54 protein-coding genes (2 of these 54 cut by a window edge) are annotated in these 57,671 nt (G+C 53.3%); 30 read left to right on the forward strand and 24 right to left on the reverse strand.

Features of this window, described 5'->3' with window-relative positions; all coding sequences use genetic code 11:
* Window positions 1-94 carry the final stretch of a hypothetical protein gene (locus G006_RS25785; protein WP_020484429.1) on the forward strand. It extends 704 nt beyond the left edge of the window, so only the last 94 of its 798 coding nucleotides appear in the window; its start codon lies beyond the left edge, outside the window; the stop codon is at window positions 92-94.
* Between the two features lie 51 nt (window positions 95-145).
* On the opposite strand, the gene G006_RS0117030 is transcribed toward G006_RS25785, so the two are convergent.
* Window positions 146-1,219, reverse strand: coding sequence for a class I SAM-dependent methyltransferase (locus tag G006_RS0117030; RefSeq protein WP_020484430.1), 1,074 nt, complete (start codon window positions 1,217-1,219; stop codon window positions 146-148).
* Between the two features lie 130 nt (window positions 1,220-1,349).
* Between G006_RS0117030 and G006_RS28905 the strand changes: the two genes are divergently transcribed.
* A complete protein-coding gene (locus G006_RS28905; protein ID WP_020484431.1) occupies window positions 1,350-1,487 on the forward strand; it encodes a hypothetical protein in 138 nt (45 codons plus the stop codon).
* Between the two features lie 6 nt (window positions 1,488-1,493).
* Window positions 1,494-2,366: a GlxA family transcriptional regulator gene (locus tag G006_RS26680; protein ID WP_268743578.1), complete on the forward strand. Its 873-nt coding sequence runs from the start codon at window positions 1,494-1,496 to the stop codon at window positions 2,364-2,366.
* 22 nt (window positions 2,367-2,388) lie between these two features.
* Here G006_RS26680 and G006_RS0117040 read toward each other — a convergent pair whose 3' ends face one another.
* Window positions 2,389-3,516 carry a GlxA family transcriptional regulator gene (locus G006_RS0117040; protein WP_020484433.1) on the reverse strand — a complete coding sequence of 376 codons (1,128 nt, stop codon included), beginning with the start codon at window positions 3,514-3,516 and terminating at the stop codon, window positions 2,389-2,391.
* Here G006_RS0117040 and G006_RS0117045 point away from each other — a divergent pair.
* Window positions 3,515-4,315 carry a sterol desaturase family protein gene (locus G006_RS0117045; protein WP_020484434.1) on the forward strand — a complete coding sequence of 267 codons (801 nt, stop codon included), beginning with the start codon at window positions 3,515-3,517 and terminating at the stop codon, window positions 4,313-4,315. The two genes, G006_RS0117040 and G006_RS0117045, sit on opposite strands and share 2 nt — an antisense overlap.
* 142 nt (window positions 4,316-4,457) lie before the next feature.
* Here G006_RS0117045 and G006_RS0117050 read toward each other — a convergent pair whose 3' ends face one another.
* From G006_RS0117050 to G006_RS0117070, 6 genes are all read right to left on the reverse strand, one after another.
* Window positions 4,458-5,039, reverse strand: coding sequence for a DUF2452 domain-containing protein (locus tag G006_RS0117050; RefSeq protein ID WP_033194310.1), 582 nt, complete (start codon window positions 5,037-5,039; stop codon window positions 4,458-4,460).
* Window positions 5,040-5,182: 143 nt separating this feature from the next.
* Window positions 5,183-6,775, reverse strand: coding sequence for a cryptochrome/photolyase family protein (locus tag G006_RS0117055; protein ID WP_442785768.1), 1,593 nt, complete (start codon window positions 6,773-6,775; stop codon window positions 5,183-5,185).
* Window positions 6,709-6,858 (reverse strand): DUF2256 domain-containing protein, encoded by a 150-nt coding sequence (locus G006_RS29550; RefSeq protein ID WP_081607967.1) that lies wholly within the window; start codon window positions 6,856-6,858, stop codon window positions 6,709-6,711. The genes G006_RS0117055 and G006_RS29550 overlap by 67 nt, the downstream gene beginning before the upstream one ends.
* Window positions 6,858-8,381 carry an FAD-binding domain-containing protein gene (locus tag G006_RS0117060; protein ID WP_020484437.1) on the reverse strand — a complete coding sequence of 508 codons (1,524 nt, stop codon included), beginning with the start codon at window positions 8,379-8,381 and terminating at the stop codon, window positions 6,858-6,860. Before G006_RS0117060 ends, G006_RS29550 begins: the two co-directional genes overlap by 1 nt.
* 3 nt (window positions 8,382-8,384) lie before the next feature.
* Window positions 8,385-8,621, reverse strand: a complete 237-nt coding sequence (locus G006_RS0117065; RefSeq protein ID WP_020484438.1) for a TIGR02450 family Trp-rich protein — start codon at window positions 8,619-8,621, stop codon at window positions 8,385-8,387.
* Window positions 8,622-8,706: 85 nt separating this feature from the next.
* The gene (locus G006_RS0117070) at window positions 8,707-9,840 is read right to left on the reverse strand and encodes a S1C family serine protease (protein WP_020484439.1); all 1,134 of its coding nucleotides are present in this window, start codon (window positions 9,838-9,840) and stop codon (window positions 8,707-8,709) included.
* Here G006_RS0117070 and G006_RS28420 point away from each other — a divergent pair.
* Together G006_RS28420 and G006_RS25795 are read left to right on the forward strand one after the other, a co-directional pair.
* Entirely contained in the window at window positions 9,832-10,086 is a 255-nt protein-coding gene (locus tag G006_RS28420) for a hypothetical protein (RefSeq protein ID WP_152428965.1), read from the forward strand. The genes G006_RS0117070 and G006_RS28420 overlap by 9 nt on opposite strands.
* A 403-nt stretch (window positions 10,087-10,489) precedes the next feature.
* Window positions 10,490-10,756, forward strand: coding sequence for a hypothetical protein (locus G006_RS25795; protein WP_026602430.1), 267 nt, complete (start codon window positions 10,490-10,492; stop codon window positions 10,754-10,756).
* 219 nt (window positions 10,757-10,975) lie between these two features.
* Here the strand turns inward: G006_RS25795 and tadA are convergent, their stop codons facing one another.
* From tadA to G006_RS0117095, 4 genes are all read right to left on the reverse strand, one after another.
* Entirely contained in the window at window positions 10,976-11,440 is a 465-nt protein-coding gene (gene tadA / locus G006_RS0117080; RefSeq protein WP_020484441.1) for a tRNA adenosine(34) deaminase TadA, read from the reverse strand.
* A gap of 1 nt (window position 11,441) precedes the next feature.
* Window positions 11,442-12,410, reverse strand: a complete 969-nt coding sequence (locus G006_RS0117085; RefSeq protein ID WP_020484442.1) for an L-threonylcarbamoyladenylate synthase — start codon at window positions 12,408-12,410, stop codon at window positions 11,442-11,444.
* A gap of 151 nt (window positions 12,411-12,561) precedes the next feature.
* A complete protein-coding gene (oadA, locus tag G006_RS0117090; RefSeq protein ID WP_020484443.1) occupies window positions 12,562-14,385 on the reverse strand; it encodes a sodium-extruding oxaloacetate decarboxylase subunit alpha in 1,824 nt (607 codons plus the stop codon).
* Between the two features lie 16 nt (window positions 14,386-14,401).
* Window positions 14,402-15,820, reverse strand: coding sequence for an acetyl-CoA carboxylase biotin carboxylase subunit (locus G006_RS0117095; RefSeq protein ID WP_020484444.1), 1,419 nt, complete (start codon window positions 15,818-15,820; stop codon window positions 14,402-14,404).
* 436 nt (window positions 15,821-16,256) lie between these two features.
* Between G006_RS0117095 and G006_RS0117100 the strand changes: the two genes are divergently transcribed.
* From G006_RS0117100 to G006_RS0117110, 3 genes are all read left to right on the forward strand, one after another.
* Complete coding sequence (locus tag G006_RS0117100; RefSeq protein WP_020484445.1) at window positions 16,257-16,736, forward strand: hypothetical protein; 480 nt, start codon at window positions 16,257-16,259, stop codon at window positions 16,734-16,736.
* 198 nt (window positions 16,737-16,934) lie between these two features.
* Window positions 16,935-18,017, forward strand: coding sequence for a GNAT family N-acetyltransferase (locus G006_RS0117105; RefSeq protein ID WP_020484446.1), 1,083 nt, complete (start codon window positions 16,935-16,937; stop codon window positions 18,015-18,017).
* A gap of 54 nt (window positions 18,018-18,071) precedes the next feature.
* Complete coding sequence (locus G006_RS0117110) at window positions 18,072-19,094, forward strand: glycosyltransferase (protein WP_020484447.1); 1,023 nt, start codon at window positions 18,072-18,074, stop codon at window positions 19,092-19,094.
* Between the two features lie 55 nt (window positions 19,095-19,149).
* Here G006_RS0117110 and G006_RS0117115 read toward each other — a convergent pair whose 3' ends face one another.
* Window positions 19,150-19,752, reverse strand: a complete 603-nt coding sequence (locus G006_RS0117115; protein WP_020484448.1) for an arylesterase — start codon at window positions 19,750-19,752, stop codon at window positions 19,150-19,152.
* Here G006_RS0117115 and G006_RS0117120 point away from each other — a divergent pair.
* From G006_RS0117120 to G006_RS0117140, 5 genes are all read left to right on the forward strand, one after another.
* Entirely contained in the window at window positions 19,751-20,443 is a 693-nt protein-coding gene (locus G006_RS0117120) for an ABC transporter ATP-binding protein (RefSeq protein WP_020484449.1), read from the forward strand. The genes G006_RS0117115 and G006_RS0117120 overlap by 2 nt on opposite strands.
* Window positions 20,440-22,920 (forward strand): ABC transporter permease, encoded by a 2,481-nt coding sequence (locus G006_RS0117125; RefSeq protein ID WP_020484450.1) that lies wholly within the window; start codon window positions 20,440-20,442, stop codon window positions 22,918-22,920. Before G006_RS0117120 ends, G006_RS0117125 begins: the two co-directional genes overlap by 4 nt.
* A 127-nt stretch (window positions 22,921-23,047) precedes the next feature.
* A complete protein-coding gene (gene ubiD / locus G006_RS0117130; RefSeq protein ID WP_020484451.1) occupies window positions 23,048-24,511 on the forward strand; it encodes a 4-hydroxy-3-polyprenylbenzoate decarboxylase in 1,464 nt (487 codons plus the stop codon).
* Window positions 24,512-24,551: 40 nt separating this feature from the next.
* Complete coding sequence (locus G006_RS0117135) at window positions 24,552-25,688, forward strand: PP2C family protein-serine/threonine phosphatase (protein WP_020484452.1); 1,137 nt, start codon at window positions 24,552-24,554, stop codon at window positions 25,686-25,688.
* 207 nt (window positions 25,689-25,895) lie between these two features.
* Entirely contained in the window at window positions 25,896-26,981 is a 1,086-nt protein-coding gene (locus tag G006_RS0117140) for an HD domain-containing phosphohydrolase (RefSeq protein WP_020484453.1), read from the forward strand.
* Between the two features lie 90 nt (window positions 26,982-27,071).
* Here the strand turns inward: G006_RS0117140 and G006_RS0117145 are convergent, their stop codons facing one another.
* From G006_RS0117145 to rlmKL, 6 genes are all read right to left on the reverse strand, one after another.
* Window positions 27,072-28,307, reverse strand: a complete 1,236-nt coding sequence (locus tag G006_RS0117145; RefSeq protein WP_020484454.1) for a heme biosynthesis HemY N-terminal domain-containing protein — start codon at window positions 28,305-28,307, stop codon at window positions 27,072-27,074.
* Window positions 28,308-28,319: 12 nt separating this feature from the next.
* On the reverse strand, window positions 28,320-29,486 hold the full coding sequence (locus G006_RS0117150; protein ID WP_020484455.1) for a uroporphyrinogen-III C-methyltransferase: 1,167 nt from the start codon (window positions 29,484-29,486) through the stop codon (window positions 28,320-28,322).
* Window positions 29,470-30,252 (reverse strand): uroporphyrinogen-III synthase, encoded by a 783-nt coding sequence (locus G006_RS0117155; RefSeq protein WP_020484456.1) that lies wholly within the window; start codon window positions 30,250-30,252, stop codon window positions 29,470-29,472. The genes G006_RS0117150 and G006_RS0117155 overlap by 17 nt, the downstream gene beginning before the upstream one ends.
* Window positions 30,249-31,175: a hydroxymethylbilane synthase gene (hemC, locus tag G006_RS0117160; RefSeq protein WP_020484457.1), complete on the reverse strand. Its 927-nt coding sequence runs from the start codon at window positions 31,173-31,175 to the stop codon at window positions 30,249-30,251. The genes G006_RS0117155 and hemC overlap by 4 nt, the downstream gene beginning before the upstream one ends.
* A 202-nt stretch (window positions 31,176-31,377) precedes the next feature.
* Window positions 31,378-31,650 (reverse strand): acylphosphatase, encoded by a 273-nt coding sequence (locus G006_RS0117165; RefSeq protein WP_020484458.1) that lies wholly within the window; start codon window positions 31,648-31,650, stop codon window positions 31,378-31,380.
* On the reverse strand, window positions 31,647-33,842 hold the full coding sequence (rlmKL, locus tag G006_RS0117170; RefSeq protein ID WP_020484459.1) for a bifunctional 23S rRNA (guanine(2069)-N(7))-methyltransferase RlmK/23S rRNA (guanine(2445)-N(2))-methyltransferase RlmL: 2,196 nt from the start codon (window positions 33,840-33,842) through the stop codon (window positions 31,647-31,649). Before rlmKL ends, G006_RS0117165 begins: the two co-directional genes overlap by 4 nt.
* 424 nt (window positions 33,843-34,266) lie before the next feature.
* On the opposite strand from rlmKL, the gene G006_RS0117180 reads away from it, so the two are divergent.
* Window positions 34,267-34,842 (forward strand): hypothetical protein, encoded by a 576-nt coding sequence (locus G006_RS0117180; protein ID WP_020484461.1) that lies wholly within the window; start codon window positions 34,267-34,269, stop codon window positions 34,840-34,842.
* Between the two features lie 964 nt (window positions 34,843-35,806).
* Here G006_RS0117180 and G006_RS0117195 read toward each other — a convergent pair.
* The 3 genes from G006_RS0117195 to G006_RS0117205 all read right to left on the reverse strand — a co-directional run bounded on the left by G006_RS0117195 (window position 35,807) and on the right by G006_RS0117205 (window position 37,789).
* Window positions 35,807-36,169 carry a hypothetical protein gene (locus tag G006_RS0117195; protein WP_020484464.1) on the reverse strand — a complete coding sequence of 121 codons (363 nt, stop codon included), beginning with the start codon at window positions 36,167-36,169 and terminating at the stop codon, window positions 35,807-35,809.
* 507 nt (window positions 36,170-36,676) lie between these two features.
* The gene (locus G006_RS0117200; protein ID WP_020484465.1) at window positions 36,677-37,162 is read right to left on the reverse strand and encodes an FKBP-type peptidyl-prolyl cis-trans isomerase; all 486 of its coding nucleotides are present in this window, start codon (window positions 37,160-37,162) and stop codon (window positions 36,677-36,679) included.
* A 36-nt stretch (window positions 37,163-37,198) separates the two neighbouring features.
* Window positions 37,199-37,789: a transglycosylase SLT domain-containing protein gene (locus G006_RS0117205; protein ID WP_026147129.1), complete on the reverse strand. Its 591-nt coding sequence runs from the start codon at window positions 37,787-37,789 to the stop codon at window positions 37,199-37,201.
* Window positions 37,790-37,855: 66 nt separating this feature from the next.
* Here G006_RS0117205 and G006_RS0117210 point away from each other — a divergent pair, with 66 nt between their 5' ends.
* Window positions 37,856-38,488 carry a PilZ domain-containing protein gene (locus G006_RS0117210; protein WP_020484467.1) on the forward strand — a complete coding sequence of 211 codons (633 nt, stop codon included), beginning with the start codon at window positions 37,856-37,858 and terminating at the stop codon, window positions 38,486-38,488.
* A gap of 36 nt (window positions 38,489-38,524) precedes the next feature.
* Here the strand turns inward: G006_RS0117210 and G006_RS0117215 are convergent, their stop codons facing one another.
* Window positions 38,525-39,523, reverse strand: coding sequence for a glycosyl transferase family protein (locus G006_RS0117215; RefSeq protein WP_020484468.1), 999 nt, complete (start codon window positions 39,521-39,523; stop codon window positions 38,525-38,527).
* Window positions 39,520-40,410: a heme o synthase gene (gene cyoE, locus G006_RS0117220; protein WP_020484469.1), complete on the reverse strand. Its 891-nt coding sequence runs from the start codon at window positions 40,408-40,410 to the stop codon at window positions 39,520-39,522. The genes G006_RS0117215 and cyoE overlap by 4 nt, the downstream gene beginning before the upstream one ends.
* A 107-nt stretch (window positions 40,411-40,517) precedes the next feature.
* Between cyoE and G006_RS0117225 the strand changes: the two genes are divergently transcribed.
* The 14 genes from G006_RS0117225 to G006_RS0117290 all read left to right on the forward strand — a co-directional run.
* Window positions 40,518-41,888: a M16 family metallopeptidase gene (locus tag G006_RS0117225; protein ID WP_020484470.1), complete on the forward strand. Its 1,371-nt coding sequence runs from the start codon at window positions 40,518-40,520 to the stop codon at window positions 41,886-41,888.
* The gene (locus G006_RS0117230) at window positions 41,878-43,176 is read left to right on the forward strand and encodes a M16 family metallopeptidase (protein WP_020484471.1); all 1,299 of its coding nucleotides are present in this window, start codon (window positions 41,878-41,880) and stop codon (window positions 43,174-43,176) included. Before G006_RS0117225 ends, G006_RS0117230 begins: the two co-directional genes overlap by 11 nt.
* A 2-nt stretch (window positions 43,177-43,178) precedes the next feature.
* On the forward strand, window positions 43,179-43,763 hold the full coding sequence (rsmD, locus tag G006_RS0117235) for a 16S rRNA (guanine(966)-N(2))-methyltransferase RsmD (protein ID WP_020484472.1): 585 nt from the start codon (window positions 43,179-43,181) through the stop codon (window positions 43,761-43,763).
* 26 nt (window positions 43,764-43,789) lie between these two features.
* Window positions 43,790-44,275: a pantetheine-phosphate adenylyltransferase gene (gene coaD / locus G006_RS0117240; RefSeq protein WP_020484473.1), complete on the forward strand. Its 486-nt coding sequence runs from the start codon at window positions 43,790-43,792 to the stop codon at window positions 44,273-44,275.
* Window positions 44,276-44,277: 2 nt separating this feature from the next.
* The gene (locus G006_RS0117245; protein ID WP_020484474.1) at window positions 44,278-44,523 is read left to right on the forward strand and encodes a YfhL family 4Fe-4S dicluster ferredoxin; all 246 of its coding nucleotides are present in this window, start codon (window positions 44,278-44,280) and stop codon (window positions 44,521-44,523) included.
* A gap of 86 nt (window positions 44,524-44,609) precedes the next feature.
* Window positions 44,610-45,659, forward strand: coding sequence for an NAD(P)-dependent alcohol dehydrogenase (locus G006_RS0117250; protein ID WP_020484475.1), 1,050 nt, complete (start codon window positions 44,610-44,612; stop codon window positions 45,657-45,659).
* 196 nt (window positions 45,660-45,855) lie between these two features.
* Window positions 45,856-49,818, forward strand: coding sequence for a CHASE domain-containing protein (locus G006_RS27190; protein ID WP_020484476.1), 3,963 nt, complete (start codon window positions 45,856-45,858; stop codon window positions 49,816-49,818).
* A gap of 134 nt (window positions 49,819-49,952) precedes the next feature.
* Entirely contained in the window at window positions 49,953-50,579 is a 627-nt protein-coding gene (locus G006_RS0117260) for a glutathione S-transferase family protein (RefSeq protein ID WP_020484477.1), read from the forward strand.
* A 28-nt stretch (window positions 50,580-50,607) separates the two neighbouring features.
* A complete protein-coding gene (murI, locus tag G006_RS0117265) occupies window positions 50,608-51,456 on the forward strand; it encodes a glutamate racemase (protein WP_020484478.1) in 849 nt (282 codons plus the stop codon).
* Between the two features lie 62 nt (window positions 51,457-51,518).
* Window positions 51,519-51,995 carry a cupin domain-containing protein gene (locus G006_RS0117270; RefSeq protein WP_026147130.1) on the forward strand — a complete coding sequence of 159 codons (477 nt, stop codon included), beginning with the start codon at window positions 51,519-51,521 and terminating at the stop codon, window positions 51,993-51,995.
* 15 nt (window positions 51,996-52,010) lie between these two features.
* Window positions 52,011-52,292: an antibiotic biosynthesis monooxygenase gene (locus G006_RS0117275; RefSeq protein ID WP_020484480.1), complete on the forward strand. Its 282-nt coding sequence runs from the start codon at window positions 52,011-52,013 to the stop codon at window positions 52,290-52,292.
* Window positions 52,293-52,634: 342 nt separating this feature from the next.
* Window positions 52,635-55,400: a type I restriction endonuclease subunit R gene (locus tag G006_RS0117280; protein WP_020484481.1), complete on the forward strand. Its 2,766-nt coding sequence runs from the start codon at window positions 52,635-52,637 to the stop codon at window positions 55,398-55,400.
* Window positions 55,401-55,442: 42 nt separating this feature from the next.
* Window positions 55,443-57,167 carry a restriction endonuclease subunit S gene (locus G006_RS28910; protein WP_200860470.1) on the forward strand — a complete coding sequence of 575 codons (1,725 nt, stop codon included), beginning with the start codon at window positions 55,443-55,445 and terminating at the stop codon, window positions 57,165-57,167.
* Window positions 57,164-57,671 carry the beginning of a PDDEXK nuclease domain-containing protein gene (locus G006_RS0117290; RefSeq protein ID WP_020484483.1) on the forward strand. It continues 512 nt past the right edge of the window, so 508 of the gene's 1,020 nt are visible here — the first part of the coding sequence; its start codon is at window positions 57,164-57,166; the stop codon falls past the right edge of the window. Before G006_RS28910 ends, G006_RS0117290 begins: the two co-directional genes overlap by 4 nt.

Here is a 57,671-nt window from a genome sequence, read left to right on the forward strand (position 1 = left end):
TGCTATCGACGGGAAATCCGTAATTCATCTCGAATGGCAACACGGACTGGCGGCACGCGACCGGTTACGCCGTTGCGTGGCTGGGCAAGGTTGACCATGATCGGTTCGCTGTCGATAGGACTGACTCATCTCATCGGGCAACTTGCTACACTTTGGCCTCCAAAATCAGGTTGAACGGCGTTTCCGCTGCCCGGCGCAGACTGTTGAAACCGGCTTCGCGGAAGATGCCGGCCCAGCGCGCTTCGCCGGCTTGTGCGCCCAGAGCCAGACCTACGTCTTCTGACAACGAGTGGGCGCAGCAAATCGTCGTGGAGGCGGCGTAAAACAGGCGGCCGACGGTATTCAGGTTGTCCTCCACCCGGTCGTTGGCGTAAGGTTCCACCAGCATCACCGTGCCGCCCGGAGCTAGGGCTTCGGCGGCATATTTAGCCGCGCCCAGCGGATCGCCCATGTCGTGCAAGCAATCGAAAAAGCAGATCAGGTCGAAGCCGGTCTTCGGGTATGCCTGAGCACGCGCGACTTCGAAACGCACCTGTTCAGCCCGTCCCTGGCGCTCGGCATGCCGTTGCGCAGCTTGGATCGAACCGGCATGGCTATCGAAACCGTAAAATCGGGATTTCGGAAATGCAGTAGCCATTTGCAAGGTGGAATGGCCGTGGCCGCAGCCAATGTCGGCCACATTGGCGCCGGCGTGCAGGCGTTCTTCGATACCGGCCAAGGCAGGCAGCCACTGCGATACCAAGTGCGCCTGGTAATAATTGCGGTAAAACGCCGAAACGCCGCAATACAGCCTGTCGTGGTGGTCGCCCCAGCCGACGCCGCTGCCGGTCTTAAATGCATGCAGGGTTTTCTCCTCGTCCAACCACATCGACGCGGCGACATTCCAGGCCGGCGCCATGAAAAACGGGCTGTCCTCATCCGCCAAAACCAAGGCTTGTTCCGGTGTCAGTTCGTAGCTTTGGCTGGCCGGATGGTACAGGACATAGCCGGCGGCGGCTTGGCTGTTGAGCCATTCGCGGACGTAGCGCTCGGCACAACCGGCGTTTCGGGCGAGTTGTTGCGGACTCAACGGTCCCGCGTTGGCCATGGCCTGGTACAGCCCCAGCCGGTGGCCGAGGCTGACCATCACGCCGCCGTACGAGGCGGCCAGATCGCCGACCGCGCGGTCAAGAAAGTGTTGTAATTGTTCCGGATCGGGTTGCTGCGCAGAAGCGGCCATCTGTCCTCCTATTAATCGGGTAAAAAGTGGTGACCATAGTTTGCGGCTTCTAACTTCACCGGGCGAGTGTCAAAATGACCAAGTTCGGTTCATTTATGCCAGGGTATGCTCCCGGCACGAGGTTTTAACCATGGCCAAGATTCACGTCAGTATCGTTGCGATCCCCGATGCTATGTTTTCGACACTCAGCGGGATTTATGATGTCTTGAACGCCTTTTCGATGTTGAGCGGCTATGACGATGTAGTTCCCGAAACCTCGCCGTTTTAAGTCGATATCGTCGGCCCTTCCCGCGACGCCTTTCGCACCGCCAGTGGCTTGACGCTTCAGCCGCACCGCACGTTCGAGGAGCTTCGCGCCAGCGACGTGGTGATAATTCCGTCGGTTGCGGTCCCGGAAGCCATCTGGAACAGCGGGCGTTATCCCGAAGCCGTGGCATGGCTGCGGGCGATGCATGCGCGGGGTGCGATCTTGTGTTCGGCCTGCTCGGGCGTGTTATTGATGGCGGAAACCGGCTTGCTGGACGGCAAGCCGGCGACGGTGCATTGGGCTTTTGCGCCGACCTTTCGGCAAAACTTCCCACAAGTGTCGCTACGCCTGGAGAAAATGTTGGTGATTGCCGGAGACCGCGAGCAGTTCGTCATGTCCGGCGCCTCCGCGTCCTGGCACGATCTGGTGCTTTACCTGGTCGCGCGCTTCGCCGGCCCCGCCACCGCGCAAGCTTTCTGTAAGTTTTTCGCACTGGAATGGCATCGCGACGGTCAAACGCCGTACTTGGTGTTCGAACAACCCGCCGACCATCAAGACGCCGTGGTGAAAGACGCGCAAAGTTGGCTGGCGCGGTATTTTGCGGTCGCCGCGCCGGTCGCGGCACTGGTAAAGCGGGCCGGGATTCCGGAACGCAGTTTCAAACGCCGTTTCAGCCAGGCCACCGGCTATTCGCCGATCGAATACGTGCAGCAGTTGCGCATCGAAGATGCCAAACGCCGCCTGGAAAGAAGCGACGCCACGGTCGAACAGATTAGCTGGCTGGTCGGCTACGAAGACTCAGCTTCGTTCCGCCGTTTGTTCAAACGCATCGCCGGTGTGGCGCCTGGGGATTACCGCAAAAAATTCAGTCTGCCCCGTTTCGTACAGGACGCCGAATAATTTGTGCCGGGCCGGCTTGGATTTACCCTCGAGCCGGCCCGTCCAACGACAGCCGCAAACCGCGAAAGCGCTTGCGGTACTGGGCCGGCGTCAGTTTGACCTGGCGTTGAAACAGCCGGTTGAAGAAACCGGCATCTTCGTAGCCGACATCGCGGGCGATGGTTTCGACCGGCTGGTCGCCGGCTTCCAGCATCTGCTTGGCTTCTTCCAGACGTAGCGTATGTACATATTCCAACGGCGACAAGCCGGTCGCGGCTTTGAAGCGACGGTTCAGGCTGCGCTCGCCGAGGCCGCTGAGCCGGGCCATCGCCGTAACCGGCGCAGGGCTACGGTAGTGTTCTGCAATCCAAACCTGACAACGGGCGATAAGCGCATCCTCGACCTGGCGAGTCTGCGCCAACCGGGCATAAGGTTGTTGGCCGATTTGGTGCCAGTCGATCAGATTTAGTCTGGCGACCTGCATCGCTGCTTCCACCGACACCAGCCGGGCTATCAGAAACAAGGTCAGATCCAACCAGGAAGTACCGCCGCCGGCCATGATCAGGCGCTGATCGTCGCCGGAACACACCAGCGAACGCTGGCTGTGCACGTTGACCTTGGGAAAGCGTTGCCGCAATGTCGCGCAATAGGCCCAGTGGGTGGTGGCATCGTGGCCGTCCAGCAAACCGGCTTCCGCCAGCAGCATCGCCCCGGAGCAGGAAGCGGCTAAGGTCGCGCCGGCTTGATAGCGCTGTGTCAGCCAGGCAATTTCCCGGTCGAACAAGCCGGCCATCGGCTCGCTGGGCGGAATGTTGACTTCCGGCACGCACACCACTGCCACCGGCGGGCAATCGGCCAGCGCGTAATCGATCGACACTGGAACGCCGTTGCAGACAGTTAGCGGGCCTGAGTCGGCGGCCACCAGCAGCGGCCGGATGGCTTGCAGGCCGGCTTGACCGCTGACGATTAACGGCCAGTCTCGACCTACCGACAGTAATAAATCGTACAAACCGAAAATCACCGATGCACTAGCGGCCGGAAAAACCAGAATCGCCACCGGTATGGGCGCAATGGCCGATTCGTCGGTTTTCGCGCCGATTTGGCGATGGCCTGGTGCGTCGGCTTGGGCTAAGGTATCGCCTGTATTGGAATCAATCGAGTGTGTCGCCATGCCTACCCCTATCGAATTATTGCTGGACCCGATTTCGCTAACCCTGTTTGCGCTGTACGCGCTGCTGATAGCCTGGGAAGCCTTGCTACCGGCGCGGCCGTTACCGACCGTGCCAGGTTGGCGCTGGCGCGGTATCGCCGCGTTCGTCTGCTACTGGTTATTATCGTCTTATCTGCCGCTGCTGTGGAATGAATACCTGTTGCCGCATCAGCGGTTCGATCTGACCGGCCTCGGCGATGTTTACGGTGCGTTGGCCGGACTATTGCTGTACGAGTTTGGCGTTTACCTGTGGCATCGGGGCATGCATGCGTCGAACGGCTTGTGGCGTAGTTTTCATCAATGGCATCACAGCGCCGAGCGGCTGGACAGTTACGGCGCGTTCTGGTTCAGTCCGCTCGACATGCTGGGCTGGACGGTCTTGTCCAGTTTGACGTTGACCTTGCTGATCGGCATTACGCCGCAAGCCGCAACCTGGGTGCTATATGCGACGACGTTTTGCAGCGTGTTTCAGCACACCAACGTCAAAACGCCGTGCTGGTTGGGCTACCTGTTGCAACGGCCGGAAAGCCATTCCGTGCACCATCAGCATGGGCTGCACGCCGGCAATTATTCCGACCTGCCGTTATTTGACATCCTGTTCGGCACGTTTCGCAATCCGGCGGATTTTGCCGAGCAGACCGGTTTTTACCCCGGCGCTTCGAACCGGCTCCGGGATATGCTGCTGATGCGCGACGTCACTCGGCCGCGATTCAGCGCGCCGAGTACGATTACCGACAGCGAGCGGAGGAGTCCGTCCTGAATTATTGGCGATTTACATTGGTGACAGCGGCGATCTGTATATTCACCCTGATTGGCACGGTTTGGCGCATCTGCAGGGGTTGGCCGAAGCCCGCCGCCGGCTTTCATTCTGTTCACGCAGAGTATTTTGGTAGAACTGCCCGCTACACTGATTGATCGCTACGGTTTATCAGTAACGTCTCCGCTTGCCGAAAACTCAAACCCAAAATACCCGATTTTTGCATGGATTGCTTCAGCGAATAGGCCAGCGCCGTTGCTAATACTCGGGAGTAATACGGCAGGGTTTCCAGATATACCGGCAATAGGTCGTCGATTTTTTCGGCCTGTTGCATTTTCTGTTCAAGTTGCAGACGGCGATTTGCTATCTCTTGGATAAAAGCGTCATCGTTGGCGCAAGCGTCGGATAACGCCAAGGTCCAGGTTAAATCCGACTGTAATTCGCAGGTGCCTATGAAACGGCCGGATTGGCTTGGCGCCCATTGTTCCGGCGCAATCAACGATAGGCGGTATTGGCCATCCTTAAAATACAGCCAATACGCTTGTCCCGTGGTCGGTTTAAAACGAATTTGGCTATTTAAAACAAACAACGAGGTAAATAAATCGTTAGTAATTTGCTGAATGTTTTTGGCGGGTGCGATCAGCTGCTTTTTGGCTTGCTGCAAACTATCTAATATCGCGACGCTTCCTTTTCCCTGCGGATTGGCCAGTTTAATTGTTAAATTCATAAATCCAAGTATTCGGTAAGTATACAAAAACAGTATGCAGCTGGTTTGATCAACGCAGCGAATTCGGACGAACATTGATAGTTTTTATTCCCCTCATCCTAGCCTTCTCCCGGAGGGAGAAGGCGATTTTTCTGTCGATGTTTTCAAAGCCTCTCCAAATCCGCTAAAACCGTTTCCGCACGCCGGGCTATCGCATCGACCTCAGTCGCCGCAAACCGATCCAGATTGCGATAGACCATACTCAGGCGCGGATTGTGGTTTAGCTTAGCGCGATGACGAATGAAGAAATGCCAATACAGAGCATTGAACGGGCAGGCGCGATCGCCGGTACGGGCTTTTTTGTCGTAGTGGCAGCCCTTGCAGTAATCGCTCATCCGGTCGATGTAAGCCGCGCTGGACACATAAGGTTTAGTCGCCAACACACCGCCGTCGGCGAACTGGCTCATGCCCAGCGTGTTAGGCAATTCCACCCATTCGAAGGCGTCGATATACACCCCCAGATACCAGCGATGCACCGCGTCGGGCGCCAAGCCTGCCAACAGAGCGAAATTGCCGATCACCATCAAGCGCTGGATGTGGTGGGCATAGGCGTACTGCAAGGATTGGCCAATGGCGGCAGCCAGGCAATTCATTCGGGTTTCGCCGGTCCAGAACCAGGAGGGCAAAGGGCGGTCATGACCGAAATAATTGTGCGCGGCGTACTGCGGCATCTTTGCCCAATACACGCCGCGCACATACTCGCGCCAACCGAGAATCTGTCGGATAAAGCCTTCGACGGCCGCCAGCGGCGCGTGGCCTTGGCGATACGCGTGTTCGGCCCGTTCCACCACTTCACGCGGATTGAGCATTTTGGTATTCAAGGCAAACGATAGTAGCGAATGAAACAGCCGCCAGCTGCGCCGGCTCATCGCGTCCTGAAAATCGCCGAACTGTGGCAGGCCATCGGCGATGAAGGCTTCGAGTTGCTGCAAGGCTTCTGCACGATTTAGCGGCCAGCGAAAATTGCCGGCATCGGCGGTGCCGAAACTGTTCACGCCAGCCGTGCGGATGTCCTGCCAAAGTTTGGCGTGATTGTGGCGCGGCCGAGTATCAACAGGCACAGCCGGCGCGCCGGGCCAAGTCTTGCGGTTGTCGCGGTCGAAATTCCATTGCCCGCCTATCGGGCGTTGATTGTCTTCCAGCAACACGCCATGTTTAACCCGCATGCGCCGATAGAACATTTCCATCAGCCAACGCGCTTTTGCGCCGAACAGTTGTGCCGCTTCGTGCCGTTGGCTGTAGAAATGTTCGCTGTCGTAAGCTTGGCTGCTGATAGCCAAGTTTTGGCAATAGTTGCTCAATTGCTGATCTAGTCGCCATTCGTCAGGTAGCTGGTATGCAAAATGTTGCACCTGATAGAGCTCGATCAAGTGATCCAGATTGGTAGTCAGCGATTGCCGATTATCGCTATCGTCGATTGTCAGGTAATGCACCCGATGGCCTTGGGCGGTCAAACACTCAGCAAAATCGCGCATTGCCGCGAAAATACCGATGATTTTTTGCGCATGGTGCAGCACATAATCGGTTTCCTGGCGGATTTCCATCAGTGTGTACACCACCTTGTTATCGGTTTGCTTAAACCAGCTGTGGAGTGGGTTTAGCTGGTCGCCCAGAATAAGACGTAGGGTGGTCATGCTGTCGCTGCCGTGATCCGCTGCCGGCGGCAACGCTCCGAGCAATATTTCACGGCATCCCAATTCCTGGCCCATTTTTTACGCCAAACGAAGGGCCGGCCGCAGACTACACAGGTCTTGGCGGGTAACAGGGCTTTTTGATGCATCAAAACTCCAGCTGGGTTTGGACCCAGTCGCCGGCCGCGACTTTGGTTTTTCGGCGGCGTGTGAGCTGTTTACGCGAGCCGTGCTTTTCAACGATTGCGGCCTTGGCGGCTTTGACTTCGGCGCGGCCGCGTACTTGGTAAAGACGGGCTTTGGCCTGCCGGGTGGCGCATTCAAGATCGACCAGCGGTTCGGCAATATCGACACCGACGATTACGCCGCATTGCTGTTGCAGTTTTACAGGCATGCGCCACGGTTCAAATAGCCATTCTTTGGGTACCCGGCGTAAGGCCGGCAGCCAATGTCTAACAAAGTGACCTTGCGGATCATGGTCGCGGGCCTGTTTGATTGGGTTATACACCCGCGTGGTGTTGATGCCGGTGGTGCCGGCTTGCATTTGCATCTGGCTCCAGTGGATGCCCGGTTCGTAATCCAGAAACTGCTGCGCCAGCCACGTGCCGACCGGCTGCCAGTGCAACCAAAGTGGGTAACTGGCTACCGACACTATCATGGCGCGCATCCGGAAATTCAGCCAGCCGGTCTGGTTAAGCATTGCGACGCAAGCATCGACCAGCGGCCAACCGGTTTGGCCTGAGGTTAAGGCCTGAAAATGCGCCGGGTTCCAGTCCGCTTCGCGCAAACCGTCATAGCCGCGATGCAGATTGGTAAATTCCAGTTCCGGCTCGCTTTCCAGCTTTTGCATGAAGTGGCAATGCCAATACAAGCGGCTGACGAAGGCGGTCAAACCGACACGACGGACGTCATTGCTAGGCAGAACATCAAGCTGGCGACGGGTGGCGTGTACCACTTCACGCAAACTCAAACATCCAAAGGCCAGGTAAGGCGATAGCCGCGAACAGGCCGTCGGTGCCGACAATGGCGAAGAGATGCCGCCGCGGTAAGCACCGCAACGGTCGAACAGAAAGTCGCGCAAGGTTTCGATGCCTTGGCGGCGACCGCCTATTTGGCGCTGCGGCGGGTCGGGCTGGATTAAGCCCAGAGCTTGCGGATCGGGCAAGATCGGCGGTTGAGGTGCTGCTATCCAATCACAAGAGGGAGGATCTAGGCAGGGTTCCGCCATCAGCGCTTCCCAATGCGCTTTCCACAAGTCTCGATTTTGCAAGCGCCGCACCACACCGAATTGCGCAAACTCATGCCACTTTAAGCCGTGCGACCGGCACCAGCGTTGCACGGCCAAGTCGCGCTGAAAGCTCAGCCAGTTGCCGGTTTCCTGATACGAATACAGTGTCTTGAAGGGCGCTTCGTGCCAAAGCCGGTCCAACACGTCCACTGCTTCGCCTATCTCGATACACAAGCCGCCGCCGCGTTTGCGCAAGGCTATATCCAAATCAAGCAGGCTTTCCCGTAAAAATAGATAGTGTTGCGTAGCCGCATCGGCTGCCGCCCACAGGCTGGGTTCGATGATAAACACGCACAGCACCGGACCGTTGCGGCTGGCGTGCAGCAGCGGTGCATGGTCGTGCACCCGCAGATCGCGCTTGAACCAGACCAGGTTGTAGCTCATCGCTCAAAGCCAGCCCTGGCGCCAAATGCTGGAGTCGCGCAAATCCCGCCACGGCATGATTTGCACCCGTTTGCTAAATACCGCCTCCAGCTCGATCATTTCCAGCGGCGCGTCAGGATCGTCTGGCAACAGCAATTTGCTGACGATAAAGTGTTTTTCCTTGTTTTGCGGGGCAACGGCGGTCCATTTGCTGAGCAGCAATTTGTTTGGGTTCAGCCGGGGTGATTTGGCGGTCGGCATGGCTTGGTCTGCTTGAAGAATTTAGTTTCCGAGCATACCAGCCGATCCCGAAATGGCGAGATCGGCTGGTATGCAGCGGAATAAATCAATTCCCCGGTTGCAAGGTTACTTCGACTTCCCGGGTCTTGCCGTTATTGAATACTTGGACTTTGACGACATCGCCAACCTTCTGGTCGTCCAGGCGGGCGAACAGTTTGGATAGCGAATCGACTTCCTTGCCGTTGATCGCGACGATGATGTCGCCAGGGATCACGCCGCTCGCCGAAATTTTCACACCCTGCAAGCCGGCTTTTTCAGCCGCAGAACCGGGCTGTACCCGCAACACCGCGACACCGGTCTTGCCAGTCAAGGCGGCCAACTGTTCGTTCATTTGTTGATCTATTTCGATACCTAAAGCCGGGCGGATATATTTGCCTTGCTTGATCAATTCCGGCACCACCCGCATCACCGTATCCACTGGCACCGCGAAACCGATGCCGGCCGAAGCGCCGCTCGGGCTGTAGATGGCAGTATTGATGCCGATCAGGCGGCCGGCGGAATCCAACAGCGGACCACCGGAGTTGCCCGGATTAATGGCTGCGTCAGTTTGGATCAAGTGCTCGACTGCCGGCCCATCCTGGCCGCCCAGCGAGCGGTCCAATGCGGAGACGATGCCGCCGGTTAAAGTCCAGTCCAAACCAAATGGGTTGCCAATCGCGAATACTTTCTGTCCGACCTTCAGATCGCGGCTGGTGCCGACCGGTACCGGCGGCGGCCGTTTGAAGCCGACGCCGATTTTCAACACCGCAATATCATGCACCTGGCTGGCACCGACCAGCGCGGCCTTGTAATCGCGGCCGTCGGCCAGTTTTACCGTGGCTTCATTGGCACCGGCAATGACATGAAAGTTGGTCACCACGTGGCCGGCTTCATCCCAGATAAACCCGGAGCCGGTACCCTTCGGCACCGAGAACACGTCGCGTGTCCAGACATTGCGCACTAGCGCGGCGGTACTGATGTAAACCACCGAGTCGCGGGATTTTTCGAACAATTCGATGGTGCTTTTTTCGTCCGCCGCCAAGTCACCGCGCGCGGCGACGGTTCTGACCGGGGTGGATTCGGTCGCCGGTGCCCTCGGCTGCCAATGCCAAAGCAATATCAGCACAGCCGCCACTGCGCCGACGGCGAATACGCGTTTAATGAATATATCGGGCGAATGGGGATGGTGGGGATGTTGCATGTCGGCCTCCGGTTTGTTGGTTCCTACCCAGAATCGTGCGAACTGATCAAAGCTATTTTAAATGGCGGCACTGCTGGACATTCAATTCCACTGAGCCGCTACGTCGGCAAAATGGGAGCGCGTTTATCAAATTTCAAGCGAGTCGGTGCGCGTGCTTTTATTCACCCGGCCCTATCTATCAGTATTATTCAGTTCTGGCTGAGCTCGTCCGCTGAAAATCTTGGAAACGGAGCGTTAGCGAAGTGAAGATTTTTAGTCCCCGATAGCCGTAGCGCCGGGCGGGTTTTCGCAGCGAAGCGGAGAAAACCTGCAAGGCATCGCGACACGGCGTTAAGTCATGCGAGAGCCTAAGTTTCGACCCCTTGTTGGGTCGGAACGAGGTGACGCGGACGAATCGGGGCGCCGCAGGCATAAGCGGTCGCGTAGTTTTTGCCGATTTTTTCCTGCTGGGAAGCTCGAAAAAATCTTTCGGCAAAAATAGCGACTCCCCGATAAGCCCTGGCTGGTGTGCCATTCGACAGGCAAGGGCATTAAGGCGAACGGTATTTAAGGGCCGGGTTAATAATCGACAGTGGATTTAGGAACTATAGCCAATTCGCAAAGTCTCGAAAAAGCCTGGATCGTTTGCTACTGGACAGGAGTGATCATTATGAAAAGAGTTAACAACACCATAAAACTGGTCATATTTGCATTTTTGAGTATGGGGTTAACCAGCGCTGCTATCGCGGAACATCATGAAAGCGCCAAGCTAAAAGCGCAATTACAAACCGAGGACGAGGCTGAAGTGGAGCTTTACGATTACCATTCGGGTGTTACGTATACCGGTACGCTACAACGTTTTATGTTTCATCGGCATTTAGAAAACCTAGTCGAAGAGCCAGAGGATAAACATGCAGAATCGGTGCGAATTAAGTAACACCGCTGTCGAATTCAGAGGTTCCGACACTTACCGCCGTGATTTCGGCTAGTACATATCAATTAAAAAGCCGGCTCACCAAGTAATTACAGATTTAAGAGGGTTGTTATTAGAGTATTTAACGCATCAATAACTGCAAGCGGATCCAGGCAATCGGCAGGCAGCTATTTGCAACGATAGCAGAGCGGTAAATTGAACAAATTGTCCGGGTCGGATGTGTTATCGACCTTTCGACTGATTGCGTTTGGCTTTGAAAAAATCGCTGAGCAGTTCCGCGCAATCCGCCTCCAGAATTCCCCCCGTCCACTCCACGCTATGATTTAAAAACGCGGCATCGCTGAGTTGCAACGCGTGGCAGACTGCGCCGCGCTTGGGATCGTAGGCGCCGAATACCAGACGCTTGATGCGGGCGTGGGCTATGGCACCCATGCACATCACGCAGGGCTCCAGCGTCACATACAGGGTGGTGTCTATCAATCGGTAGTTGTTTAAGGCTTGGCCGGCTTTGCGCAGGGCGACGATTTCGGCGTGGGCGGTGGGGTCGTTGTTCTGGATCGGTTGATTCCAGCCTTCGGTGATGCAGCGGTTGTTGTGCACCAGCACCGCGCCGACCGGGACTTCGCCTTGGCTTTCGGCGCGCTGCGCCAGGCGGATGGCATGGCGCAGCCATTCCTCGTCGGTCATCTCAAACTGTGGCTTTGTTCAGGCGGTCGTTGACGGCTGCCCAGGCTTCGTTGTCGGGCGGCTGTTCGATCAGGATGGTATCCAGTTGCAGGTTATCCAGGGCACGTAGCGAGCTGTACAAAGCCGGTTCGTAAAGTTCGGCATCGGCCGGTAATCTCAGCAAATGCAGGCAGGGAATCTCCGCGATTTCGGCACTGAACGCCAGGATGCCGATGTGTTTGCCTTGTGCGCACAAATCGTCTGTCATCGTGATTAGGGTATCGGCCGGGCACAGCAAGGCCATGGTATTGGGCGCGTAATGCACCGCCATCATGCCGGGCGCGCGGATCTTGCTCTGCGCCGACAGGCGCACATCGGTTTGCAGCACGGCTTTAAGTTGACTGCGGGTAATCCGGCCGGGTCTGAGAATCGCGGGAACGCCGTCGCTGAGGTCGATGATGGTCGATTCCACGCCCACGGCGCAGGGGCCGCCATCCAGAATGCAACCGACTTGATCGCCTAGTTCTTCGGCGACATGTTCTGCTTGTGTGGGGCTGATATGGCCGAAGCGATTGGCCGATGGTGCTGCTATGCCGCCGCCGAAGGCCTGTAATAGTTGTAAAGCAACCGGATTGGCTGGCACCCGCAAGCCTACCGTATCCTGACCGCCGGTAACGGCAGATGGTACCGTCGATTTTTTGTTCAAGATCATCGTCAGTGGGCCGGGCCAGAAGTGTTCGGCCAGCCGAAGTGCCGACTCCGGCACGGCTTCCGCCCAATCGTGCATTTGCGCGGCGCTGGCGATATGCACGATCAAGGGATGATCGGCCGGCCGACCTTTCGCGGCAAAAATTTTGGCAACCGCATCGGGGTTGGAAGCATCGGCGCCCAGTCCGTATACGGTTTCGGTCGGAAAGGCGACCAATTGGCCTTGCCGCAACAGTTCGACGGCGTGGCGGATGGATTCTTCGGTGACGGGTTTAGGATTCAAAGTAATCAGGCGAAAGATGAAAATCTAAAAAGACGGGCAGCCGACATAATTGTAGTGGCGAATTCATTTGCCAAAGCAAACAGCTGCAAATATATAAAAGCCATTGTCATGGCAAACGCGTCATTTTACCTTTCGCCTTTAGGCTTTTCTCCTAATTAATTTCCACCAACACTTCATTAGGGTTAACCGCGTCACCTTTTGCAACATAAATTGCCTTGACTATGCCGGCTATCGGTGCGGTGATCTCGGTTTCCATTTTCATTGCTTCGGTGACCAGCAAAGATTGCCCGGCATTGACCTTCTGGCCTTCCTTGACCAAGACGTCAATGATATTGCACGGCATGCTGGTCACCACATCGCCCGGCTGGCTGGGCCGGCGGCGTTTGCTGGCGATGGCGCTTTGCACCGCGCCTTGCGCGCCGCCGTCCAGGACGATTTCGTCCAGGGTTTCGATGACGATTTCTTCCGGCATGCCGTCCACTGTGAAATAAAAATGCCGCAAGCTCTGGTTTTTCGGGCCGGCGCCGGTGACTTTGACGTGATAGGACTCGCCGTGCAGCGCGACATTGAACTCGGTAGGGGCTTTTTTCACTTCGCCGGGTGTGGGGGCTTCGTCCAATTCCAATGGTTCGGCGACCAGGCTGTCGGTGGAGCGTAGTTCCAGAAATTGTTTACCAATTTCCGGGAACATGGCAAAGCTCAACACATCTTCGTCGTTCGTAGCCAAATGGGCGATTTCGTTACGCAGGTGTTCGAACTCAGGTTTGAGTAAATCCGCCGGACGGCATTCGATCACTTCTTCTTTACCGACAGCTTTGGCTTGCAGTTGCGGATTAACGGGAGCCGGGGCCTTGCCATAACCCCCGTGCAGGTAGCGTTTCACCTCGTTGCTGATGGTTTCGTAGCGCTTGCCGGTTAACACGTTCAATACCGCTTGGGTGCCGACGATTTGTGACGTGGGCGTGACCAAAGGCGGATAGCCCAAGTCTTTGCGTACTTCGGGGATTTCTTTGTACACCTCGGCCATGCGGTCCAAGGCGTTGCGTTCCTTCAGCTGATTGGCTAGGTTGGAAATCATGCCGCCCGGCACTTGGAAGATATGCACTCGGGTGTCTATACCGGTAAATTCGCTCTCGAAACGCCGGTATTTTTTTCGCACGTCGGCAAAGTATTGATTTACCGCTTGCAGTTTATCCAAATCCAGCCCAGTGTCGTATTCGGTGCCGCGTAAGGCGGTGACCAAAGATTCGGTAGGCGGATGGCTGGTGCCGCCGGCCCAGGAAGATAGCGCAGTATCGACGTGTTCGCAGCCCGCCTCAATGGCCTTGAGCTGACACATTTCCGCCAAGCCGGCGGTGGCATGGCAATGCAGATGCAAAGGTAGATCGATGGCGTCTTTCAGGGCTTTGACCAGTTCGCCGGCAATGTAGGGTGTCAGCAGGCCGGCCATGTCCTTGATCGCAATCGAGTCGCAGCCCAAGTCCGCCAAACCTTTGCCCAACTTGATGAAACTGGCAATGTCGTGCACCGGGCTGGTGGTGTAACAGATCGTGCCTTGGGCGTGCTTGCCGGCTGCTTTGGTGGCTTCGATGGCGGTTTCCAGGTTGCGGATGTCATTCAGCGCATCAAAGATACGAAACACGTCCATGCCGTTGCGGGCCGCAGTCTCGACGAATTTACGCACCACATCGTCGGAATAATGCCGATAGCCCAGCAGGTTCTGGCCGCGCAACAGCATTTGCAGGCGGGTATTAGGCAGAGCGGCTTTCAGCTTGCTCAGTCGCTCCCAGGGATCTTCTTTTAAAAATCGCAAGCAGGCGTCGAAGGTGGCGCCGCCCCAGCATTCCAGAGACCAATAGCCGATATCGTCCAGCATGGCGCAGGCTGGCAGCATGTCTTCGGTGCGCATCCGAGTGGCGATGAGTGATTGGTGGGCGTCGCGGAGGATAACGTCGGTTACGTAAACTTTGCTCATTGGGGTTTCCTTAGGTTTACAGGCCAGTATGGGAGGCGACAACCGCCGCCAGCACGCTAGCCAGAATTTCCGGTCGCGGCTTGTTGGAATAGTTGACTAGGTCTGGATTAGCTTCGACAAAGCCGGTGTTGAACCGACCGCGGCGAAAGTCCGGATGACCGAGAATTTTCAAGTAATAGGGGATCGTGGTTTTGATCCCAAACAAGCCCATATCTTTCAAGGCCCGCTCGCCGCGATTAATCGCGTCCTCCCAAGTCATCGCACTAACGATCACTTTAGCCAGCATCGAATCGTAAAAGGGCGGTACTTCGTAGCCGGTATAAATCGCCGTGTCGGTGCGCACGCCGGGTCCGCCGGGGGCGTAGTAACGGGAAATATGGCCGAAGCTGGGCAGGAAATTGTTTTTAGGGTCTTCGGCGTTGACGCGGAATTGAATCGCGTAACCGCGACGAACAATTTCTTCTTGCTTGAAGCGCAGCGGTAAACCGGCGGCAACCCGGATTTGTTCCTCAACAATATCTACGCCGGTGATGGTTTCGGTGATGGTGTGCTCGACTTGTACCCGGGTGTTCATTTCCATGAAATAGAAGCGACCGTTGGCGTCCAGCAGAAACTCCACGGTGCCGGCGTTGGTGTAACCCACTGCTTTTGCCGCCATCACCGCCAAACCGCCCAGGTACTGGCGTTGCGCTTCATCCAGTTGCGGTGAAGGAGCGATTTCGATCAATTTCTGGTTGCGGCGCTGTACCGAGCAATCGCGCTCATAAAGATGGATGGTGTTGCCGAAGTGATCGGCCAGTACTTGCACCTCAATATGGATGGGGTTAACGACGCATTTTTCCAAAAACACGTCAGCGCTACCGAAGGCCTTGGTGGCTTCGGAAATCACCCGCTGATAGTTTTGCCGCAACTCGTTGGGATTATCGCAACGCCGGATGCCGCGGCCACCGCCGCCGGAGGTGGCTTTTAGCATGATCGGATAACCGATTTGCTCGGCGACCTGCAAAGCGTGTTCGACGCTGTCCAGGTTGCCGTCCGAGCCGGGGGTGACCGGCAGGCCGGCCGCTATCATCGCGCTGCGGGCTTCGGTTTTATCGCCCATACGCTGAATGACTTCCGCAGAAGGGCCGATAAACACCAAGCCGCGTTCCTGGCAGGCACGCGCAAATTGGGCGTTTTCCGATAAAAAACCATAGCCGGGATGGATGGCATCGCAGCCGGTGCGTAATGCTAGATCCACTAAACCATAGATGTTCAAGTAGCCGGCCAGCGGCTCACTGCCGATGTAATGGGATTCGTCAGCCTTCTTGACGTGTAAGGCAAAGCGATCGGCTTCCGAATAAATAGCTGCTGAACGAATACCCATTTCCGCGCAGGCCCGAATGATACGGACAGCAATTTCGCCGCGATTGGCGATCAGTATTTTGCGTAACATGATGCTCCCGAGTCGTAGTATTCAGTAACTTGCCTACTACTCTAACAATTTATGGCTATCTTTCAACAGGAAAACCGCCGCTTGCTGATTCGAGATTAGCCTTTAGCTTGGGTGGTGGCGGTATTGCCGGCTACTGGGTTCGGTCAAAAAAACCGGCTAATTCGGCGATATTTGCTGCTTAGGCTTTGACGAAATTTCCAGCCGCTAAGTTGTTGTGTTAGCGGCATTTAATCGGCTTTTTGTGGTTGCTGTGCCAACAAGTTTTAAGGGTGAATGGGAAATATTGATAGAAAACAGCCTCTTGCAATTGGCACGCATAGTGCTATTCTCCTATGCATGGACGCCTATATCATGAGCCGCAGCCTTCCGTAATTGGTCCGGTTTGTGTGAATAGGGCTTCACCTCTTAACTAATTGATTAATTCTGGGGTTTTAATATGGACACAAACAAGCCGTTACTTTCCGCATTATTTTTTATCGGTCTATCGTTTTGGGGGATTCAGCTGGCGCAAGCGGCGACTACCGCAAACACGCTAAACCCGCTCGAATCCTTCAAAACCGTTACGCCGGATTTGCCAAGCGCTTATCAGGAGCAGTCATCAAATCCATCAGCAGATAAGCCCTTGCAGGACTGTGCGTTGACGCTGTTTACTCGGGTCAAAACTGGAGCAGTAGCGACATTTCAGCAAGCCTTGGTAGAAATTGAAGGGCTTGGCGACATTGTTTCGCAAACAGGTTTTCTCGGTTTGCTTGGTACTGTATTCCAGCCAGTGATGGATGAGAGCAAAACAGCCGAATTGAAAGCTGCCTTGCCTACCGCGGCCTGGTTTTTTCTCAGCGGCATGCTGGGCATTCTGGGCTTGAAAAAACGCAGCAATTTGCTTGATGCCAAATCGGTGTTTAAGCCACTCCGGTAAATGCTGTTACAGGTATGGTGTGGACTTGGGTCGCGCCCGCGTGTTGCCCAAGCCTTGCCCCATCAATCCTTTTAAAACTATGCTGTAGTTTGGTATTACAGCAAGTTTGCACCGATAATAGTTTTCGATTTTCGGTGATGCCTCCGCTAACAATATTTAGGCCTCGCTAATATTTTCCGCATTTTTTCGAGAAAGCCTATGTCCGCTGTTGCCGAACATTTTGTTTATGGACCTATCCAACTGGCGGATATTCCGGATTGCATTCGGATTGCCGTCGCCAATTTCGATGAGTTTCAGCAACACCCCGAATATATCCAGCAATGGTTCGAGCGCCGTATCGTGCAGAATCCTTGGCAGGACGCCTTGCCGTGCGTCGGCGTCGGGGTTTGGCACAATGGGCGTTTGGCAGGTTTCCGGGCCATGTTCGTGCAACCCTGGTGGTTGAACGGCGAATCCGTAACGATTGCTTTCGGTTCCAATACCTGCGTCGATGAACAGTTTCGCGGGCAGGGTTTAGCCACCAAGCTGATCGAACACAGCCTCGAGTTTGCCCGGTTCAACGGCACTGTCACTGCCGGCGTAATTACGCAGAAAGCCTTTAAAAAATGCGGCTTTGTGGAGATCGGTGGCAGCGATAACGATTTTTATCGTTTGCGCGTTGGTTATCGCGGCTCTTGGCAGAAACGCGCCGGCAAATTTTTGGGCAATTTGTTGGGCAGCCTATTTGACATCAACTTGCGCTTACGCAATGTCAAATTGCATAGCGGCGGTTTTAAATTTGCTGAGGTTTTGCATTGCGAGACTGAGTTTGACGAGTTGTGGGAGCGGGCCAAAGCGGGCTATACATCATGTCTGGAACGCTGCAGCCGTTATTTAAACTGGCGTTTATTCGATTTTCCTACCTGTCCTTTAAGACTTTTCGCGCTGCGCGATGCTACAGGCAAGTTGCGTGCCTATGCTATCTGGCATCAGCAAGGTTTTGGGGATGCTATCAGCATGGCAGTATTGCGCGATGTGTTTTATCCCTTGGACGACGAGCCTGCCTTACAGACGATGCTGTATTATCTATTTGCCTATTGGCGAGAGAACGGGATTAGCTGGGGCAGTCTGGAAGTCGCCTCGCCGTCATTGACCAGTCTGTTTCGCAGCCTTGGCTATGAGACAGTGCCGTCACGCGGCAATCGCTATCTGATCTATCGCCAGCCGCTGCTAGCCGATAACATTTTGCAAAATTGGTACCGCAGCGGGATCGATGGCGATTATTTCGACCATCCGCTATGATGTTGATCCTCTGCTTCTAAAACTGTAGCGTTCAAATTTGGCGATCTTAATATCATGCAAAACACAACGGTAAGCATCATCTCCACGGTTCTAAACGAACGTGGCAGTATTAAAAGTCTGCTGGACGCTTTCTTAACTCAGACTCGTCGGGCTGATGAGATAGTCATAGTTGATGGGGGCTCTACTGACGGGACTCTGGAGCTGCTACAACAATACGCCGATCAAAATTCCAACATAAAGTTTTTTGTCGAGAAAGGCGTCAACATTGCTCGCGGACGTAATCTGGCAATCGCGCGTTCCAGCGCGGACATTATCGCAGTCACCGACGGCGGTTGCCACCCCGATCCCGTTTGGCTGGAAGAGTTGATAAAACCACTACTGGAAAATCCTGATTTTGGCGCGGTATCCGGTGTGCGTAAGGTCGAACATATAAATCCCTTCGAATATTTTGCCGGGGCGTTATCAACCTCTGGGAATGCGGTCGATGAAGAACATCGAGTGTTTCATGGCAGAAATTCGGCGTTTCGAAAAAGTGTCTGGGCCGCGACAGGCGGTTACCCAGAATGGCTTTACACTGCGGAAGATACGTTGTTCGCACAGAGAGCCAAAGCACTTGGATGCAGGGTTGGGTTGGCGCAAAACGCTGTGGTGTCGTGGCGCCCTAGGCCTAATTTTAAAAAACTCGCCAAGCAGTACTATTTGTACGGACGCGGGACCGGGCGAATAGGCAAAGCAGATTTAAAAGCTGTTTTCTATCATTTGCGTAATCACGCCCTCTGGATGTTGACTTTTCTATTGGGATTTATTGTTCCTTGGGCATGGCTGGCGACACTTGGTTTGCTGGCTTTCATGTACATAAGCTTGATTGCTCCGGTCATTAAAAAACAACAAGATGATGGTTTAGGCGCGCCAGGTTTGTATTGGTATGTTCCGCTCATCGTGATGATCCGTAGCTTTTACAATAATCTTGGCCAGCTATATGGTTATTGGGAATATCAGAAAGTAGAACCTTTCAAGAAAAATCTGGAATTGTACTTGTCAGGACAATGGAAAAGCATTGATAACGCTAACAGCTAAAAATGGCAATGTAGCGTTAGTAAAGGGTCTAGCTAGAACAACTCTCCTTTGTTACTTACTTTAGCAACGCTTGCAAATAGCCCCAAACTTTCTCGGCAATCACCGGTTGCGCCAACTCATTCGGATGCAGGCCGTCAGCCTGCATCATCTCCGGGTTTAATGCCACCTCTTCGAGGATAAACGGCACATAAGGAATCTTCAATTCCGCGGATAGCTGCGGAAAAACCTCGTAAAACATCTCGACATAACGCTTGCCGTAATTGGGCGGGATTTTCATCCCCAGCAGCATGACTTTGGCGCCGACGTTTTGCGAGCGCCGGGTGATTTCGGTCAGATTATTTTTCATTTCCGCCGGCGATAAACCGCGCAAACCGTCGTTGGCCCCAAGTTCCACCAACACAATATCCGGTTTATGTCTGGATAAAATTTGCTCAAGTCGCGCCAGGCCGCCGGCCGAAGTATCGCCGCTGATGCTTTCGTTACTGATAACATAACCGCTATGCAGGTCGGTCAGCTTGTTTTGCAACAAAGCCACCCAACCCAGCTGAACTTCGATGCCGTAACCGGCACTAATACTGTCACCCACTACCACTATCGATTTCGCCATGGCGCTAATCGGTAGTAAACCCAGAATTACGGCAAGGACCACGCTATACATGTTAAATACTCATATTGATAAGACCAGTTCCCCGATTATCGTTACCGAACAACTCGGCAAATCGGTGCCAACTTCCGAGGGCATTTTACACATCTTGTCGGCGGTGAATTTAATCATCAGTCGGGGCGAGAGCCTGGCCATCGTCGGCGAGTCAGGTTCCGGCAAATCCACCTTGCTCAGTTTACTGGCCGGCCTGGATACGCCCAGTACCGGTCGAGTGGTCGTCAGTGGCCGCGATCTGACCAAGTTGGACGAAGACGGCCGCGCCTTGTTACGCAACGAACTGGTCGGTTTCGTGTTTCAGTCGTTTCAACTGCTGTCAGGTTTGACGGCGCTGGAAAACGTGATGCTGCCGCTGGAGCTCAGTGGCCACCCTCAAGCAGCTTCGGCGGCCCGGGCTCTGCTGGACAGAGTAGGCTTGTCGCAGCGCTTGACTCATACACCCAAGCAGTTGTCCGGCGGCGAACAACAACGGGTGGCCTTGGCGCGGGCCTTTGTCACCCGTCCGGCCATTCTGTTTGCCGACGAACCGACCGGCAATCTGGACAGCAAAACCGGTGCTCACATCATCGATCTGCTATTCGAGCTTAATCAAGAACAGCATACCACTCTGATTTTGGTGACTCACGACATGTCTTTGGCCGCTCGTTGTCAGCGGACTATCCGCCTGGATGCCGGGAGCATGGTATGAAACGCGTCAACCTGGCGCTGAAACTGTTGTGGCGCGACAGCCGTTCCGGAGAGTTGACCTTGTTATTGCTGGCTTTGCTGATTGCCGTCAGCAGTTCCACCGCCATTTCACTATTCGCCGACCGCTTGCATCGGACCATGACAGTACAAGCCGCTGAGTTTTTAGCCGGCGATTTGGTGGTAGCCGCGCCGGCACTTATCAACGAAATTTGGCTAGCCAAGGCTGGCGAATTGGGCTTATCCCGTTCGCAGACCAGCGAGTTTGCCAGCGTTTTGCTGGAAAACCAGGAAATGCTGTTGGCCTCGGTAAAATCCGTCAGCAGCGGCTACCCGCTGCGCGGGAAATTGAAAACCAGCGATGCCGAGTCGCAGGATGAAACCGTCGTCAGCCAGGGCCCGGAACCCGGCTCGGCTTGGGTGGACAAACGCATTCTGCCTGCTTTGCATTTAAAAATTGGCGACACGCTGACCGTAGGTGAAAAAGCGCTGACCATTGGCCGGGTGTTGAGTTACGAGCCGGACAAACGCGGCGACTTTTACAGCTTTTCGCCACGGGTGATGATTAATCAAACCGACTTGGCCGCCACCGGCGTGATTCAACCCGGCAGTCATGTGCGTTACGCCTTCCAGTTCAGCGGCGACGAGCAGGCCTTGGCTACCTTTAAGACTTGGTTGAAACCCCAACTAAACAGTTCGCAAAAAATCCTGGATATACACGAGGACCGCCCGGAATTGGGATCGGCATTGCAGCGCGCCGAGCGTTACCTGGGCCTGTCCAGTATCGTGGTGATTTTAATTGCCGGCGTGGCGATTGCGATGGCCACCCGCCGTTATACCGAGCGGCATTTCAACGCCACTGCCTTGCTGCGCTGCCTGGGGTGTAAACAAGCGGAGATCGTCTGGCTGTACGGTTTGCAGTTTTTGGTGCTGGGCCTGCTGACCAGTGGCGTCGGCTGTGGCCTTGGCTGGTTGGCGCAGTTCGGTTTATTCGAACTGTTAAAATCTTTGTTGCCGCAAGAATTGGCCAGCCCCAGTTGGTTGGCAGTGTTTTTTGGCTTGATTACTGGTTTGGCAATATTGCTAGGTTTTGCCTTACCGCCGTTGCTGCGCTTGCAAAAAGTCTCGCCCTTGCGGGTCTTGCGGCGCGAGTTGGAACCGTTACCTACTAGCGGTTGGTTGATTTACGGTTTGGCGCTGGCGATTGTCGGCAGCTTGATTTGGCGCTATACCGAAGACCCGAAAATGACTTCGCTCATATTGGGTGTCGGGACGTTGGCATTATTCGGCTTAGGGGCGGCGATATACAGTTTTTTATTGCTGGCGCGCAAGTTGTTGCCGAAGATGGGCTTAAATTGGCGTTTTGGTTTGCAGGGATTGCTGAGGAACAGCCAGGCCAGCATAAGTCAAATATTGGCTTTCAGCATCACGCTGACTGCAATGGCCTTGAGTTTCACTGTGCGCAGCGATTTGATCGACAACTGGCAACAGCAATTGCCGGAACAGGCGCCCAATCATTTTGCCTTGAATATCCTGCCGGAACGCCAGCAGGCGTTTCAAAACGAATTAGAGCAAGCCCAAATCGCCAGCAGCCGGTTTTATCCGGTGGTGCGCGGGCGCTTGGTAACGATCAATAACGAAGCGGTGCAAGGCAGGGTCAGCAAAGATACGCAGGGCGAAGGCGCTACCCAACGCGAGTTGAGTCTGACCTGGGCGGTACAATTACCGGACGATAACAAAGCCACCGATGGCGGTGTTTGGCAAGCCGATCAGCCGGGACTGGTATCGGTGGAGCAAAAACTGGCGGAAAGCCTAAAGATCAAGGTCGGCGATGAATTGACCTTTACCGTGGGGAGTGCGCAATTCAGCGCGAAGGTATCCCAACTTCGAAGTGTGCAGTGGGACACGATGCGGCCTAACTTTTACATGATCTTTTCGCCCGGCACACTGGACAATTTTCCGACCATGTACATGACCAGTTTCTATTTGGCCGACAATCAAAAAATTCTGCTGAATACGTTGCTGAAAAAATATCCGGCTATCACGATATTGGAAGTCGACCAGATCCTGAAACAGTTCAAGATGATCCTGACGCAGCTGACCAAAGCCATCAACCTGTTGCTGTATTTTGCCTTGGCGGCCGGTTTTACCGTGTTGTTCGCTGCCGTTTACGCCACACTCGATCAACGGATTTATGAAGGTGCGTTGATGCGTACCTTGGGTGCGCGGCGCGGCTTTTTACGTGCCACGCATGTGATTGAGTTTGGCTTGCTCGGTACCTTGGCTGGCGTTTTGGCGGCATTGGCAAGCGAGGCGATTTTATATGCGCTGTATATCCGCGTGATGCATATCGACTACCGTCCGGGCTACTATTTGTGGGGCGCACTGCCAGCCATAGGGGCGATAACGGTGGGGCTGGCAGGTTACTGGGGTGTTCGCCAGGTGGTCAATCAGCCGCCGTTGCAGGTTTTGCGGCGTTAATCACCGGGGCCTTGGTTTGGTTTTACTTCCGCTCTCGGCTTCCTCGCCAGGCTTATGTCGGCGTATGATTGCCGCTTTAATTTTGCACCTCCATGGCACGAAGTTCGGCCCCTTTTAAGGATAATGCATGAAATATAGAGATTTACGAGACTTTATCGCACAACTGGAAAAACAAGGCGAACTGAAGCGCATCAAACAGGAAGTCGATCCGGTGTTGGAAATGACGGTGATATGCGACCGGGTATTGAAACAGGGCGGGCCGGCTTTGCTGTTCGAGAATCCGAAAGGCTCCAACATTGCCGTGCTTGGCAACTTGTTCGGGACCCCAAAACGGGTGGCAATGGGTATGGGCGCCAAAGACGTTTCCGAATTGCGCGGTATCGGCGAGTTACTGGCCTATCTGAAAGAGCCGGAGCCGCCGAAAGGCATGAAAGACGCGCTGGAAAAGTTCCCCGTGTTCAAACAAGTGCTGAATATGGCCCCGAAAATAGTCAGTTCCGCGCCCTGTCAGGAAGTGATTCGGGTTGGTGATGAAGTCGATTTAAGCGTTTATCCGATTCAAACCTGTTGGCCGGAAGATGCCGCGCCGTTGATTACCTGGCCGCTGGTGATTACCAAAGGGCCGAATAAAGACCGGCAGAATCTGGGGATTTACCGCCAGCAAGTCATAGCCAAAAATAAAGTCATCATGCGTTGGCTGGCACATCGCGGCGGCGCCTTGGATTTTAAGGAATGGCAACAGGCACATCCGGGCAAGCCGTTTCCGGTGGCGGTGGCGCTGGGAGCGGACCCGGCGACGATATTGGCGTCGGTCACGCCGGTGCCGGATTCTTTGTCCGAGTATGCCTTCGCCGGTTTGCTGCGAGGCAGTAAAACTGAAGTTGTGAAATGTCTATCCAACGATTTGCAGGTGCCGGCCAGCGCGGAAATTGTCCTGGAGGGCTTTATCTATCCCGGCGAAACCGCCCCGGAAGGCCCGTATGGCGATCACACCGGTTACTACAACGAGGTCGACGAATTTCCGGTATTCACCATCGAACGTATTACGCAACGGCAGGTGCCGATTTATCACAGCACCTACACCGGCCGTCCGCCCGATGAACCGGCTATTTTGGGTGTGGCGTTAAACGAAGTCTTCGTGCCTATCCTGCAAAAGCAGTTTCCGGAAATTGTGGATTTTTACCTGCCGCCGGAAGGTTGTTCCTATCGGATGGCGGTGATCAGTATGAAGAAGCAATATGCCGGCCACGCCAAACGGGTGATGTTGGGCACCTGGTCGTATTTGCGCCAGTTTATGTACACCAAATTTGTCATCGTAGTGGATGACGATGTTGATGTGCGCAATTGGCAGGACGTGATTTGGGCGATTACCACTCGGATGGACCCGGCTCGGGATTTGACGATTTTGGAAAATACGCCTATAGATTATCTGGACTTTGCTTCGCCGGTGTCTGGCTTGGGGTCCAAGGTCGGTTTCGATGCTACCAACAAATGGCTAGGCGAAACCAACCGGGAGTGGGGACGTCCGATTGTAATGAGTGAGGACGTGATCAAAAAAGTGGATACGATGTGGGATACCTTATTTAACTAGGGTAGACTGCCGGTTGGCTTGTAGAACGGTACAAATCCTAATGAAAATATTGGTTGTCGACGATATCTACGAAAACAGGTTATTGCTCGATAAATTACTGAGCAGGATGCAGCATGAAGTCATTTCGGTCGAAAATGGGGAGCAGGCGGTTCAAGCTCTGACCAGCGTTAATCCCGACCTGATTCTGATGGATATTATGATGCCGGTGATGGACGGGCTGGAGGCTATCAAAGCGATTAGAGGGCTGACCCAGGACAAGTGGGTGCCGATTTTTGTGCTCAGCGCGTTAGCCGATGACCAAAACGTCCTGGATGGGCTGCAAGCCGGTGCTGACGATTATCTGCAAAAACCGTTCAGTCGGGCCATTCTTGCAGCTAAGTTGGGCTCGGTACAACGCGTGATCGATATGCAAAATCTGATTATTGCCGATACCCAGTTACTTAAAGCCTATCGCGACGAAAATGAAGCGGAACAGCAGTTTTTACAGAGCATTTTTGAGAGGTTAATTAAACAGAGCGATCTGAAAGACGATCATTTGCAGTTTTGGTTATTGCCGGCCAAGCGTTTTAGCGGCGATTTGATTTGCGCCAGACGCGTCAGCGACCAACAAATTTACTTTATGCTCGCCGATTCGACCGGCCATGGTTTGGCGGCGGCGCTGCCGACGGTCATTGTCAATCAAGCGTTTCAGGCGATGACCAAAAAAGGACTGGCCGTCTCTATTATCGTTCGCGAGATTAATCGCCTGCTTTACAGTCAGATGCCGCCGGGCCGTTTCGTGGCATTGGCATTGGGCATGATAGACAGCGAAAAAAAGTCGGTGGAGTTGTGGAATGGCGGCTTACCCGATGTTTTTGCGCTGGATGGCGAAGGCAATCCGGCTCACGCTTTTCGTTCCACGCACCCCTCTGCCGGCATTCTCGACAACCGGCAATTCGACGATACATGCGAAATCTGGCATTGGCGGGAGGCTTGCGAGTTATTTATGTACTCTGACGGCTTGACCGATGCCCAGGATCCTGACGGCGGTTTATTCGGCCAGGAGCGCGTACTGCAAATTCTCAGGACTGCACCGCCCGGTGCTGAAGTGACGGCGATACAACAGGCCTTGGAAGCGCATATGCTGAACCGGGAAGCACAAGACGATATTTCCTGTATGGCAATTCGCTGTCGTTGAATACTTCGACGTTGGGCCAAGTAATTTTTGTTTCTGGAATCTTTTTGGCTGTTAGATTGAATGCTTGCGTCAGCTTGTAAAAAGCAGACTCAGCTAATTTGTCTATACTCAGAATTTCGCGAATAACCCACTCAGCAGGGACGGCTCGGTACGCGCCGGACTGCTAGGTTTTCGCTCCCAACTTGATGATCCTTTGAAAACAGCAACGTGGACTTAAAACAGCATATTCTGCAAGCCGCCATTCTTATCGTCGACGACGAACCCGCTAACGTCAAATTGTTGGAAAAAATTTTGCAGCGCCAGGGTTATCGGAATATTCAATCGACCTGCGATTCTCGCGAAGTGACTTCTCTGTGCGATACCACTCGTTTCGATGCCTTTTTATTGGACATCCGCATGCCGTATTTAAGCGGCTTCGAGGTCATGGAGCAGCTGCAACAGCGCTTTAGGGACGACTATTTACCCGTGTTGGTGCTCAGTGCGCAACCGGACATGGAGACCCGCTTGCGAGCGTTAAGTTTGGGCGCCAAGGATTTTTTGACCAAGCCCTTCGATCAATTGGAAGCCGTCACCCGCATCCACAATCTGCTGGAAGTGCGCTTGATGCATAATCAGGTTCGCGATCAAAACCGTCTGCTCGAACAACAGGTTAAATCTAGAACCGACGAGTTGTATCGTACTCGCCAGGAAGTCATACGCAGACTGGGGCTGGCCGCCGAATATCGGGATAACGAAACCGGCAACCATATTATTCGCATGAGTAAATATGCGCAGTTGTTGGCTTTGGCTTATGGTTTAACTGAGCAGGATGCGGAAATTATTCTGAATGCGGCACCGATGCACGATATAGGCAAGATCGGTATTCCAGACCGGATTCTGTTAAAAACCGGCAAGCTGGACCCCGAAGAATGGCGGATCATGCAGACCCATGTGCAAATGGGCGCAAATATTTTATCCGGCTCACCGACCGAATTGATGCGCGCTGCGCGCACGATTGCTCAACATCACCATGAAAAGTGGGACGGTACCGGCTATCCGAATGGCTTGAGAGAAGAAGATATATCTATTGCCGGCAGGATTTGCGCGCTCGCCGATGTGTTCGACGCACTGACGTCGCAACGTCCGTATAAGCCGGCCTGGACTGTGGAGGATACTTTGACCTATATCGCGTCCGAGTCCGGCAAACATTTCGACCCTAAATTAGCGCCGCTGTTAAAAAGGAATTTGCCGGAAATTTTGATTATCAAAAGCGAATACGCCGATGCCGAGGTTATTCGGGATTTGGACTATTAACTCGGCCTTGCTTATCGCTGGTATTCCTTCAGGATGAGCTCGTCTAAGCCCTGGCTGGTGTGCCCTTGACAGACTCGTTGCGAACGGTATTTAAACTGCGCGAATGGATTCTACACCGCTGATTAGCTCGGCTGATGCCAACTCCATGCCGCGTTTGAAGTAATCGCAGGCTTGATCCTTGTCGCCTTTGCTAAACAATAATTCGCCCAGTAATTGGTAGGTCGCCACCGACGCTTCAGTATTCAGGCTTTTCAACAAATATTGTTCGGCTTTCTCCATTTGCTCGGCTTTCAGAGCCAGCTTACCCAGCACTCTTAACAACACTGCATTGCTGGGGTAAACCGCCAGCCATTGTTCAATCGATTGCAATTGCTTGGCTTTATCTTCGGCTTCAATGTTCGAAACCAACACCAGCAAGGTGTCGTCCCAATGCCGGCCCAATTGCTTGAGCATCGCCGATTCGACGCTACTGCCGGCGCCGGCGGCAATCATCGCCGCAAAATAGATATTGGCGATACCGGGCAGCGCTTTGATGTGATCGGGGATGCCTTCCCAGCAGGTTTGGATCGCTTGGCGGTCACCCTGGGCGATGGTCTGTTTCAGCAAGCGGCTAAAGGTTTCCGTTTCCAGCAATTTAACTTCGGTTTCCATCAACACTTTATGCTGTTGTAGCGAGGGCAATATCTTGCTCAAGCCTTCCCAGTCGCCCAAATGTTGATACGCCTGATGCATCATTTTCAAAACCCGGGCATGGCCGGGATTGATCGAGTGCAATTTGCCCAGTGTTTCCAAGGCTTGCTCGAATTGTTTTTCAGAGAGATGCAATTCGGCTTGGGTCAAGCCAACGGTCATATTGGTGTCCGAGGATTGTTCGCTGGCTTTTTGCAAATATTCGTCGCGCTTGTCCAGTGCGCCGCGCGATTGCGCCGCTCTGGCGGCAGTCAAATAATGCAGTAATGGTGCACCGCTATGTGCGGCATGCTTGATCAGCACTTTCTCCGCGCGCTCCCAATTACCGTCTGCTGCGTCGAATAAGCCGGCCACCAGGGCTTCCTGTGAACGATTGAAACGAATATTGCGGCGGCGCTTGGCAAATTGGTTGGGCATGCGAATCAACACACCCATCAAGCGGAAAAAATTGTAGAGAACGAAAAAGCCGATCACTTGCGCTACCGCAAACACGGTCAAAGAGGTTTCCAACGACCAGTGGCCGAAACCGATCAACACATAACCGGGATCGTTTTGTTTGACCAGCCAGCTATGCAGCAAAAACGCCACCAGAATGGCGCAAAGCAAGGAGCCGAGAAAATACATGAGATTTTTCATAATGCCACTCGCTTATTGCTGACCGGCAGTGGGATTTGCCGGTGCGGCTGTTTCCGCTGGCGGATTATTCAGCACGGCTTTATCGGATTCGATACGCAATTTACTGATGTCTTTCAACAGTTTCAACGAACCGCTAACATCCGGATATTGGCTGCGGATTTGCACACTGGCAAGTTTGTCGAGTTCGGCGAGGAATTTATCGGTTTGTTGGTTTTCCGCAAAATTTTTCTTCAGCCACTGTTTAGCGTCGGCGATGCTGCTGGAAAACAAGGTGTCGTTTTGTTGTACCAGGGCAATTTCGATCATTTCCAGCCTGACCTTCAACTGCTGCTTGATAAAGTGTGCTTCCTCCGGAGTGAGGATAGCGTTGACCGGTTGCTCGGTGTGACGCAGCACCACGTAGCCTTCCAGTTGTTTGGCTACAGTGCTTAAAATTTCATGACCATGTTCGGACAGGTCGCTGTTGGGTTCAGGCTTTTCCGGTTGCTTGCCGGCATGCGGCAGAAACACCGATAAGCTTTCTACGGCATCCTGTAAATGTTGAATGCCGCTGTAGATGCCGACGATATCCGGCACGGTGGCGCCGTTTAACAAGGCAATTTCCTTGGCAATTTGCTCGCGGACTTTAAATACCGCCGCGTCGCCACTTTCTCTAAGCCTTTGATCGGCAGCTTCCAACGCTTCGCGGGTGGTGGTGACGTCGCCGACTAGATGCAAACGCTGATTGGCAACGGTCAACAGATATTCGGCATCGGCCAGCAGCCAGTCGCCGCGGGTTTTACCTAGTTGCCGTTGCAAGGCTACTATTGATGCTTCCAATTCTTTGCGGGCGGTGTTGAGCCGCTCTTCATGTAGTTTGGAGAAGTCGGCCAATGTTTCATTGAAATGGTTGTCTTTGCCGGTCATTTCGGCATTAACGTTGGCGATTTGGGTTTGCACGCCGTTCAGTTGGTCACGCAGGCCGTTGAGTTCCTTATCTAGCTCAATCAGTTTTAGATTGTCCTGATTGTTTTCAGTGTCTTGACTGAAGCGCAGCTGCTGGAAAAAGAAAAAACCCGCACCAGCCAAAGCAATCACCAAGACGATAGAGGTAATGCCTATCCATAATCCGGCGTGAGACTTTTTAACCACCACTACCGGAGCTGGATTTTCTTGTTGTTCTTCAATTACTTCGGCCACTGTTTTCCCCGTTCAATAACGTCGTCAAGGTCTTTAAAATCGCTGCATCCGTGGGCTGTGCGCTCACGGCAATCTGGTTAAATCCGAAATCTTCGGCCGCTTGGCCTATCCGCTCGCTCATGACGATTAAAAGTATCGATTTCAACAATACTATCGACTCGTCATCCAGCATCGCCAACAAGTTTTGTAAAGCTTCGACACTGGTGATCGTTACTGCGTCCAGCCGCCCTTGGGATATGTCTGTCCGCAAATCCGTGCTGTTCGCCATTGGCTGGCGGCGGCTATACACTTCCAGATAACTCGCTTCCGCGCCGCGGCTACGCAAGCTTTCCGCCAGTTTTTCCCGGCCACCGACACCGCGCACAATCACGCAACGCATGCCAGCTACCGTTTGTAATTCAGGTTCGGCGAGCAAGCCCTCACTGTTAAATTCGCTGGCCGGCACGCAATCCACCGGCCATTCCGCTTGCTGCAATGCGCAGGCGGTTGCGGCACCGACAGCCGCGACTTTGAATTTACGCAAGGCCGGCATTTTGCCACCGAACGCCTTGATAGCAAAATCCACAGCATTGGTGCTGGTAAAAATCAGCCAATCGCTGGCGGCGGCTTGGCTTAACAAATCCGGGTCGGGCTGGGTTGCGACGATTTCCAGTGTCGGAAAGCGTATCGGCACACCGCCGTGTTGTTCTATCAAATGGCACAGATTTTCAGCCTGCGCCGCGGGTCGCGTCACCAAGATCCGCGCGCCGTTTAAAGCCTGATTCACTGGTATAGCTCGCGCAATATCCGGTCCGCGCCTTGCGCTAATAAATCCTCGGCCACAGCCTTGCCCAACACTTCAAAGTCGGTGAGGCTGCTTTCCGCTTCGGCCCGATATAATAAGGAACCGTCCGGGCTGCCAACTAGGCCACGCATGAACAAACGCTGGCCTTTGATTTCCGCAAAACCGGCAATCGGCACCTGGCAACCGCCGTTGAGTCGGGCATTCATCGCCCGCTCGGCGCCGACTCGGATGCTGGTGTCTTCGTCGTGCAATACCTTTAAATACTCATGAATCTCGGCGTCGTCGATCCGGCACTCGATGCCGATAGCACCTTGGCCCATCGCCGGCAAGCTTTCCGTCGGTTCCAGTTGGGCAGTGATACGCTCGCCCATCCCCAATCGTTTCAATCCGGCGGAAGCCAAAATAATCGCATCGTATTCGCCGGCATCCAGTTTCGCCAAGCGGGTGTTGACATTGCCGCGCAGGCTGAGAATTTCCGCGTGCGGGAATTTTTCCTTGATTTGGCACTGGCGACGCAGGCTGGACGTGCCGATGCGCGCGTTAGCCGGCAGTTCGGCCAGATTGCGATATTGATTGGAAACAAAGGCGTCGGTTGGGTCTTCTCGGTCCAGGATCACCGCCAGATGCAGGCCTTCCGGAAATTCCACCGGCACGTCTTTCATGGAATGCACCGCGATATCGGCCGTGCCTTCCAGCATGCCTTGTTCCAGTTCTTTGACAAACAAACCCTTGCCGCCGACTTTCGCCAATGGCGCGTCGAGGATTTTGTCGCCGCGGGTGACCATTTTTACCAGCTCGGTTTGTAATCCCGGAAACGCCTGCTCAAGCCGCGCCGCGACATGCTCGGCCTGCCACAAGGCCAGCGGGCTTTGCCGGGTAGCGATACGAATAATTCTGTCTGCCAAAACTGCTCCTGCCGATTGCTGGCGGGCGTCTAAGCTGCGCCCTTTGTTGGGAATAAATGTTCGCTATTGTAATCCGATTTGGGGGGGAAGGTGCTTAGAAGTTGTTTGCATAGATAAGTAGCAGGTAACCGGTTGCCAGGTTAAAGATTGAGACGTAGCTATTAAGTTGAGCGAATCAAAATGTCGCCTGACATTAGAGCACCTACCTAACCTCAAACACCTCAAAATGCTCGCCTGCATCATAAGTGTTAGCAATTACCTCTGAAACCTTAGCCAATATCGGCCCTTTATGGCACCAAGCCACTAGTTTTTGTAGTTCCTCCGCATGGCCGCTGGCGACGATTTCGACACTGCCGTCGGCCAGGTTTCTGACAAAACCTTTTATATTCAACTTCACGGCCTGTTTTTGGGTGTAGGCACGAAAATACACGCCTTGAACTCGGCCCTTGACGATGATATGCAAACACTCGCTCATCGAGTAATCCTCCAGCAATAATGAATTTTTTGATCGCGGGCGAAATCCTCCGGAATCGTTTTCGCGCTGATGTCTGTTATCTGCAAATCCGCCAAGGCTTGCCTGTCCAGTTTGAAGCGGCGGAAATTAGTCGAAAAATACAGCACGCCGCCCGGCGCAAGCAGGGCAACGGCACTGCGCAGCAAATGCAGATGATCGTTCTGAATATCAAAGGCTTCGTCCATTTTCTTGGAATTGGAAAAGGTCGGCGGATCGAGAAAGATCAGATCAAATTGCAGTTTGTCTTTGGCGCCGGCCTGTTCCGCCAGCCATTCCACACAATTGGCGCGCAGCAGCTTGTGATCGCCTTGAATGCCGTTCAAATCAAAATTGCGCTTGGCCCAGTCCAGATAGGTATTGGACATATCCACGGTGACACTGGATGCCGCTCCGCCGACTGCCGCATGCACGCTGGCGCTGCCGGTATAGGCAAACAGGTTTAGGAAACGTTTGCCCTTGGCTTGCTGCTGGATCAACTGGCGGATCGGCCGGTGATCCAGAAACAGGCCGGTATCCAGATAATCTTCAAAATTCACCCAAAACTTGCAGCCGCCTTCTTCGACGACATGGAAGCGGCCGGATTCGCCTTGCTTCTCGTATTGATCGGTACTTTTCTGCTTGCGGCGGATTTTTAAAAACACCTGCTCCTTGGGTATCTCCAATACTTTGGGGATTTCCATCATCGCCCCGGCTAAACGCTGATTAGCCTTGGCCGGATCGATGGTTTTCGGCGATTCGTATTCCTGGACGTTGACCCAGGTCTGTTCGCCTTGGTAGACATCCACCGCCACCGCGTATTCCGGTAAATCCGCGTCGTACAGTCGATAGCAATTGACCTGATTTTGCTTGGCCCATTTGCCGATTTTTTTTAGATTCTTGCGTAAGCGATTGGCGAACATCTCCGCCTGATTGTCGGGTTGCTCAGTCTCGGTACGCCGGCTGATTTGCTCGATGCGTTCTTGCTGGGATTTGGCTTTGGGTTCGAAGAAGGTCTGTTCTTCGATATTAAAACGCAGCAATTTGCACTCCAGTGCGCCGTTGAACAAGGTAATCGGCTTTTGCGAACGTACGCCCAACCTAAAACCCAATTCCGGATTGCTGATGATCATCGCCACCTGCCAGCCCACAAAGCGCTGTTTCAGCACCTCTCCAAAGCGCCGATACAACTCGGAAGTTTCGGCCTCGTCGCCCAGCCGTTCGCCGTAAGGCGGGTTGCAGGCGATCAGGCCCTTGGGCCAGCTTTCCGCCGCCGTCGCATCGCCGATGTCGCGCCGTTCGATATGAATCTTGCCTGCTAAGCCGGCGTTTTCCAAGTGTTGCAAGGCTGCGACCACGGTGCGGCGGTCCTGATCGAAACCGACAATCACAGGCATTTTAGTCAAGCCAATATCGCGGCGATGCATGGCTTCGTCCAGCAGGCTTTGCCAAAGCGCGCCATCGTGTTTTTTCCAGCCCAGAAAGCCGAAATAATCGCGCTGCAAGCCCGGCGCATAATCGGCGGCGATCATCGCGCCTTCTAACAACATGGTGCCGGAGCCGCACATCGGATCGAGCAGCGAACCGCCTTGCTCGGCGATTTTCGGCCAGCCGGCGCGCAGTAAAATGGCTGCCGCCAGGTTTTCCTTGATAGGCGCGGCAATGTTGACGTCACGATAACCGCGTCTGTGCAAACTCTCGCCGGATAAGTCCAGACTGAGTTGCGCGGTTTCGTTGTGTAGATAAACATTGACGCGAATACTGGGCCGGTCGGTGTCGATATTGGGCCGTTTATTAAACTTGGCGCGCATCTGATCGACGATGGCGTCCTTGACTTTCAAGGCGCCGAAATGAGTGTTGTTGATGGCCGGATTGTTTTTGCTGCTGAATGATACCGCCAGACTGTCGTCGGGCTTGATATGCTCGAACCAGTTGATTTTTTTGACGCCATCGTACAAATCTTGCTGCGATTTGACCTCGAAACTGCTCAAGGGCAGAAACACCCGGTTAGCCGTACGCGACCACAAACAAACCCGGTAAGCCAGCGCCAGGTCGCCATCGAAGGAAACGCCGGCCATTTTTTCGCGGACGTTTTGGCCGCCTAGGGCTTTGATTTCGTTGGCAAGAATACCTTCCATCGCTTTCGGCGTGGTGGCGAACAATTGGTATTGGGTCATGGTCTACGGGCTGGGTACGGAATGGCTCGCTAGGATACTAAAATGTGCTGCTACTGCGGCGGATATTTTTATAGCAAAATTGCAAACAACGGCTCCGTTCTCCATCGTTCGCCCGTTCTACTGAAGGCTATGCCGGTAACGACTTGAGTGGGGTAATAACAAAATCAGTCTTGCGCCAATCGGGAGCGCTATGCACCACTCCGGTTCGTGGGTAGTTCTGAGTATCGACCACCTTGGCGCCTGCGTTTTGCGCAAGCAAGGCAGATAGCTAAACCAATCATTCGTTGTCGAAGCGTTTTACAATCGATTCGGCAAGCGCGCGCGTTGAAATGCTAAAGATTTGAGGCGGATAGCAAAACGCGTAGTGGCCGATTTATTGCTTGATAAGCATTAATGTTCTACAACTCTGAAGACGGCCCTGGCTATGCATCCGCAAAAATACTCCGAAACCTACTACGACCCGCACCAACGCATCCGCGCCTGCAAAATCACTCCCGGCGAATATTGTGTTACCGATTCCGGCGAGCTTATTGTTACCGTGCTGGGGTCCTGCGTGATTGCCTGTATTCGCGATTGGCGGCGGGGCATAGGCGGGATGTATCAATTCATGGTGGTGAACGTCAACGAAGACCAGCCGCTCAACCAACGCATGGAGAACATGGCTAGTGCCGGTATGGATAATTTCATCAACCATCTGGTCGACATGGGAGCAGAAGAGAGCGAGCTGGAAGCCAAGGTATTCGGCGGCGGCAACATACTTAACGGCATGCAGCGCAACAATGTCGGCGCTCGTAGTGCTCAGTTTTTACGCAGTTACCTGGCCGGCCGGAACATTCCGGTCCTCGCTGACGACATGCTCGGTATCTATCCCCGCAAGGTGTATTTCTTTCCGGAAACCGGGGAAGTGTTGGTGAAAAAACTCAAGGATATAAAAAACGAAACTATCTTGCAGCGGGAGCAGGAATATTCCCATAGGCTGTTTGCTAGGGTGTTGGCGTAGGGTTTTGTTGTTGTGTCGCTGGCGCGACGGCTATTTTAATGTCGGTTCTCGCACCGACAGGCGAGATACTTTTCTTTGCTTGTCCAAAGAAAAGTATCCAAAAGAAAAGACACCCGGACGCCGCTTATTTCCTGCGCTCCGAAGCTTTCGACGGGGGTTGCCGAAAGGGGCTTCCTGCCCCTTCGGAAACGCGCCGCATCCCTGCGGCGCCCCTACGGGCTATTCCCGCCAAAAGCTCCGGTGCTCGGCGCGGCATACGGGAGAAACCCACTGGCAAGCTCGAATGTTTTGACAATACTTTTGGATTTGGTGGAGTGGCTCCGAATAGCCAAGCGTATTTTCGGAGGAAGGAAGAATATTCCAAGCATTCTTTGGCAAGGCATATGCCAGATAGATTTTATTCAGCACGCGTCCGATTACGCTACGCTAATCGGACCTACTGTGCTCACAGTAGAGCGACCGAAGGGAGCGAATCCTGTGAAGCTGATTGTTAGGCCATTCTAGAATTAGCGAAGTCACATGCAATTCCTGACCATATTTCAATTATCTGTTTAATTTTCTCATCTATGCCTATCTCTATTGGAATTACTGAAATGAAATCCCTTATTGAGAGTGACAAATACAGTGATGAGTACTGGATTACGATATTCATTAGCCTCAAGCTATCTTCCTCCCCCGCCCGAAAACCCATAAGCTGTTGTATCGAGAAAGGGTGTGAATGGACGTAGCTCGATAAAAACATAAATACATTTTTGTAATAATCTTTATCAATTTTAGCTAGCTCGGATATTTCCGAATTGGTTAACAATATTGCTTCCTTAGCATTTCTAATATTCTTCTTGGCTTCTTCATTTAGTTTTTGATACTCATCATGATTAATTATCTGTTCTTTCAGTTTATCAATATGCTCTTCAATTCTTGGAATTTCGGGATTCTGAGAGCCGATAAGTTCTAGCTTTTTTCTTCATCGCTTTTCAGCGTGATAATCCCAAACAAGCCACCGAAACTCATTACCTTTTTTGCCTGGGTCATCTATTGCCACGTAGTATAGAGTGTAATATGTGTCTACCAGCGATCTAGCTAGAACGGCTATTGAAGAAATATCCCAAAGCTCTTGCTCTGGAGCGACTTCCCCCGCGGGCGCTTTTGGTAAGAGCACGAATATAGCCCTTGCATGAGATACAAGTTTTGCAAAAAGTCTCGATCCAATTTCTAGATCTTGGGTTTCTACTTGTATGCCGCTGGTTGCCATAGATATTGAGAATCCCGCATGAATTAGCTCTTTGAATTCCCAATATGACTCTTTGTATTTCTCTTCCATAATCATGACTTCAGTGGCCTAACAAGTGATTAGATAGTTTCTGTATATCTCCCAGAATTGGTATATATACATGTTATGTCAATTCAGGGGGAAGTCTAGCTGGAAAAAGGATTCAGATTTTGTTCAAGCGAAAAACAATGTTCGAGCATGCTTAAGGACGAAGCTCGACGCACGTTGGTTTGATCTTGGATTATGGGGTGGGTTTACCCCGTATGCCGCGCCGAGCACCGGAGCTTTTGGCGGGAATAGCCCGCAGGGGCGCCGCAGGGATGCGGCGCGTTGACGAAGGGGCAGGAAGCCCCTTTCGTCAACCCCCGTCGAAAGCTTTGGAGCGCAGGGAATAAGCGGCGTTCGGGCCGCCTTTTCTTTGGACACTTTCTTTTGGCGGAGCAAAAGAAAGTATCTCGGCTGTCGGTCCGAGAACCGACATTAAATCAAACCGTCGCGCCAGCGACACCTCAAATAAAGTCTTAAATCAGCAAGCAAACCATTAGCTAAAAAGACAAAACAAACTCAGTTGACCTTAATCAACTCAACATCAAAAATCAGCGCCGCATTAGGCCCAATATCCCGCCCGGCACCACGCTCACCATAAGCTAGGTTAGAAGGAATAAAGAAGCGGTATTTCGCGCCTTCTTTCATCAATTGCACGCCTTCGGTCCAGCCCGCGATAACACGGTTCAATGGGAAAGTGGCTGGCTCGCCGCGGCCGTAGGAGCTGTCGAATTCCTTGCCGTCGATGGTGGTGCCTTTGTAATGGACAGTGACGTTGTCGGTGGCTTTGGGTTGCGCGCCGGTGCCTTCGGTGAAGACCAGATATTGCAGACCGCTGGCGGTGGTTACCACGCCGGCGGTTTTGGCGTTTTCGGCCAGAAATTTTTCCCCGGCGGCTTTATTTTCAGCGGGGGTTGGGGCATTGGCGTTGGCCAGTGAGAACATAGCAAATCCTGTAATAAATGCGATTAAAATGGCGATAACACGTTGTTTCGTGGATTTCATGAAAACTCCCGTTAGATGATTGGGGCGGCTAGTTTATCAGTTTTTTTGTTCCAGCTCCTGTCGGCAGCTTGCCTGCTGGGCGTCGTAACGCAAGGCGCGCTGATGGACTTTTTGCGCGGTGTTCATTAACCATTGCTTGGATAAAAAGCTGTTGCGCTGATAGCCGCCTAAGCCTTCGTGATAGGTTAAATACAGATTGGTAGTATCGGAAGTGGGGATGCCTAGTTTGCGGTTGCTGGTCGCGCAATACCAGGCTACAAAATCGCAGCTGTCGGCAAAATCCTCTCTATCGGCCCAGCCGTTGCCGGCTTTTTGCTGATAGTCCGCCCAGGTTTCGTCCTTGGCTTGCGGATAGCCGTAAGCGCTGCTGGCACGAAACCAGGGGATAAACCCTAAAATCAACGGCCTTGGCGGTTGGGCGTCGGCGACGAAGCTGGATTCTTGGTTAATGATGGCCATTTGCACCGCGATGGGTACGCCCCAGCGCCGCGCAGAGCTTAAGGTTGCTTGATACCAGTCGTCTTTTTCCCGGAAAATTTGACAGATATTTTCCGGGTTTTTCGGCGGCATGGTTGTACACGCCGATAAAACGGCTAGACTAGCGAGAAAAATTATTCTGCTTTTCATATCCCAATAAATTAGATTGCTAAAAGGACTTACCTTTCGAAAGCCCTGCCAAACAGAAGGATTATTATGCCAACGACCGAAAAACGCGCCTATCGCAAAAATCTGGCTAGCCAAGGATTGCTGTATCTGGGCTTTGAAGAACACGAGATTTGGGTCGTGAATCTGTCGCTGTCCGGCTTGCTGGCCGTGCTAAAGGTCGAGCCGCAGGTCAACGGCATAAAAGACATTTTTAATGCTTTGCAAGTTTCGCCGATAGTCGATTTTTATCTGCCGAGCATGCGCTTGGCCGGCGAGGCGGAAATGGTGCGCGCCGAGGCTGCCGAAGACGGATTTGAAATTGCCATCGAGTTTCGCAACCTGTCTTACGATACCGATAATTTGTTATATAGTCGCCGCGCCTACCGCAAAAATATGACCGCGCCCGGCCATATCGTTTTCAACGATACCGACTATGCGTTCAACACCGAAAATGTCTCGGTGGACGGCTTGATGATACGCATGTTGGGCAGAGTTGAAGTGCCGGACGCTACGGTGGCCAGATTCGACTATAAGCATTTGAATCTGGAAGGCGAGGTGAAAGTGGTCTGGATCGATCACGACGATATTTCCACGTTGATGGGTCTGCAATACCTGCATATGCAGCGCGACTACATCAAGGGGATTCCTAACTTCAGCCACCCGCCGCTGGAAGCAGGCTAAACTATTTCACTTTCTAAACCGCGGTTGTCCTGAGATTTAAAAACGCTGCCGATTTCGCGCCGCCCAAAAGTCCGTCGCCAATTGCTGAGCTTGTTCTTGGTCCTGGGCTTTCCCGAGCAGCTTCAATGCCACCGCCGCAGTCGCTATCACGGTTGCCTCGCCAAATTCGTCGTTAAACTCGCCGCGCCAGAATTGCGCCAGTAACTGCGGGTCCATGTCTTCGGCTTTCATGTGCCGGCGTTCGAACAAGGCCGGCCAGGTTTCGTCGTTAATTTCGCCGTCATTGACGCTTTGCACCAGGCATTCCACATCCGGATTACGCTCGGTTTCGCCGCCTTCGCCTTTTAAAACCGCCATGTGTTTTTGATCCAGCAGCAACGCGGCTTTTTGATGCACTTGGCGGTAGCTGGGATGGAAGATGCCTTGAATGCTGGCTGTGGCGTCGAACGGATTCAACAACCTAACCAAAGTATGTACCGGCGAACGCAAACCCATAATCGGCCGCAGATTGATCATGTCGTACAGTTTCGGGCAAATATATTCCAGCGATAGATAGCTGAAATTGTCTTGCTGCAACTGCTGGCCGGCTTCGGTTATCGAGGTTGCGGCTTTAATTCCTAGGGCTTGCAGCGCATTCTCGGTATACAAACGGCCTTGGGTATGACCTCCGGCGCCGTGCATGAATACTCGGATGCCGTTCTCGGCCAGCAGCAGCGTGGACAATAAAAACCAGGGCAGATGGCGGCGTTTGCCGGCGTAAGACGACCAGTCCAGATCCACAGCTACTTTGGATTCGAAGGCAAAACTTTCCCGTGCGGCCTGCACGAAGCCGGCCAGTTCTTCGCAGGTTTCTTCCTTAACGCGCATCAGCATCAAAAACGCGCCGAGTTGAATCGGCTCGACTTGATCGTCGGCCAAAATCATTTGCATGGCCCGGTAGGCTTCGTCTTGGGTCAGCGGCCGGGCGCCTTTCTTGCCCTTGCCGAGTATCTTGATAAATTCCGCGAACGGGTGTTCCTGGGTAGACAAACTCATGAGAATGACAGTGGGAAATAATGATCGATCAGCAATGCCGCGAAAATCAGCATCAGATAAACAATGGAATAGCCGAAGGTGCGCATCGCGGTTTTATTGTCTTTCTTACGCATCATTTGAATCGCGTAATAGATAAAGCCCAAGCCCAGCAATACCGCAGCCAGTAGGTAAATCACACCGCTCATGCCGGTCAGATAAGGCAGCAGGGTGGAGATCAGCAACAGGATGGTGTACAGCAAAATTTGCAGACGGGTGAATTCCACGCCGTGAGTTACCGGCAGCATAGGAATGGCAACTTTGGCGTATTCTTCGCGCTTGGCAATTGCCAAGGCCCAGAAATGCGGCGGGGTCCAGACAAAAATTATTAGAAACAACAGCAGCGCGTGTGGATGCACTTCGCCGGTAATCGCGGCCCAACCCAAGACCGGCGGCGCCGCGCCGGCCGCGCCGCCGATGACGATATTCTGCGGGGTCATTTTTTTAAGGTATACCGTATAAATCAACGCGTAACCGATCAGCGACAAAAAGGTCAGGAAGGCGGTCAACACGTTGATCTTGATGGTCAGAATCGCCATCGCGACAAAGCCGATCAAGCTGGCGAACACCAATACCTGGTGCGAGTTCAAATGCCCGGTGGGTAGTGGTCTATTCTTGGTGCGGCCCATTTGCGCATCGGCTTTTTGATCGATGAAATGATTGATAGCCGCTGCCGAGGAGGCCGCTAGGGCGATGCCTATGCTGCCGTAGAAAAAGTTAGCCAGCGGCGGCATGCCGGGTACGGCCAGCAGCATGCCGACAACGGCGGTAAACACGATCAATGCCACGACTCTGGGCTTACAGAGTTCTAAGTAGTCTTTCCAGGATAGCGCGGAGGTTGTGTCGGTCATCAAGTACCAAATGGATTTGCAGGTCTTTAAACATATAGAATAACAGTGAACCATTGATTATTAAAATAATCACAAGCGCTCACCATCTTTTAGTCAACGAGGGATTTATGAACTATAGGCTCGCGGCGTTAGCGCTGCTTTGCCCTGCTGTCGCGGCGCATGCCGAGGCCGGCAAGGTACACGAACATGTTTTTAGCAACGGCTTGAAACTATTGGTAAAGGAGGATCATCGTTCGCCGGTGGTAGTATCGCAAGTCTGGTATAAGGTAGGCTCCAGTTACGAGCCCGGTGGCATCACCGGTATCTCGCACATGCTGGAACACATGATGTTTAAAGGCACCGCAAAATATCCGGCCGGCGAGTTTTCCCGGATCATCGCCGAAAACGGCGGCAACGAAAATGCCTTTACCGGCCAAGACTACACGGCTTATTTCCAAACTTTGGAAAAATCGCGTCTGGAAATCAGCTTTAAGCTGGAAAGCGACCGGATGCGCAATCTGGATTTGAAAGCCGAGGAACTGAAAAAAGAACTCGAAGTGGTCACCGAAGAACGACGGATGCGCACCGACGATCAGCCGCGCGCCAAAGTGCATGAGCAATTCATGGCGACGGCTTTCACCAACAGCCCCTACCAAAATCCGGTTATAGGTTGGCCGTCCGATATTGCCAATTACAAAGTGGAAGACCTGCAAGCTTGGTATCAACAGTGGTACGCACCCAATAACGCGACGCTGGTGGTGGTGGGCGACGTCGATGCGCTGCAAGTGGAAAAACTCGCCGAGCAATATTTCGCGCCGCTGCAACCTAGTGTGTTGAAACCGGTAAAACCGCAGGACGAAAGTGAGCAACGCGGCGTACGCCGGATTACCGTAAAAGCGCCAGCCAAACTGCCCTACCTGATGATGGGCTATAAAGTCCCGGTTTTAAAAACCGCCAAGCCGGAATGGGAAGCTTACGCGCTGGAAGTATTGGCGGGTGTGCTGGACGGCGGCGATAGCGCCCGCTTGTCTTCGCGTCTGGTAAGGGGCAAGCAAATCGCGGTATCGGCTGGTGCGGGTTATGATTTTACCTCGCGCTTACCCGAGATGTTCCTGCTGGAAGCCACCCCTGCCGAAGGCAAGACCGTCTTCGATCTGGAATACGCCTTGCTGGACGAAGTCTATCAATTGAAGAACGAACTGATAGCCAAGGACGAATTGCAACGCATCAAGGCACAAGTATTGGCTAGCGCGGTGTATCAAAAAGATTCCAACTTCTATCAGGCCATGCAGCTGGGTACTCTGGAAACGGTGGGTATCGGTTGGCAGAAAGCCGACGAGTATGTGGACAAGATCAATCAAGTCACCGCTGAACAGGTCAGGGACGTGGCGCGGAAATATTTGATTGAGGACACGCTCACCGTCGCTTATCTAGACCCGCAACCGATCACCCAAGCCGCCAAACCCGCAAAAGCCATAGGAGGCCATCATGCGTTTTAATTTAATCGGCTTGGCGCTATTGCTGTTGAGCCAGACCGTCTGGTCCGCCGCCAAAATCGAAAACTGGCAAACTCCGCAAGGCAGCCGGGTTTATTACGTGCGCACCGCTGGCTTGCCAATGGTGGATGTGCGGGTGGTATTCGATGCCGGCAGCGCCCGCGACGACGCGCAATTCGGTGTCGCCGCGCTGACCTCCGCCTTGCTGGACAGTGGTGCCGGCGAGTTGAGTGCCGATGACATTGCTCAGCGCTTCGAATCGGTAGGCGCCAATTATTCGGCCGGCGTCAGCGAAGACATGGCTTGGCTGGCGGTACGGACCCTAACCGAGAAAGCCTTGTTTGACAAAGCCCTGGCGACCTTCGAAACCGTGTTGAGCAAGCCTGCCTTTAACCAAGCCGACTTTGAACGCGAAAAAGCGCGTACCCTGGCTGGCTTGAAACATCGGGAAGAATCACCGGGCGAGTTGGCCGGTATTGCCTTCAACAAAGCACTCTACGGCGATCATCCTTACGCGCATCCCGAAACGGGGGTGGTGGAAACGGTGGCCGGTTTTAGTGCTGACGATCTGAAAAGCTTTTATCAAAAATACTACGTGGCAGCCAACGCTATGGTGGTCATCGTTGGCGACATCAGTCGCGAGCAAGCCGAACAAACCGCTAACCAATTGCTGAGCAAGCTGCCGGTCGGCAGTAAGCCTGCGGAAATTCCGGCGGTGGCGATGCCCGGCAAAGCCAGCAAGCAACACATCGAGTTTCCGTCCACACAAACCCATGTCCTGGTCGGTTTGCCAGGCACCTATCGCAAAGACCCTGACTACTTTGCCTTGTATGTGGGTAACCATATTTTGGGCGGCGGCAGCATGGTTTCCCGCTTGTTCGAAGAAGTGCGGGAGAAACGGGGTTTGGCCTACGGCGCTTACAGCGTGTTCGCGCCTATGTACCGGCAAGGACCGTTCATGATGAGTTTGCAAACCCGCAATGATCAGACCGAGCAAGCTTTGGACGTCTTGCTGAAGACTTTCAACGAGTTTCTGGATAAAGGCCCCAGCGATAAGGAGCTGACCGCCGCCAAGCAAAACATCACCGGCGGCTTTGCGATGCGTTTCGATACCAACAGCAAGCTGACCGACTACGTGGCAATGATCGGGTTTTATCAGCAACCGCTGGATTATCTGGATACCTTTCAGAGCAATGTCGAAGCCGTCAGCATCGAGCAAATTAAGGATGCTTTCAAACGCCGGGTAAAACCGGAATTGTTGCAAACTGTGACGGTCGGTGCCGGTAAGTAAGTATGTCGAATCAAGTCCGCATCATCGGTGGCGAATGGCGTAGCCGGCAAATCGTATTCGACGACGCGCCCGGCTTGCGGCCGACGCCGTCGCGGGTGCGGGAAACCTTGTTCAACTGGCTGCAATCCGACATCCTGAATAGCCGCTGCCTGGATCTTTACGCCGGCAGCGGCGCCTTGGGTGTGGAAGCTGCCTCGCGTGGTGCCAAGCAGGTCGTGCAAGTGGAAAACAACCCGGCCAGTTGCCAAAAGCTGCGCGAGAACATCGCCAAATTGGCGGCAATGCAGATTAAGGTGGTGCAGCAAGATGTCGGTCAGTTTTTAAACGGACCGGCGCAGCCTTTCGACTTGGTGTTCCTGGATCCGCCGTTCGGACAGGATTTGATCGGTCAGGCCTGCCTACTGTTGGATAGCAAGGGTTGGCTGGCCAATTACGCCAAAATCTATCTGGAATGCGAGCGTCATCGACCGCTGGACAATTTGCCAGCCGATTGGCGCTTGCTGAAAGCCAAGACGGCCGGCGAAGTCAGCTATAACCTGCTGCAAAAGCAATCGGATACTTTTGCCGCGGCGAATGGTTTAAAATAAGCCGCTTTTGCCTGTTTCTAAAGCCGATGAACATTACCGCGATTTATCCCGGCACCTTCGATCCCATCACCAACGGTCACCTGGACTTGATCCACCGCGCCTCTCGGCTTTACCGGCATGTGATTGTTGCCGTTGCGGTCAGTCGTGGCAAAAAGCCGCTGTTTACCTTGGAAGAACGCGTCGCTTTGATTCAGGAAGTGGTCACCGAATTCAGCAACGTCAGCGTGATTGGTTTCGACATCTTGCTGGTCGAATGTGCCAAACAACATCAAGCCAGCGTGATTATCCGCGGCTTGCGCGCGGTGTCGGACTTTGAGTACGAGTTCCAATTGGCCGGTATGAATCGCCGCCTGTCGCCCGATATTGAAACGGTATTTCTAACCCCGGCCGAACAATACGAATTCATCTCGTCCAGCATGATCCGCGAAATCGCCCAACTGAACGGCGACGTGTCCAGCTTCGTGCCGGACGTCGTCAAACAACGCTTAACCGAAAAATTTTCCGAGGAGTAATTATGGCGCTCATTATTAGCGACGACTGTATCAATTGCGATGTCTGCGAACCGGAGTGCCCGAACGGCGCGATTTCGCAAGGCGAAGACATTTACGTGATCAACCCGTCCCTATGTACCGAATGCATAGGTCACCACGACAAACCGCAATGCATGGAAGTCTGTCCGGTGGACTGCATCGATAAGGATCCGGATGTGGTGGAGGATAAGGACAGCCTATATCAGAAGTATTTGAAGCTGACGAGTTAGCACTCGGAATTGGCTGTTGCCCCGTCTGGTCAAGTTAATTGGCTAGCGCAGGCAATAAGTGCACCCTCTAAACGCAGGAGATCGATATGCTTAAAACGGTTGGCTATGCTGCCTACAACCCGCAAACCCCACTACGCTCTTTTCATTTCGAGCGGCGGCAACCCGGCCCAGAGGATGTGCGTATCGAAATTCTCTATTGCGGGGTTTGCCATAGCGATTTGCATCAGGTGCGCAACGAATGGCGCGGCACCACGTTTCCGATAGTGCCGGGACACGAAATTGTCGGCAGAGTCGTGGAAGTCGGCTCTCAAGTGACCAATTTCAAGCTGGGTGATTTGGCTGGGGTGGGCTGCATGATCGACTCTTGCGGTGTCTGTCCTGATTGTCAGGATCATCAGGAGCAGTTTTGCGACCACACCATATTTACTTACAATAGCCCGGATAAACATACCGGCAAAATGACTTACGGCGGCTACTCCAATCAGATCGTGGTCGATCAGGGTTTTGTGTTGCATGTTTCCGATAAACTCGAGCTATCAGCGGTAGCCCCCTTGCTATGCGCCGGTATCACCACCTATTCGCCGTTGCGGCACTGGAAAATCGGCGAAGGCCACAAAGTAGGCATCGTTGGTTTGGGCGGATTAGGTCACATGGGGCTGAAATTCGCGCATGCTTTTGGCGCGGAAGTCGTGTTGTTTACTACTTCGCCAGGCAAGGAAGCCGATGCCAAACGCTTAGGGGCTAGCGAGGTGGTGATTTCCAAACATGCCGACGAAATGGAAAAGCATTTAAACAGCTTCGATTTCATTTTAAACACCGTCGCCGCCCAACACGATTTGGATCAATATCTGAGTTTGTTGAAGCGCGACGGCACGATGTGTCTGGTTGGCGTACCGTCCGAGCCGCATCCGTCGCCGAATGTCGGTAACCTGATATTCCGCCGCCGCGCACTGGCGGGTTCGCTGATCGGCGGCATCCGCGAAACCCAGGAAATGCTGGATTTCTGCGCCGAGCACGGCATCGTTTCCGACATTGAGCTGATTCCGATGGCCGGTATCAATGACGCCTATCAACGTATGTTGAAAAGCGACGTGAAATACCGCTTTGTGATCGATATGGCGACCTTACCAGGCTAAGCGCCTGTCCATAAAACTATCCCCGCTCCTTAAATATCGTCGCTCCCGCCGGCGGGAGCCCAGTTGCTAAACTGGATTGGCGATGAGGCTTTCTAATATCGGATGGTTCAGGTTTTGGCCTATCCGCATCTCTAGCAAAGCATTTGACCTATAATCACCTTCTCTCACTTTTCTTAGCTTGTTGGGCAGAGAAGGAATGCGTTTGAGCTTTTACCGATATATTTTTGTGACAGTAAGTATGGTCGTGGCGGGTTGGGCCGCGCTACGCCTGGCATTACCGCCGGGCTATGCCAGTCCGATCTGGCCGCCGGCCGGGATTGCATTGGCTGCGTTATTGCTTTGGGGTAAGAAAGTCTGGCCGGCAATATGGTGTGGATCGTTCCTGACAAATCTGTTCTATGGATACGATTTAAGCGGCTATTTGACCGCACAGACGGTTTTTGTGGCGTTGGGCATTGCTGTCGGTAGTACTTTGCAAGCATTGTTCGGTGCTTGGCTGTCGCAACGCTTTCTGGAGCAAGGCGCACCGCGTCTGGATAACGGCAAAAAAATTTTTCGGTATGTGTTATTAGCTGGCCCTTTGAGTTGCTTGATCGCCGCCTCCGTCGGGGTCAGCACCTTGCTTGGATTTGGTGTTTTAAGCCATGCCAACATTTTGGTTGCTTGGTGGAATTGGTGGATAGGCGATTGTTTGGGGTCCATCATTATATCCCCCTTGGTTTTTTGCTTGTTTGCAGAGCCAAGAGCACTCTGGCGGCCAAGGCTGATAGGCGTAGCTATGCCTCTGGTGGCCATGTTGGCCGGGCTGATCGTTACGTTCCTGCTGGTTTTGCGAGCGGAAGACAGTCGGCTGCAACTGCAGTTTGACAGCAATGCCACTGCGATCAATAAAGCCTTGGCGGAGAATTTTTCCGCAGTGCTAAACGCGTCTTTTTCACTCAATAGTTTTTTTCAAGCGGCGGGGCCGGTTGACCGGGATAAATTCGGCGTTTTTGCGAATGGCGTGCTGACACAGAATACGCACATTCAAGCGCTGAGCTGGGTACCGCAGATCACCAACGAACAGCGGGCGTCTTACGAACAGTCGTTCCGCGATGAAGGATATAAAGATTTTACGATCAAGGAGCTGGGTGCGGATCGCCAGTTTATCAAGGCTAATGAGCGTGGCGAGTATTTCCCGGTCACCTACATCGAGCCTTTATCAACCAATAAACCGGCGTTGGGTTTTGATTTGAATTCCGAGTCCAATCGCCGAGAAGCTCTGACGGCAGCCAGGGCCAGTCAAGCAGTCAGCGTCACCCGGCCAATTCAACTGGTGCAAGACGGGCAAGCCAACCAAGCCTTATTGTTGATGATGCCGGTATATCTTGCTAATGCCAAAAGCTCGGAGCCGGCGTTTAGCGGGTTTTTGTCCACAGTGGTGCGTATCGATTCCTTAGTGAACGCGGCCATGCAAGGCTTAAATCTTGACGATATGAACGTGGCGTTACTCTATTACGATACGGAAAACCACGCCATATCGTTACACGGGGTGCTGAAATCGTTGACGCCCGGCCTAAACGAGTCCAGGCATTCCATCCGTTTTGGCAATCGGTTGCTGGAAATTGTTGTCCAGCCGGAAGCCGTGTTCATTTCGACACATGCCTCTTGGCTACCGTGGATGGTGTTACTAGGCGGATTGCTGTTTACCATGCTGTTAAGCGTGTACTTGTTATCGGCCACCGGCAGGGCGGCGATGGTGGCGGCACTAGTCGATCAGCGTACCGCCGAGCTTGATGCGGCAAACTCAAGCTTAAAAAATGCGTATATCCGCTTGGCGGAGAAAGGCCAAAAGCTTCGAGATTTATACGAACTATCGCCCTTAGGCATAGCTTTGCTGGATGTACACGGCAAATTCGTTGAATTCAATCATGCTTTCCAACGCATGACGGGGTACACGGAAGAAGAACTTAAACGGCTCGATTACCTGAGCTTATCCGCCGATAAAGAGCAGAGTTTGGACGAGCAATTAAACTGGTTGGCAAAAACCGGGCAATATGGCTCCGACGAAGCTACGTTTATTCATAAAAGAGGGCGGCCGGTGTCATTGCAATTGAGCGGTACCAAGGTCGCCGGCAGCGAGGATCACGATTATATTTGGTTTATCGCTGAGGACGTTACGCAAGCCAAAGCCAATAAGGAAGTGCTGCGGCAAAGTGAGTTGAAATATCGGAAGCTGTTCAATAGTTCGCATGATGCGGTGATGATGGCCGACAACAGCGGATTTCTGGATTGTAATCAAGCCACCTTGGATTTATTTGGTTACGACGCCGTTTCCGAGTTCTGCCGCTTGCACCCAGGTAAGGTTTCCCCGCCAAACCAGGCAAACGGCAGGGATTCAGTAGAATTGGCGAACGAGTATTTGACTACGGCGATCAAAAACGGCCACTTGGAGTTCGAGTGGCTGCATCGGCGTGCCGACGGCAGTATTTTTCCGGCTTTGGTGACGCTGGCGCGCGTTAGCCTGGACGGCCACCTGGTGTTACAAAGCGTGGTTCGCGATCTTAGCGAACAGAAGCGGGTGGAACAGGCCTTGATTGAAGCCAAAGAAGCCGCCGAGAGCATGGCGGCCTTCAAATCGGAGTTTCTGGCGAACATGTCGCACGAAATCCGCACGCCGATGAACGCAGTGATCGGTTTGTCGCAGTTGGCTTTGAACAAGCCGGTATCCGATGAGGTAAGGGATTATCTGCAAAAGATTCACAGCAGTTCGGTCAGTTTACTCGGCATACTCAACGATATTCTCGACTTCTCCAAAATGGAGGCGGGTAAACTGGGTGTCGAGCAGGCCGAATTCAACCTGAATAATGTGTTGGATAATTTGCATAGTCTGTTTGCCTTGTACGCAGCGGAAAAGCGTCTGGACTTCAAGATAGAAGTCGCGCCGAACGTACCCTTAAGTTTGGTCGGTGATGCACTGCGTTTGCAACAGATTCTCTCCAACCTGCTGGGTAATGCGCTGAAGTTTACTGAGCAAGGCAGTGTCAGTTTGCGGGTGGCCTTGCTGGATTTAAACGAGGCTCAAGCCAGGCTACGATTTAGCGTTGTGGATACCGGTATCGGCATTCCCGAGGCGGATTTGCCCAAGTTGTTTCAATCCTTCAGCCAACTGGATGCGTCGATTACCCGTCGCTTCGGTGGTACCGGGCTGGGCTTGAGCATCAGCCAAAAGCTGCTGCAATTGATGGGCAGCGATTTTCATGTCGAAAGTACTCCGGGGCAGGGGTCGAATTTTAGTTTTGACTTAGTGCTTGGTGTTGCCGCGCAGCAAGCCGACTTGTCGGCGGTGCGGCCACATACCGAAACCCAGGCCGCTGGCTTAACGAAGGCGCTTGCCGAGCAAGGTAGCGCATTGCGGGGCATGCGTATCTTGGTGGCCGAAGACCATGCTATCAATCAGAAAATTTTGCAGGAATTTTTGGCCTTATGCGGGGTTAGTGTCGATCTTGCCGGCAATGGTCGCGACGCCTTGGCCTTGCTGGCAGAGCACGCTTATGATGCGGTGTTGATGGATATTCATATGCCGGTGATGAGCGGTCTGGCCGCCACCGAAGAAATCCGCCGTAACCCGGATTATAAAGCGCTGCCGATTATCGCGCTGAGCGCCGGCGTGACCGAGGAGGAGCGGGACAAATGCCTGGCCAGCGGTATGAACGAATTTGTGGTCAAGCCGATTCAACCGATTCAGTTGGTTGAGGTGTTGTGCCGGCAGATAGGTCGAGGCCCGGCCGGCGATTCGGCAAACGGGGCCGTTAAAAATGAGCGTGACGTTTCAGCGTTTAGCTTACGAGATTTGCCCGGTTTTGACTTCAGCAACCCCCTGGATCTGTTGGATGGCGACGAAGGTTTTTTGAGCGAGTTGCTGGGTAGTTTCAGAGATAGCACCGCAAGCACGTTGATAGAGCTGGGTGATTTGCTGGATAAGCGGGATTTTCAAATGGCGCGAGATATGCTGCACGGTTTGAAAGGCGTCGCCGCTAACTTGGGGGCAAGGCGTGTGGAACAGGCCGCGACTAAATTTTGTATTTCGCTCGAGCAGGACAGTTTAAATCAGGCCGACTACGCCGAGTTCAAACGGGTAATGACCGAAGCAATGACTGCACTGGAGCCGCTGGGATAGTCGCTCAATATTTTTCCTGAAGGGTCAAAATCTACGCTGGCCCCAAAAGATCGTCTGAGTCCGGTCAAGTTTATCGGTGTAAAATCCGCCGCCATATTGGCTTTAGTTCAACATCCCCCCAAGGAGAACGCACAATGAATGATCTGGTGTTTTATACCAATCCGCAGTCGCGTGGCCGTATCGCCCACTGGATGCTGGAAGAACTGGGCGAGCCTTACGAAACAGTCTGGCTGGAGTTCGGCGCCGCGATGAAAAACGCCGACTATCTGGCTGTTAACCCGCTGGGTAAAGTGCCAGCGCTGAAACACGGCGCTGCGCTCGTCACGGAAACCGCCGCCATTTGCGCGTATTTGGCTGATCGTTTTCCGGAGAAAAATCTGCTGCCGGCCATCAACCATCCCGCGCGCGCCGATTATTTTCGGTGGCTGTTTTTCGCGGCCGGTCCGCTGGAGCAGGCTCTTACCGCCAGAGCGCTGGGTTGGCAAGTGCCTGAGGGTAAGAATGGCTTTGTCGGCTTTGGCAGTTACGAGGCAGCAATCGATGCTGTCGAAAAGGCGCTGTTGCCCGGACCGTATATTTGCGGCGAGCAATTTACTGCGGCGGATGTGTATGTCGGCTCGCAGCTGGGTTGGGGCATGATGTTTGGCACCATCGACAAGCGCCCGTTGTTCGAAGATTATGTGGCGCGGATCTATGCGCGTCCGGCGGCCTTGCAAGCCATCCGCCTTAACGAAGCGTATTTGCAACAGCGCCAAGCCTGATTAACTTAATAAAAGTCAGCATCCATCGATGACAGCGTTGCACACTGATGCCCCTATTGGCGTATTCGATTCCGGTGTCGGCGGCCTATCCGTGCTGCGGGCAATCCGCGCGGAACTGCCCAGGGAAGACTTGCTCTACGTGGCGGACTCCGGCTATGCGCCCTACGGCGACCGGGATGCGGATTTTATTGCGGATAGAGCGACAACGATTACCGAACTGCTGCTCGATGCCGGCGTGAAGGCTATTGTGGTGGCGTGCAACACCGCCACGGTGGTCGCAATCGAAAAGCTACGTGCTTGGTGTCCGGTGCCGGTGGTGGCGATGGAGCCCGCCATCAAACCGGCCGCGCAAACCACACAATCCGGGGTGGTCGGTGTGCTGGCCACCAGTCGCACACTAGCCAGCCCTAGCGTAGCCCGGCTGTGTGCGGCCTACGGTAAAGACATCGAAATATTGTTACAGCCTTGCCCCGGTCTGGTCGAACAAGTTGAAAAGGCACAATTACACAGTGAGGCCACGCGGGAGCTTTTGGTCGGTTACCTGTCGCCGCTGTTGCGGGCTGGCGCGGATACCATCGTGCTGGGTTGCACGCATTACCCGTTTCTGGTAACGCTGATTAGTGAAATCGTTGGGCCGGATGTGGCGATAATAGACCCGGCCACCGCCGTGGCAAAAGAGCTGGCGCGGCGTCTGCAAAGCAAGCTTATGCCTGTTTCCGGTGAGAGATTGGCGGAAGTCAGCTTTTATTCAAGCACCGCCGCCGAAGAGGCAAGCCTGATCATATCGGCGTTATGGGGTAGCCGTGTGCTTGTTCAGGAGGCCAGTCAGCTCGGCCATCGCGGTCAGAGTCCTGGGCTAATATCCACCGGATTTTAAAATGCCGGGCTTGACGGTTGGCACGTTAGACTCGGAGCTCGAATTTCTAGTTGCGGGACACCATGAACGATAAACATACTCCAATCTCTCTGTCGGCCTCAGACGTGACGCCACGGACCACATCACTCTATCCGGAACCGTTTGCCTCGCGCATGGCGGGGCGAGAAAAGCGCCGCCTCGGCGAGGTATTTGGCCTGGCAAATTTTGGTGTCAATCTAACCACGCTGGCGCCCGGTGCCAGTTCGGCTTTACGCCATGCGCATTCGCTGCAAGACGAGTTTATTTACATACTGCAAGGTCACCCGACACTGGTCACAGATGAAGGCGAAACCCTGCTTGCGCCGGGTATGTGTGCCGGATTTAAAGCCGGCACCGGTAACGCCCATCAGTTGCTGAACCGTTCGAACGTAGACGTGCAGTACCTGGAAATCGGCGACAGGACCGCTGGGGATGCGGTCATTTACCCGGACGATGACTTGCAAGCGCTGCTGGTTGACGGCAATTGGCGATTCACCCACAAAGACGGCGAGCCATACTAAAAAGCGGGAGTCTGCATGCCACACGTATTAATCATCCATGAGGTTGCCGCCTATCCGGCCTGGAAGCAGATTTTCGATCAGGCCGCAGAGATCAGAAAACGTGCCGGAGAAATCAGCTACCAACTGCTGCGCTATGATGACGATGTTAATAACATCGTCCACTTTTCTGCTTGGGACTCGCTGGACAATGCCCGGCGTTTTTTCGAGTCTGCGGAGTTGGTGGAAATCAGAAAACAGGCCGGCGTAAAAGCGCCGGAATTTATCTATTTGCAAGAGATCGAACGAGGTGTGCTGTAGTCGCGGCATTGCTCAGCGCGGTCGGCGCAACGGTTGCTGGTCCTTATTGTTTCCGCTAGTGAGCAACTTCAGCCAAACCAAAAAATGTCCGTCATGCCCGTTGGCTGGCGTAATTCCATACTCTTGCCTCTGTTATTAGTTATATTTTTAGCGGGTGACGGCCAAACGTTCATACTCAGGAAGACGCTACCAAAACGTGCACCTAACTCATTCGCAAGCATCCATGCAAGGTCCAAAACATATTTTCTAAGTTGTCGATTGTCTGATTATACTTGGCGCTATTAAAAATAATCGGTTGCGACGCCCGGCTTGTTTGCCTGGCGAAAAAAACAAAGGACTGCCATGACCCTCAACCAAAATCCCGAACAACTCGCCCGCGACCACATAGACAAGCTGTTGTTGCAATCGGGTTGGGTCATCCAGAACAAAAACCAGATTAACTTTCACATCGGCGAAGGTCAGGCCGTCCGCGAATACCAAACCGACACCGGCCCCGCCGATTACATCCTGTTTGTCGGTGGCAAACCGGTTGGCGTGATTGAAGCCAAAGCCGAACAGCACGGCCACAAACTCACCAGCGTAGAAGAACAGACTGCCGAATACGCCGCCGCCAAACTGAAATGGGTCAATAACAGCGAGCCGTTGCCGTTTCTCTATGAAAGCACCGGCGTCATAACCCGCTTTACCGATGCGCGTGACCCCAAGCCGCGCTCGCGCGAAGTATTCAGTTTTCACCGTCCGGACACCTTGCAAGACTGGCTGGAACAAGGCAGCTCATTGCGCAGCCGCTTGCAAAGCTTTCCCACGCTCGACCCCACCGGCTTGCGCGCTTGCCAGGAAATCGCCATCAACAACCTGGAAGACTCGTTCAAGCACAATCGCCCGCGCGCCCTGATCCAAATGGCCACCGGCTCCGGTAAGACCTACACGGCAATTACCGCCATGTATCGCTTGCTGAAATTTACCGATGCCAAACGTATCCTGTTTTTGGTCGATACCCGCAACCTGGGCGAACAGGCAGAGCAGGAAATGATGGGTTACTCGCCCAGCGACGATAACCGCAAATTCACCGAAATTTACAGTGTGCAGCGTCTGCAATCCTCGCATGTGCCCAGTAACAGCCACGTCTGCATCAGCACCATTCAGCGCCTGTATTCCATTCTCAAGGACGAAGAACTGGACAGTAGCCTGGAAGACCTCAACCCCGCCGAGCAACTGACCAAGCCCAAGCAACCCATGCCGGTGGTCTACAGCGCCAAAGTGCCGCTGGAGTTTTTCGACTTTATCTTTATCGACGAATGCCACCGCTCGATTTACAACCTGTGGCAACAGGTGCTGGATTATTTCGACGCCTTTCTGATCGGCCTCACCGCTACCCCGGATAACCGCACTTACGGCTTTTTCAAGAAAAACGTGGTCAGCGAATACACCCACGAAAAAGCCGTGGCCGATGGCGTTAACGTCGGTAACGAAACCTATGTGATCGAAACTCAAATCACTCAAACCGGCGGCAACATTCCCGCCAAACTGCAAATTCAAAAACGCGAAAAACTCACCCGCAAAAAGCGCTGGGAGCAGCAAGACCAGGATGAAATCTATACCAGCAAAGAGCTGGATAACAGCGTAGTCAACCCTGACCAAATCCGCACCGTGATTCGTGCCTATCAGCAGAACTGGCCCAGCATGTTTCCCGGTCGGCAGGAAGTGCCCAAAACCCTGATTTTCGCCAAAACCGACAGCCACGCCGACGACATCATTCAAACCGTGCGTGAAGAGTTTGCCGAAGGCAACGCCTTTTGCAAGAAAGTCACCTACAAAGCTGAAGATGACCCTAAATCCACGCTGTCCGATTTCCGCAACGCTTATTACCCGCGCATCGCTGTCACGGTGGATATGATTGCTACCGGCACCGACGTTAAACCGCTGGAATGCCTGCTGTTCATGCGCGACGTGCGCAGCCGCAACTACTTCGAGCAAATGAAAGGCCGTGGCACCCGCACCCTGGACTTGGACGGCCTGAAAAAAGTCACCCCGTCCGCCGTCAGCGCCAAAACCCATTACGTGATTGTCGATGCCGTCGGCGTTACCAGCTCGCTAAAAACCGCCAGCCAACCCTTGATCACCAAACCGACCGTGCCGCTAAAAGATTTAGCCATGGGCGTGATGATGGGCGCCAATGATACCGACACCATCAGCTCTTTGGCCGCGCGGCTGGCGCGCTTAAATCAGCAACTCAATCCGGCGGAACAGCAAAAAATCCAAAAACTCGCCAATGGCGTTTCCTTAACGCAGCTCATCAACAGCCTGTTCAACGCCATCGACGCCGATACCGTCAGCCAAACCGCCTGCCAACTGGCCGGACTACCTGCCGACGCCGAACCCAGCGAACAACACTACCAGCAAGCCCAGGCGCAACTGGTCAAAGACGCTGCCAAAGCCTTGAACGGCGAGTTGATTAACCTGCTGGATAGCATCCGCCGCGACAAGGAACAAACCATCGACCACCTTAACCTGGATGAACTCAAATTTGCCGGCTGGTCCGCCGATGCCCAAGCCAATGCCCAACATCTGGCACAGGAATTCGCCGACACGCTGGCCAGCTACAAAGACCAGATCGAAGCGCTGAGTATATTCTTCGACCAGCCGCAGCGCCGCCGCGACATCACATACGCCATGTTGCAACAGGTGCTGGAAATCCTGAAAACCGATAAACCCAAACTGGCCCCGCTGCACGTCTGGCAAGCCTACAGCCAATTGGACAACTATCAGGGCAAACAACCCATAAGCGAACTAACCGCCCTTATAGGCTTGATTCGCCGCGTCTGCGGCATTGACAGCCAACTTGCCGATTACGACAGCAGCGTGCGCCGCAACTTCCAAACCTGGATCATGCGCCACCATGCCGGCAACCCGGACAAATTCACTGAAGAGCAAATGGCCTGGCTGCAAATGATCCGCGACCACATCGCCAACTCCTACCACATCGAACGCGACGACCTGGAACTGGCACCGTTCGACGGCCAAGGCGGCTTAGGCAAGATGTATCAGTTGTTTGGGACGGAGATGGATACGGTGTTGGATGAATTGAATGAGGCGCTGGCTGCTTAGCCGAATTGCAACAATGAAATCGAAACAGAAATAGGTTCTAAATTGACAAAATTACAAATGCCAAGTTCTTGGGAAGCTATAGCGCTGAACGACTTGGCTGTATTAACAATTGGTGGTGATTGGGGGAAAGACGCTGACTTCGACGACCCAGAGTTTGTCAGTGTTCTTTGTATAAGAGGGTCTGAATTTCGAAATTGGGATTCAGACAAAGGTTCCTCCGCGTCGCTTAGAAAGGTCAAAAAATCGAGTTTAGAAGGCCGCATTCTTGTTAAAGGCGATATTCTTGTAGAAATATCAGGTGGCGGACCTGAACAACCTGTCGGTAGGACGGTTTTAATCGATAATTCCGTATTATCTTTCTCAAAAGAGACGCCTAAGATATGCACCAATTTTTTGAGATTATTAAGAACAACAGGAAATATTGATTCAAATTTTCTTAATCAATATCTGTTGTTTTTTTACCGAACCGGGAAAATCAGAGATTATCAAGGTGGAAGTAATAATCTACGCAATCTAAGGTTTAACGACTATCTTGAAATTAAAATTCCATTGCCGCCAATTTATGAACAACACCGCATCGTCGCTAAAATCGAAGCCTTGTTTTCCGAGCTGGACAAAGGCATCGAAAGCTTTAAAACCGCCCGCGAGCAATTGAAAATCTACCGGCAAGCGCTGTTGAAACATGCCTTTTCCGGCAAGCTCACCGAGCAATGGCGGGCGGAAAATACGGGTAATTTGGAAAGCGCCGAAGCCTTGCTGCAACGCATCCAAACCGAACGCCAGCAGCGCTATCAGCAGCAGCTTAAAGATTGGGAGCAATCAAAATCCCCCCCAGCCCCCCTTTTACAAAGGGGGGAGTCTGGCCCCAGCACGGGAAAGGAAAACGTCACCGCAGCCACCACCCCCTTCATCACAACCGATGCCGTTATCCCCCCCTTTGAAAAAGGGGGGTTAGGGGGGATTTCCAAACCCAAGCCCCCAAAAACCCCGCCGCCGCTGACCGCTGAGGAATTGGCCGAGTTGCCGGAATTGCCGGAAGGATGGGTCTGGGTTCAATTAGAAGCCCTTGTAAGTGGCATAGATCAAGGCTGGAGTCCAAAATGCGAGAACTTTCCGGCCTCATTTGAAGAATGGGGAGTTATAAAAACTACTGCTGTTCAACATGGCAAATTTCTAGAAGAAGAAAACAAATCTCTACCAACCGACTTAAAACCAAGAGAACAGCATGAATTGAAAGAGGGCGATATTCTTATAACAAGGGCTGGGCCTCGAGTTAGGGTTGGAGTTTGCTGCCTGGTGAGAAAAGTTAGAAATAATTTAATGAATTGCGACAAGGTTTATCGCATTAGAAGTCTTGAAGCGGTCTGTAGTCCCGATTACTTAGAAGCAGCTCTAAACTCGCCGAGGATTTTGGATGACATAGAAAAAATTAAATCTGGCATTAATGATAGCGGTGTAAATTTAAATCAAGGTGCATTTCTCCGCCTGGCCATCCCATATTGCTCACTTACAGAACAAGAGTTTGTGTTAAACGAACTTGATCGAAAATTATCTATTACCGCTCAAATGGATCAGAACATTGAAAGCGCCTTGCAACAAGCCGAAGCCCTACGCCAGTCCATCCTGAAAAAAGCCTTCTCCGGCCAGTTAGTCCCGCAAGAGCCCAACGACGAACCGGCCAGCGTGTTGCTGGAACGGATCAGGGCCGAGCAGACCGCGCTATCGGCGCAGCCTAAAGTGGCCAAAAACAAACGGAGCAAGCCATGACGGCTTTGCTTATCGAGATACGGCCGCTCATTGTTGAGGCGCGTAGCCGCGTGGCCGTGATGGTCAATACGGAATTAACTCTGCTTTATTGGCAAATCGGTTCCCGCATCAACACGGAAATTTTGCAAGGGCAGCGGGCGGAATATGGCAAGCAGATTGTCGCGACGTTGGCGCGGCAGTTAACCGACGAATACGGCAAAGGCTGGGGTGAGCGGCATTTGCGGGATTGTTTGCGATTCGCCGAGGCGTTTCCTGACGAACAAATTGTGCACACGCTGTGTGCCGAATTGAGCTGGTCGCATTTGCGGTTGCTGGCGGGTGTTGACGATGCGCTCAAACGAGAATTTTACATTGAGGTGGGACGTCAGGAACGCTGGAGTGTTCGCCAGTTGCAGGAGCGCATGGGGTCGATGCTATTTGAGCGTACCGCCATCTCCAAAAAGCCGGAACAAACCATTGCGCAAGAATTAAACAAGCTGCGACAAGAAGGTCAGGTGTCGGCGG

The sequence above is a fragment of the Methylomonas sp. MK1 genome (assembly GCF_000365425.1).
GTDB lineage: Bacteria > Pseudomonadota > Gammaproteobacteria > Methylococcales > Methylomonadaceae > Methylomonas.

Coding starts and splice junctions, on each gene's coding strand:
- ubiD (WP_020484451.1), top strand. CDS start 23,048: ATGAAATATAGAGATTTACGAGACTTTATCGCACAACTGGAAAAACAA.
- oadA (WP_020484443.1), bottom strand. CDS start 14,385: ATGAGCAAAGTTTACGTAACCGACGTTATCCTCCGCGACGCCCACCAA.
- G006_RS0117250 (WP_020484475.1), top strand. CDS start 44,610: ATGCTTAAAACGGTTGGCTATGCTGCCTACAACCCGCAAACCCCACTA.
- G006_RS0117070 (WP_020484439.1), bottom strand. CDS start 9,840: ATGCAACATCCCCACCATCCCCATTCGCCCGATATATTCATTAAACGC.
- G006_RS0117195 (WP_020484464.1), bottom strand. CDS start 36,169: ATGATTATGGAAGAGAAATACAAAGAGTCATATTGGGAATTCAAAGAG.
- G006_RS0117040 (WP_020484433.1), bottom strand. CDS start 3,516: ATGGCGACACACTCGATTGATTCCAATACAGGCGATACCTTAGCCCAA.
- G006_RS0117120 (WP_020484449.1), top strand. CDS start 19,751: ATGTTAAATACTCATATTGATAAGACCAGTTCCCCGATTATCGTTACC.
- G006_RS0117230 (WP_020484471.1), top strand. CDS start 41,878: ATGCGTTTTAATTTAATCGGCTTGGCGCTATTGCTGTTGAGCCAGACC.
- G006_RS25795 (WP_026602430.1), top strand. CDS start 10,490: ATGAAAAGAGTTAACAACACCATAAAACTGGTCATATTTGCATTTTTG.
- G006_RS0117050 (WP_033194310.1), bottom strand. CDS start 5,039: ATGAATTTAACAATTAAACTGGCCAATCCGCAGGGAAAAGGAAGCGTC.
- G006_RS0117270 (WP_026147130.1), top strand. CDS start 51,519: ATGAACGATAAACATACTCCAATCTCTCTGTCGGCCTCAGACGTGACG.
- murI (WP_020484478.1), top strand. CDS start 50,608: ATGACAGCGTTGCACACTGATGCCCCTATTGGCGTATTCGATTCCGGT.
- G006_RS0117275 (WP_020484480.1), top strand. CDS start 52,011: ATGCCACACGTATTAATCATCCATGAGGTTGCCGCCTATCCGGCCTGG.
- G006_RS27190 (WP_020484476.1), top strand. CDS start 45,856: ATGCGTTTGAGCTTTTACCGATATATTTTTGTGACAGTAAGTATGGTC.
- G006_RS0117065 (WP_020484438.1), bottom strand. CDS start 8,621: ATGCCGACCGCCAAATCACCCCGGCTGAACCCAAACAAATTGCTGCTC.
- rlmKL (WP_020484459.1), bottom strand. CDS start 33,842: ATGACCCAATACCAATTGTTCGCCACCACGCCGAAAGCGATGGAAGGT.
- G006_RS0117200 (WP_020484465.1), bottom strand. CDS start 37,162: ATGAAATCCACGAAACAACGTGTTATCGCCATTTTAATCGCATTTATT.
- G006_RS0117165 (WP_020484458.1), bottom strand. CDS start 31,650: ATGAGCGAGTGTTTGCATATCATCGTCAAGGGCCGAGTTCAAGGCGTG.
- G006_RS0117125 (WP_020484450.1), top strand. CDS start 20,440: ATGAAACGCGTCAACCTGGCGCTGAAACTGTTGTGGCGCGACAGCCGT.
- G006_RS0117105 (WP_020484446.1), top strand. CDS start 16,935: ATGTCCGCTGTTGCCGAACATTTTGTTTATGGACCTATCCAACTGGCG.
- cyoE (WP_020484469.1), bottom strand. CDS start 40,410: ATGACCGACACAACCTCCGCGCTATCCTGGAAAGACTACTTAGAACTC.
- G006_RS0117100 (WP_020484445.1), top strand. CDS start 16,257: ATGGACACAAACAAGCCGTTACTTTCCGCATTATTTTTTATCGGTCTA.
- G006_RS29550 (WP_081607967.1), bottom strand. CDS start 6,858: ATGCATCAAAAAGCCCTGTTACCCGCCAAGACCTGTGTAGTCTGCGGC.
- G006_RS0117205 (WP_026147129.1), bottom strand. CDS start 37,789: ATGAAAAGCAGAATAATTTTTCTCGCTAGTCTAGCCGTTTTATCGGCG.
- G006_RS0117260 (WP_020484477.1), top strand. CDS start 49,953: ATGAATGATCTGGTGTTTTATACCAATCCGCAGTCGCGTGGCCGTATC.
- G006_RS0117045 (WP_020484434.1), top strand. CDS start 3,515: ATGCCTACCCCTATCGAATTATTGCTGGACCCGATTTCGCTAACCCTG.
- G006_RS0117145 (WP_020484454.1), bottom strand. CDS start 28,307: ATGAAAAATCTCATGTATTTTCTCGGCTCCTTGCTTTGCGCCATTCTG.
- G006_RS0117135 (WP_020484452.1), top strand. CDS start 24,552: ATGAAAATATTGGTTGTCGACGATATCTACGAAAACAGGTTATTGCTC.
- G006_RS0117210 (WP_020484467.1), top strand. CDS start 37,856: ATGCCAACGACCGAAAAACGCGCCTATCGCAAAAATCTGGCTAGCCAA.
- G006_RS0117115 (WP_020484448.1), bottom strand. CDS start 19,752: ATGTATAGCGTGGTCCTTGCCGTAATTCTGGGTTTACTACCGATTAGC.
- coaD (WP_020484473.1), top strand. CDS start 43,790: ATGAACATTACCGCGATTTATCCCGGCACCTTCGATCCCATCACCAAC.
- G006_RS0117215 (WP_020484468.1), bottom strand. CDS start 39,523: ATGAGTTTGTCTACCCAGGAACACCCGTTCGCGGAATTTATCAAGATA.
- G006_RS0117060 (WP_020484437.1), bottom strand. CDS start 8,381: ATGAGCTACAACCTGGTCTGGTTCAAGCGCGATCTGCGGGTGCACGAC.
- rsmD (WP_020484472.1), top strand. CDS start 43,179: ATGTCGAATCAAGTCCGCATCATCGGTGGCGAATGGCGTAGCCGGCAA.
- G006_RS0117180 (WP_020484461.1), top strand. CDS start 34,267: ATGCATCCGCAAAAATACTCCGAAACCTACTACGACCCGCACCAACGC.
- G006_RS0117280 (WP_020484481.1), top strand. CDS start 52,635: ATGACCCTCAACCAAAATCCCGAACAACTCGCCCGCGACCACATAGAC.
- G006_RS0117110 (WP_020484447.1), top strand. CDS start 18,072: ATGCAAAACACAACGGTAAGCATCATCTCCACGGTTCTAAACGAACGT.
- G006_RS0117030 (WP_020484430.1), bottom strand. CDS start 1,219: ATGGCCGCTTCTGCGCAGCAACCCGATCCGGAACAATTACAACACTTT.
- G006_RS28905 (WP_020484431.1), top strand. CDS start 1,350: ATGGCCAAGATTCACGTCAGTATCGTTGCGATCCCCGATGCTATGTTT.
- G006_RS0117245 (WP_020484474.1), top strand. CDS start 44,278: ATGGCGCTCATTATTAGCGACGACTGTATCAATTGCGATGTCTGCGAA.
- G006_RS0117225 (WP_020484470.1), top strand. CDS start 40,518: ATGAACTATAGGCTCGCGGCGTTAGCGCTGCTTTGCCCTGCTGTCGCG.
- G006_RS28420 (WP_152428965.1), top strand. CDS start 9,832: ATGTTGCATGTCGGCCTCCGGTTTGTTGGTTCCTACCCAGAATCGTGC.
- G006_RS0117095 (WP_020484444.1), bottom strand. CDS start 15,820: ATGTTACGCAAAATACTGATCGCCAATCGCGGCGAAATTGCTGTCCGT.
- tadA (WP_020484441.1), bottom strand. CDS start 11,440: ATGACCGACGAGGAATGGCTGCGCCATGCCATCCGCCTGGCGCAGCGC.